The 57,671-nt window shown below is 63.9% G+C and carries 49 protein-coding genes (2 of these 49 cut by a window edge); 26 read left to right on the top strand and 23 right to left on the bottom strand.

Going from position 1 to position 57,671, the window contains the following annotated elements; all coding sequences use genetic code 11:
• The 7 genes from EUU22_RS02740 to bglB (EUU22_RS02710) all read right to left on the bottom strand — a co-directional run.
• Nucleotides 1–577, bottom strand: partial view of an ABC transporter ATP-binding protein gene (locus tag EUU22_RS02740; protein WP_129330569.1) — the 5' portion only. It extends 509 nt beyond the left edge of the window; only the first 577 of its 1,086 coding nucleotides appear in the window; its start codon is at nt 575–577; the stop codon falls past the left edge of the window.
• A gap of 10 nt (nt 578–587) precedes the next feature.
• Nucleotides 588–1,640 carry a carbohydrate ABC transporter permease gene (locus tag EUU22_RS02735; RefSeq protein ID WP_129330568.1) on the bottom strand — a complete coding sequence of 351 codons (1,053 nt, stop codon included), beginning with the start codon at nt 1,638–1,640 and terminating at the stop codon, nt 588–590.
• Complete coding sequence (locus EUU22_RS02730; protein WP_439329112.1) at nt 1,637–2,593, bottom strand: carbohydrate ABC transporter permease; 957 nt, start codon at nt 2,591–2,593, stop codon at nt 1,637–1,639. The genes EUU22_RS02735 and EUU22_RS02730 overlap by 4 nt, the downstream gene beginning before the upstream one ends.
• A 197-nt stretch (nt 2,594–2,790) precedes the next feature.
• Nucleotides 2,791–4,059: an ABC transporter substrate-binding protein gene (locus EUU22_RS02725; protein WP_129330566.1), complete on the bottom strand. Its 1,269-nt coding sequence runs from the start codon at nt 4,057–4,059 to the stop codon at nt 2,791–2,793.
• A gap of 82 nt (nt 4,060–4,141) precedes the next feature.
• Nucleotides 4,142–6,625 carry a hypothetical protein gene (locus EUU22_RS02720; protein WP_129330565.1) on the bottom strand — a complete coding sequence of 828 codons (2,484 nt, stop codon included), beginning with the start codon at nt 6,623–6,625 and terminating at the stop codon, nt 4,142–4,144.
• Nucleotides 6,622–7,458, bottom strand: coding sequence for a 5-dehydro-4-deoxy-D-glucuronate isomerase (gene kduI, locus EUU22_RS02715; RefSeq protein ID WP_129330564.1), 837 nt, complete (start codon nt 7,456–7,458; stop codon nt 6,622–6,624). The genes EUU22_RS02720 and kduI overlap by 4 nt, the downstream gene beginning before the upstream one ends.
• Nucleotides 7,455–8,555 carry a beta-galactosidase BglB gene (bglB, locus tag EUU22_RS02710; RefSeq protein WP_129330563.1) on the bottom strand — a complete coding sequence of 367 codons (1,101 nt, stop codon included), beginning with the start codon at nt 8,553–8,555 and terminating at the stop codon, nt 7,455–7,457. Before bglB (EUU22_RS02710) ends, kduI begins: the two co-directional genes overlap by 4 nt.
• A gap of 110 nt (nt 8,556–8,665) precedes the next feature.
• Between bglB (EUU22_RS02710) and EUU22_RS02705 the strand changes: the two genes are divergently transcribed.
• Nucleotides 8,666–9,727 carry a LacI family DNA-binding transcriptional regulator gene (locus EUU22_RS02705; protein WP_129330562.1) on the top strand — a complete coding sequence of 354 codons (1,062 nt, stop codon included), beginning with the start codon at nt 8,666–8,668 and terminating at the stop codon, nt 9,725–9,727.
• 66 nt (nt 9,728–9,793) lie between these two features.
• Here the strand turns inward: EUU22_RS02705 and EUU22_RS02700 are convergent, their stop codons facing one another.
• The 3 genes from EUU22_RS02700 to EUU22_RS02690 all read right to left on the bottom strand — a co-directional run bounded on the left by EUU22_RS02700 (nt 9,794) and on the right by EUU22_RS02690 (nt 12,327).
• On the bottom strand, nt 9,794–10,072 hold the full coding sequence (locus tag EUU22_RS02700) for a helix-turn-helix transcriptional regulator (protein WP_129330561.1): 279 nt from the start codon (nt 10,070–10,072) through the stop codon (nt 9,794–9,796).
• A gap of 17 nt (nt 10,073–10,089) precedes the next feature.
• Nucleotides 10,090–11,412, bottom strand: coding sequence for a type II toxin-antitoxin system HipA family toxin (locus tag EUU22_RS02695; RefSeq protein WP_129330560.1), 1,323 nt, complete (start codon nt 11,410–11,412; stop codon nt 10,090–10,092).
• Between the two features lie 159 nt (nt 11,413–11,571).
• Nucleotides 11,572–12,327: a DeoR/GlpR family DNA-binding transcription regulator gene (locus tag EUU22_RS02690; RefSeq protein ID WP_129330559.1), complete on the bottom strand. Its 756-nt coding sequence runs from the start codon at nt 12,325–12,327 to the stop codon at nt 11,572–11,574.
• A 349-nt stretch (nt 12,328–12,676) separates the two neighbouring features.
• Here EUU22_RS02690 and EUU22_RS02685 point away from each other — a divergent pair, with 349 nt between their 5' ends.
• The 4 genes from EUU22_RS02685 (at nt 12,677) to EUU22_RS02670 (ending at nt 17,340) form a co-directional block, all read left to right on the top strand.
• Nucleotides 12,677–13,573: a phosphotransferase gene (locus EUU22_RS02685; protein WP_129330558.1), complete on the top strand. Its 897-nt coding sequence runs from the start codon at nt 12,677–12,679 to the stop codon at nt 13,571–13,573.
• Nucleotides 13,570–16,011 carry a GcvT family protein gene (locus tag EUU22_RS02680; protein WP_129330557.1) on the top strand — a complete coding sequence of 814 codons (2,442 nt, stop codon included), beginning with the start codon at nt 13,570–13,572 and terminating at the stop codon, nt 16,009–16,011. Before EUU22_RS02685 ends, EUU22_RS02680 begins: the two co-directional genes overlap by 4 nt.
• A gap of 9 nt (nt 16,012–16,020) precedes the next feature.
• Nucleotides 16,021–16,164 carry an FAD-dependent oxidoreductase gene (locus EUU22_RS02675; RefSeq protein WP_245484889.1) on the top strand — a complete coding sequence of 48 codons (144 nt, stop codon included), beginning with the start codon at nt 16,021–16,023 and terminating at the stop codon, nt 16,162–16,164.
• Between the two features lie 111 nt (nt 16,165–16,275).
• A complete protein-coding gene (locus EUU22_RS02670) occupies nt 16,276–17,340 on the top strand; it encodes a YeeE/YedE family protein (protein WP_129330556.1) in 1,065 nt (354 codons plus the stop codon).
• Nucleotides 17,341–17,351: 11 nt separating this feature from the next.
• Here EUU22_RS02670 and EUU22_RS02665 read toward each other — a convergent pair whose 3' ends face one another.
• The 11 genes from EUU22_RS02665 to EUU22_RS02615 all read right to left on the bottom strand — a co-directional run bounded on the left by EUU22_RS02665 (nt 17,352) and on the right by EUU22_RS02615 (nt 27,487).
• Entirely contained in the window at nt 17,352–18,266 is a 915-nt protein-coding gene (locus EUU22_RS02665; RefSeq protein WP_129330555.1) for an MBL fold metallo-hydrolase, read from the bottom strand.
• A 29-nt stretch (nt 18,267–18,295) separates the two neighbouring features.
• Nucleotides 18,296–19,558, bottom strand: coding sequence for an NAD(P)/FAD-dependent oxidoreductase (locus EUU22_RS02660; protein WP_129330554.1), 1,263 nt, complete (start codon nt 19,556–19,558; stop codon nt 18,296–18,298).
• A 96-nt stretch (nt 19,559–19,654) separates the two neighbouring features.
• Nucleotides 19,655–20,785: a c-type cytochrome gene (locus tag EUU22_RS02655; protein WP_129330553.1), complete on the bottom strand. Its 1,131-nt coding sequence runs from the start codon at nt 20,783–20,785 to the stop codon at nt 19,655–19,657.
• A complete protein-coding gene (gene soxC, locus EUU22_RS02650; protein WP_129330552.1) occupies nt 20,769–22,040 on the bottom strand; it encodes a sulfite dehydrogenase in 1,272 nt (423 codons plus the stop codon). Before soxC ends, EUU22_RS02655 begins: the two co-directional genes overlap by 17 nt.
• 20 nt (nt 22,041–22,060) lie before the next feature.
• Nucleotides 22,061–23,752 (bottom strand): thiosulfohydrolase SoxB, encoded by a 1,692-nt coding sequence (gene soxB, locus EUU22_RS02645; RefSeq protein ID WP_129330551.1) that lies wholly within the window; start codon nt 23,750–23,752, stop codon nt 22,061–22,063.
• A 120-nt stretch (nt 23,753–23,872) separates the two neighbouring features.
• A complete protein-coding gene (gene soxA / locus EUU22_RS02640; RefSeq protein WP_129330550.1) occupies nt 23,873–24,736 on the bottom strand; it encodes a sulfur oxidation c-type cytochrome SoxA in 864 nt (287 codons plus the stop codon).
• Between the two features lie 30 nt (nt 24,737–24,766).
• Entirely contained in the window at nt 24,767–25,096 is a 330-nt protein-coding gene (gene soxZ, locus EUU22_RS02635) for a thiosulfate oxidation carrier complex protein SoxZ (protein WP_129330549.1), read from the bottom strand.
• A gap of 22 nt (nt 25,097–25,118) precedes the next feature.
• On the bottom strand, nt 25,119–25,538 hold the full coding sequence (gene soxY / locus EUU22_RS02630; RefSeq protein ID WP_129330548.1) for a thiosulfate oxidation carrier protein SoxY: 420 nt from the start codon (nt 25,536–25,538) through the stop codon (nt 25,119–25,121).
• A gap of 29 nt (nt 25,539–25,567) precedes the next feature.
• Entirely contained in the window at nt 25,568–26,041 is a 474-nt protein-coding gene (gene soxX, locus EUU22_RS02625; protein ID WP_129330547.1) for a sulfur oxidation c-type cytochrome SoxX, read from the bottom strand.
• A 120-nt stretch (nt 26,042–26,161) separates the two neighbouring features.
• Nucleotides 26,162–26,731 (bottom strand): SoxW family protein, encoded by a 570-nt coding sequence (locus EUU22_RS02620; RefSeq protein ID WP_129330546.1) that lies wholly within the window; start codon nt 26,729–26,731, stop codon nt 26,162–26,164.
• Nucleotides 26,732–26,749: 18 nt separating this feature from the next.
• A complete protein-coding gene (locus EUU22_RS02615; protein ID WP_129330545.1) occupies nt 26,750–27,487 on the bottom strand; it encodes a cytochrome c biogenesis CcdA family protein in 738 nt (245 codons plus the stop codon).
• Between the two features lie 110 nt (nt 27,488–27,597).
• On the opposite strand from EUU22_RS02615, the gene EUU22_RS02610 reads away from it, so the two are divergent.
• The 3 genes from EUU22_RS02610 to EUU22_RS02600 all read left to right on the top strand — a co-directional run bounded on the left by EUU22_RS02610 (nt 27,598) and on the right by EUU22_RS02600 (nt 29,558).
• Nucleotides 27,598–27,966 (top strand): thioredoxin domain-containing protein, encoded by a 369-nt coding sequence (locus EUU22_RS02610; RefSeq protein WP_129330544.1) that lies wholly within the window; start codon nt 27,598–27,600, stop codon nt 27,964–27,966.
• 224 nt (nt 27,967–28,190) lie between these two features.
• Complete coding sequence (locus EUU22_RS02605) at nt 28,191–28,490, top strand: ArsR/SmtB family transcription factor (RefSeq protein ID WP_342635400.1); 300 nt, start codon at nt 28,191–28,193, stop codon at nt 28,488–28,490.
• 21 nt (nt 28,491–28,511) lie between these two features.
• Nucleotides 28,512–29,558, top strand: coding sequence for a YeeE/YedE family protein (locus tag EUU22_RS02600; RefSeq protein WP_129330543.1), 1,047 nt, complete (start codon nt 28,512–28,514; stop codon nt 29,556–29,558).
• Between the two features lie 35 nt (nt 29,559–29,593).
• On the opposite strand, the gene EUU22_RS02595 is transcribed toward EUU22_RS02600, so the two are convergent.
• Nucleotides 29,594–30,574, bottom strand: coding sequence for an ROK family protein (locus EUU22_RS02595; protein WP_129330542.1), 981 nt, complete (start codon nt 30,572–30,574; stop codon nt 29,594–29,596).
• A 196-nt stretch (nt 30,575–30,770) separates the two neighbouring features.
• Between EUU22_RS02595 and pglB the strand changes: the two genes are divergently transcribed.
• The 17 genes from pglB (at nt 30,771) to EUU22_RS02510 (ending at nt 55,191) form a co-directional block, all read left to right on the top strand.
• Complete coding sequence (gene pglB / locus EUU22_RS02590) at nt 30,771–32,117, top strand: polygalacturonase PglB (RefSeq protein WP_439329109.1); 1,347 nt, start codon at nt 30,771–30,773, stop codon at nt 32,115–32,117.
• Between the two features lie 39 nt (nt 32,118–32,156).
• A complete protein-coding gene (locus EUU22_RS02585; RefSeq protein ID WP_129330540.1) occupies nt 32,157–35,222 on the top strand; it encodes an alpha-mannosidase in 3,066 nt (1,021 codons plus the stop codon).
• A 3-nt stretch (nt 35,223–35,225) separates the two neighbouring features.
• A complete protein-coding gene (locus EUU22_RS02580) occupies nt 35,226–36,464 on the top strand; it encodes a CehA/McbA family metallohydrolase (protein WP_129330539.1) in 1,239 nt (412 codons plus the stop codon).
• Nucleotides 36,465–36,467: 3 nt separating this feature from the next.
• Entirely contained in the window at nt 36,468–37,526 is a 1,059-nt protein-coding gene (locus EUU22_RS02575) for a LacI family DNA-binding transcriptional regulator (protein WP_129330538.1), read from the top strand.
• A gap of 208 nt (nt 37,527–37,734) precedes the next feature.
• On the top strand, nt 37,735–39,546 hold the full coding sequence (locus EUU22_RS02570; protein ID WP_245484888.1) for an ABC transporter substrate-binding protein: 1,812 nt from the start codon (nt 37,735–37,737) through the stop codon (nt 39,544–39,546).
• Nucleotides 39,547–39,694: 148 nt separating this feature from the next.
• Nucleotides 39,695–40,681 (top strand): ABC transporter permease, encoded by a 987-nt coding sequence (locus EUU22_RS02565; protein WP_129330536.1) that lies wholly within the window; start codon nt 39,695–39,697, stop codon nt 40,679–40,681.
• 7 nt (nt 40,682–40,688) lie between these two features.
• Nucleotides 40,689–41,849, top strand: a complete 1,161-nt coding sequence (locus tag EUU22_RS02560) for an ABC transporter permease (protein ID WP_129330535.1) — start codon at nt 40,689–40,691, stop codon at nt 41,847–41,849.
• Between the two features lie 12 nt (nt 41,850–41,861).
• Entirely contained in the window at nt 41,862–42,914 is a 1,053-nt protein-coding gene (locus EUU22_RS02555) for an ABC transporter ATP-binding protein (RefSeq protein WP_205687832.1), read from the top strand.
• Nucleotides 42,911–43,963: an ABC transporter ATP-binding protein gene (locus EUU22_RS02550; RefSeq protein WP_245484887.1), complete on the top strand. Its 1,053-nt coding sequence runs from the start codon at nt 42,911–42,913 to the stop codon at nt 43,961–43,963. Before EUU22_RS02555 ends, EUU22_RS02550 begins: the two co-directional genes overlap by 4 nt.
• Nucleotides 43,960–45,234 (top strand): HAD family hydrolase, encoded by a 1,275-nt coding sequence (locus tag EUU22_RS02545; protein WP_129330534.1) that lies wholly within the window; start codon nt 43,960–43,962, stop codon nt 45,232–45,234. Before EUU22_RS02550 ends, EUU22_RS02545 begins: the two co-directional genes overlap by 4 nt.
• The gene (locus tag EUU22_RS02540; protein ID WP_205687831.1) at nt 45,231–47,732 is read left to right on the top strand and encodes a hypothetical protein; all 2,502 of its coding nucleotides are present in this window, start codon (nt 45,231–45,233) and stop codon (nt 47,730–47,732) included. The genes EUU22_RS02545 and EUU22_RS02540 overlap by 4 nt, the downstream gene beginning before the upstream one ends.
• Before the next feature lie 27 nt (nt 47,733–47,759).
• Nucleotides 47,760–48,848 (top strand): beta-galactosidase BglB, encoded by a 1,089-nt coding sequence (gene bglB / locus EUU22_RS02535; RefSeq protein WP_129330533.1) that lies wholly within the window; start codon nt 47,760–47,762, stop codon nt 48,846–48,848.
• 265 nt (nt 48,849–49,113) lie between these two features.
• Nucleotides 49,114–50,229, top strand: a complete 1,116-nt coding sequence (locus EUU22_RS02530) for a Fic family protein (protein WP_129330532.1) — start codon at nt 49,114–49,116, stop codon at nt 50,227–50,229.
• 102 nt (nt 50,230–50,331) lie between these two features.
• Nucleotides 50,332–51,333 carry a Gfo/Idh/MocA family protein gene (locus EUU22_RS02525; protein ID WP_129330601.1) on the top strand — a complete coding sequence of 334 codons (1,002 nt, stop codon included), beginning with the start codon at nt 50,332–50,334 and terminating at the stop codon, nt 51,331–51,333.
• Nucleotides 51,330–52,901, top strand: coding sequence for an acyl CoA:acetate/3-ketoacid CoA transferase (locus tag EUU22_RS02520; protein WP_129330531.1), 1,572 nt, complete (start codon nt 51,330–51,332; stop codon nt 52,899–52,901). The genes EUU22_RS02525 and EUU22_RS02520 overlap by 4 nt, the downstream gene beginning before the upstream one ends.
• Nucleotides 52,898–53,665, top strand: coding sequence for an enoyl-CoA hydratase/isomerase family protein (locus tag EUU22_RS02515; RefSeq protein ID WP_129330530.1), 768 nt, complete (start codon nt 52,898–52,900; stop codon nt 53,663–53,665). The genes EUU22_RS02520 and EUU22_RS02515 overlap by 4 nt, the downstream gene beginning before the upstream one ends.
• A gap of 11 nt (nt 53,666–53,676) precedes the next feature.
• Nucleotides 53,677–55,191 carry an aldehyde dehydrogenase family protein gene (locus EUU22_RS02510; protein ID WP_245484890.1) on the top strand — a complete coding sequence of 505 codons (1,515 nt, stop codon included), beginning with the start codon at nt 53,677–53,679 and terminating at the stop codon, nt 55,189–55,191.
• Between the two features lie 61 nt (nt 55,192–55,252).
• On the opposite strand, the gene EUU22_RS02505 is transcribed toward EUU22_RS02510, so the two are convergent.
• Nucleotides 55,253–56,278: a LacI family transcriptional regulator gene (locus EUU22_RS02505; protein ID WP_129330528.1), complete on the bottom strand. Its 1,026-nt coding sequence runs from the start codon at nt 56,276–56,278 to the stop codon at nt 55,253–55,255.
• A 324-nt stretch (nt 56,279–56,602) separates the two neighbouring features.
• Between EUU22_RS02505 and EUU22_RS02500 the strand changes: the two genes are divergently transcribed.
• Nucleotides 56,603–57,671: the 5' portion of an ABC transporter substrate-binding protein gene (locus EUU22_RS02500; RefSeq protein ID WP_129330527.1), read on the top strand. 176 nt of this gene lie beyond the right edge of the window; the window shows 1,069 of its 1,245 coding nt (coding positions 1–1,069); its start codon is at nt 56,603–56,605; its stop codon lies off the right edge, out of view.

The following is a 57,671-nucleotide window of genomic DNA, read 5'->3' as shown; positions in this document are numbered from 1 at the left end:
CGTGCGTCACGTAGATCATCGTCGCCGAAAGACGGGCGTGGAGCGCGGCAAGCTCGGCGCGAGTGGAACCGCGCAGCTCGGCATCGAGGTTCGATAGCGGCTCGTCGAGCAGGAAAGCGACGGGGCGGCGCACAATGGCGCGGCCGATGGCGACACGCTGGCGCTGGCCGCCTGAAAGCTGACCCGGGCGGCGATCGAGGTAGGCCTCGATTTCCAGCATGCGCGCGGCTTCGGTGATGCGCTCGGCGATCTCGGCTTTCGGCATGCGGGTGTTTTCAAGGCCGAAGGCGAGGTTCTGCCGCACGCTCATGTGCGGATAGAGCGCATAGGACTGGAAGACCATGGCGAGGCCGCGGTCGGCGGCGGGCACGGTGTTGACGACCTTGCCGTCGATTGCGAGTTCCCCGCTCGACGGTCGATCGAGGCCGGCGATCATGCGCAGGAGCGTGGACTTGCCGCAGCCAGACGGGCCGACGAAGACGACGAACTCGCCGTCCTCGATCTCCAGGTTGATGTCGCGAATGACGTCGACGGCGCCGAATGACTTCTTCACGTTGGTGAGCTTGATCTGGCCCATGATGCTCCCCCTATTTCAGTCCGGTGCCGGCAATGCCGGTGGTGATGAAGCGCTGCAGGAAGATGAAGACCAGCACGACCGGGATCATGGTCACGACGGTCATGGCGAGGATGAAGTGCCACTGCACGTTCAGTTCGCCCGAATAGATGCTCAAGCCGACCTGCAGCGTGTAGAGCTCCTTGCGCGAGAGCACGATCAGCGGCCACAGGAAATCGTTCCAGCGCCAGACGACGGAGAAGATCGCAAGCACCGCGAGTGCCGGCGCCGTCAGCGGCAGGATGATGCGCCAGTAGATTTGCCATTCCGACGCCTTGTCCATCCGCGCCGCGTCGACCAGTTCGTCGGGAATGGTCAGCATGTACTGGCGCAGGATGAAGACGCCTGTCGGCGTCGCGACGGTCGGCAGGATCACGCCCCAGAGGCTGTTGAAGAGGCCGAGCGCCGAGACGATCGAGTAGAGCGGCACCATGATGACGGAGAGCGGCACCATCAGCGTCGCCAGGATCAGCAACATGGCGAGCGCCCGACCACGGAATTCGTATTTGCTGAGGGCAAAGGCGGCCATCGAGTTGACCACGAGCGTGATCAACGTCGCCGTCACCGTCACGAAGACGGAGTTCCAGAGATAGCGGACGAAATCGAAATGGGTGAAGGGCTCGGTGTAGTTCGTCGTGGCGAACGACATCTCGCGCACCGGCCGTCGCTTGGCGATGTTGACCTTGATGATCTCGCCGGGTTTTGCCGGGTCGACCATCTGGCTGACGACGCCGATGCGGCGCACTTCGGCGAGCACCGCAGTACTGCCGTCTTCAAGTGTCGCCTCGTAAAGGTCGAGCGGCTTGTCGTAGCCCTCGACCGTCACCTTCTGGGTGACGTAGGGCAGGATGGTCGGCGGGAATTCGGCGAGTGCCGCCGGTGACTTGAAGGACGAGCCGACCAACCAGACGGCCGGGCCGAACATGATGAAGAGCCCCCCGACAAGCCAGACCCACGTGACCACGTCGGTCCAGTGCCAGCCCTTGCCGCCTTTCCGGCGGGTGAGGAAACGGACGATCCCGCTCATTTGCGGTCTCCCTTCTTCTCGCCGGAACGGCCGAGGCCGAGCTGGACGAGTGTGAGCACGACGAGCACGGCGCCCATCAGGATCGAGGCGGCGGCGGCAAGGCCGGGATTGCGCAGCTGCGCGGCAAAACCCGTCTCGTAGATATACTGCGTCAGGTAGAGCGTGCTCGTCCCCGGCCCACCGCCGGTCAGCACATAGATCTCGTCGAAGATCTGTACCGCGCGGATGAGCACGAGCACCACGACGACGAGGAGGTTCGGCATGAGGAGCGGCAGTGTGATGCGCCAGAAGGCGCGCGCCGGTCTCGTTCCGTCCATTTCCGCGGCTTCGTAGAGGTCTTTCGGGATCGCCTGCAGGCCTGCGAGCAGGATCAGGGTGTAGAAACCCATATGCGCCCAGATCGAGACGCCGATGGTGGCGGCAAAGGCCCAGTTGCGGTCGTTGAGCCAGACATAGGGATCGAAACCGAGGCCGTAGAGACCGAAATTGAGAAGGCCCTGGCGCTGGAGGATCCATTTCCAGATAAGCCCGACGACGACCGGCGACAGCAGGACGGGGAAGAAGAAGACGGCCCGCCAGAAGCTGCGCGCGGCAAGGTCGCGATTGAGGATCAGCGCGGTGACGAGCGAAACCAGGATCATCAGCGAGACCTGGAGGACGACGAACGATGCCGTGTTCCAGACCGCCGTCCAGAACGTGTCCTCGACGCAACTGCCAGGCTCGACGTAGCTCCTGCAGTCGAAGAGACGCACATACTGGTCCGCGCCGACGAAGGAGCGGTCGGGCAGGAAGAGGGCCGTGCCGCCGGTCATGGAATAGGCGAAGTTGATGAAGAACGGCAGCAGCACGAAGATGCCGAAGATCAGCATGTTCGGCATCAGGAAGAAGGCCGCCATGCCACCGGTCCCGCCCACCCGCTGCAGTCTGCGCAGCGGCGCGTCGAGAATGCCCATGACAAAATGTATCGGCGCGGTGACGATCGCGCCCAGGCCGGCTCCGCCGGTAGTGTGCGTTCTCATGCCTCTCCTCCCAGGCCGGTCACAGACAGTCGTCCGGCGCGGACGACTGTCCCCTGCGGTGCGCAGCGGGGCAAGTCCCCGCCGCGACCGACATCGTCTGGCCGCGGCGATTTGCCGACGGCGCCATGACGTTACAGGCCGGAATCCTTCACCTTGGCCGCGATATCCGCATCGATGCGGGTGAAGGCCTCGTCGACGGACATCTCGCCGGCGGCTGCCTGGCTGACGCGCGTGACGAGCGCACCGTAGAAGGTGTCGGACCAGAACCAGCCCGGCAGCTTCTGGGCAAGCTCGGAGAGCGAACCCGTTGCAGCGACGAAGGTATTGAGGGCTTCCTTCGCCTGCGCGTCGTCGGTCTTGAAGTCCAGGCCCTTGGCGAGCAGTCCCTTGTGGGCCGGCAGGAACAGGGTGCGCTCGGAGAACTCCTTCACGATGTCCTCGCGGGCGAGGTAGTCCATGACCTGCGCCACTTCCTTCGGGTTCTTGGTGTACTTGATCGCCACCAGACCGGCGCCGCCCGGCATGCCGGTGCAACTGGCCGAACCGCAGGGGCTTCCGGTCGCGACCCAGTCGAAGTTCGAGCCGATCTTGGTGGAGAAATTCGGCACCTGCCAGGAGCCGGAATAGTAATAGACGAGCTGGCCGTTGATGAAGTCGTCGGCAGCCGCGCGGTAGGTGGAGCCGGCCGCCGAGACCCAGACGTCCTTGCCCATCGTGCCGTCCGCGATCCAGCCGACGAACTTCGTCAAGAAGTCCTTGGCGCCCTGGTCTAGCGGAGCCGGCTTGCCGTCGGCGCCGACATAGTTGCCACCGTAGGAGAGGATCGGGCCGGTCAGGCGATGGCCGGAACGATCGAGCGCCATGGCGAAAGGTACCTGCTGGCTTTCGGCCACCTGCTTGGCGGCCTTCGCCCAGTCGTCCCAGGTGGCGTCCTTGCCGGGGATGGCGACGCCCGCCTGATCGAACAGCGTCTTGTTGGCAAAGCCGCCGGTGAGCGTGATCTGGGTCATGAAGCCGGAGATCTGCTTCGATCCGTCCGGCCGCATCCAGTCGGCCTGCGCGCCGAAATTCTCGTCCCAGTAGGCCGGATCGGCGACGAGCGGGCGGAGATCGAGCCAGTGCTGGCTCTGCGCCTTCAGGTTCGTTACGCGCGCGATGTCCGGACCGGAGCCCGCCTCGAGCTGCACGGGAAGCTGTTCGCGCACGACGCTGTACGCGACGTTGTCGAGGATGACGTTGATCCCCGGGTTCTCCTTCATGAAGCGGTCGAGCAGGTCCTTCAGGACCTCGCCTTCGACGCCGTCCGAGTACCACATGATGCGCACGTCGCCGGCAAGCGCCGACGTGGATGTCAGAAGCCCGACGGCGAGTGCCGCCAGTACGGTTCTTGTCTTCTTCATGGTCGTTCCTCCTCCTCATTCAGCGGGTCTCCCGCCCGCCATGTTCGAAACCCGCCGGCCTCACGCAGGCGGGGCATGCCGGCTAGCGAGCCGGGAGCATCGTCGCCGCGCCGGCGACGGTGAATGCCTCGGGCACGATCGTGCGGCCTTCTGCCTCGGCCGAGCCGTCGGCCCGGAAGCGTACGACACCATATTCCGGGTCGTCGATGACGAGCGTGCCGTCAGGCTCGTCCCTCACGGAAAGCCCGGCGTAGCGGGCTTCGACGCTCGCAAGATCTGAGGTTTCGCAGACGCGGACGATCCATCGGGTGTTGCGGCCGCGCTGACGCAGTTCCGCATCGGCCGACGGTCCTTCGACGACGCGCTCGAACGGCACGCTACCGCGCAGGAGCACGGCGCCCTTGCCACTGCGGGCGACGGCGAGATTTCCCTCGACGCGGCTCTCGTCGAACTCCGCGACCGGGAACCAGGCATGGGTGAAATCCACCTGCTCGTCGACCGTTTGGAAATCGAGGACGGCGAGCCCGCGGTACTGGTGGGTGCGCGGGACGGCGCCGCAGCCGCCCCAGTAGGATGGACGGCCGTAGCCGAACTGGATCGTTTCCCCGGGATGGTTGATCCAGATCGCTGCCTCCGGCCGCTCGCCGAGCCTCAGATGCAGCACGGTTTCCTGGTAGCCCCAGTCGTGCCAGCGATAATGGGCGACCGAGCCCATGGCGAAGGCGCGGCTCTTGTAGTGATAGAGCGCAGCGAAACGGTTCTCGCCCTGGGCAAAAGTCCATTCCTGGTGCTGCTCAGAGCGATAGTTCGCGATGTCGGCGAGAGCCTCCGGCACGACGAGGCCGTGGTCGCGCAGGCAGACGGCGAGCTGCGGCAGGGCATGGACGCGCCGGCCGTACCAGCCACGACCCCAGAGAAGACGGGCGACGCCGGAGAGCTCGAGCGACCGGCCGGCGCAAAGCGTGTGCTCATAGGAGCGGCCCTGCGCGGCAGTCAGCATACCGTGATGGGCCGAGCGCGCGACGATCTCGCAGAGCCGGACGATGCCGTGACGGGCGCGTGTCGCGATGTCCGCGTCGGGCGCGAGCGCGGCGAGCGCCGTCAGCCCCTTGAGGTCGATCGGGAAATAGGGGGCGGAGTTGAATTCCGCCATCTCCCAGGCTTCGAAATGGTCGAGCCATGCGCGCACCCGGGCAGCACCCACGGCGCGCTGGTCCACCCCCTTGCGTCCGGACCGGACGAAGGTCTCTTCAGGAAAGAGAGCGCCGGCGAGGTAGGCCGAGGTATGGAAGAGAAGCGCGTGGTTCTCGGAAAAATACCACTGCACGTCGTTGCCGGGTTCGTCCATCCAATAGCGGAAGCCGAGGATGGCGCGGTCGATGCGCGCGCGGGTCGTGGCCCCGATATCGGCCCCCCAGGTGGTGCGCGACCAGATGAGTGGCACGAGCGAGAAATCGGCGCAATCGTGGCAGTCCTCGATCGAGGGCAGGATCTCGTCGATCATCGCGTCGGTGTCGGCACCGCCGCGACCGCTGGCGAGGCGCGCGAAGGCGCGCACGGTGTCGCGCTCGGAGAATTCGGAGATCTCCTCGAATGTTTCGTCAATGCGAGCGGAGAGCGACGTCGGCGCTTCGCCCTGCCGGTCGGCGTGGCAGATCTCGACGCCGATCGACCGGGCTGCCACGAAACCGTTTGCGTCCAGCGTCACGCGGAAATGGCGGAAGTCGGCGGGCATGGCGCTCGACGGGCCGACGACGAGGCGGGTCTCGCCGGCCTTGAGCCGGAAATCATAGTCGAAACGTTCGGTCGACATGAAGTCGCCTTCGACCGCGACTGCGACCTCGACGTCCAGCGGCAAGGGTGAGCCGAAGATCAGCGTCATGTCGCCTTCGAAATAGGCAGGGCGATCGAAGTGCATTCCGTCGAGGGCGGTTTCCACTGCATCGGCCGCGGACGGCGCGCAGGGGACGGGCAGCGTGACCGCGGCCTTCGGACCCGACAAATAGTCGAGCTGAATGAAATAGCGGGCATCGCGTTCGGCAAGGTCGTCGAAGAACAGGATGATCTCGTTGAGGCCTTCCTGAAGCGGAAGATCGAATTCCGCCTTGGCTTCGAGATTGCGGCTATAGGGCGCCATCCAGCCCGCTTCATCGCCGTTCAGCCAGAGCACGGCGCCGCCGCACGTGCCGAGACGAACCCTTGCCGTTCCCGCCGTTTCTGCTTCGATAAAGGTGCGTGCCCAGGTGGCAAGGCGCGTCGGACGGAACCAGAAGCCGGAGAGATCGAGCCGCGGCGAACCGAAGGGCAGCCACCAGCGGGCGGCCTCGAAGGAGCCGCGAACGTCGGGACGGTTGCCGCGATATCGCTCGGCGAAGAGAGTGCGGCAGGGATACTCGTGCGGAATGAAGTTCTTGTGCTTGGTCAGGAAGAAGAAGGGGTCCATCTCGCCCTTCATCGGCTGGTCCGGCACGTCGAAACGCTCTTCGGCGATGGCACCGAGCTGCCAGTAGCGAATGGCCTCTCCGGCCGGCAGGTCTTTCTTCATATGGAAGGTCGTTTTCGTCATTTGAGATCAGCCACGGCTACGGGAGCGACGTCGTTGTATTCCTGGTTTTCGCCGGTCATGCCCCAGACGAAGGCGTAAGGTCCCGTACCTGCGCCCATGTGGATCGACCAGGCGGGGGAGAGGACCGCCTCACCGTCCGCGACGATCAGGTGGCGGGTCTCCTCCGGCCGTCCCATCACGTGGATGACCCGGTCCTCCGGCGAGAGGTCGAAGTAGCAGTAGGCCTCCATCCGCCTTTCGTGCAGATGCGGCGGCATGGTGTTCCAGGCGCTGCCTTCGGCAAGGTCGGTGATACCCATGAGCAGCAGGCAGGACGGGGCGACCTCCGGATGGATGTACATCGCGAGCCGGCGCCTGTTCGAGCGGCGCGCATCGCCGAGATCGAGGGGCTTCGCTTCTCTGCGGGTGATCAGACGGTGCGGGAAGTCGGCGCCGGCCGGCACCGAATTCATGTAGAAGCGGGCGGGCCTCTCCGCCGAGAGGCTGGAGGCGTTGATCTGCCGGGCGCCGCGGCCGACATAGAGCACGTCGCGGTTCTCGAGCGTGAAGCGCTGGCCATCCACCTCGATCGAGCCGGTACCGCCGAGATTGGCGATTCCCATCTCGCGGGCGGAAAGCAGGTAGGGCGTGCCGATCTCCGCGCCGGAGCCGAAGCCAAGGCTCGTCGTCACCGGCACGGCACCACCGAGGATGAGGCGATCGACATGGGTATATGTGAAATTGACCTGGTCGTCCGCGAAAAGGTCGCTCAGCAGGAAGGCGTCGCGCAGGCGTTGCGTGTCATACCCTTTCACGTCCTGGGGCCCGGCGCCGTAGAGTAGCTTCATCGTCATGCGGCCTGTCCCTCCGCTCCGACATGGTTGAGCGCCTCCGAAAGGCACAGGATCGCCAGCGCCTGGCCGTAGCCGGTCGGCTGGATCGGGATGTCCTTGTAGAACTGCAGGTCGTGGCCCATGCGGGTACCGTAGGAGACGTTGAGGACGGTGCCGCTTTCGTCGATGTTGCGCATCACCGCCTCGAGCGCCCGAAGCCCGGCGCTTCGCCAGGCCGGCGTGCCGAGGCCGAGCCGATAGCCCTTCAAGAGTCCGTAGCCGATGCCGGCGGTCGCGGAAATCTCCTCGTAGGAGGTCGGGTCGTCGAGCAGTGTGCGCCAGGCGCCGGACGGCGCCTGAAGTCTGAGCAAGGTGTCGACCTGTGCCACGAGTACGCCTTCGAGGAAGCGCCGGACCGGCCGGCCGAGTTCGGCGAGATCGAAAAGGTCGAGAATGCCGGCGGTGATCCAGGCATTGCCACGCGCCCAGCGGGCACGGGCGAAGTTGTGCCGCCCCTCGAAGGTCCAGCCGTGGAACCAGAGGCCGGTCTCGGGGTCGGCGAGGTAGCGTGCATGGACGAGAAACTGGAGCGAAGCCTCGTCGACGAGTTCGCGCCGACCGCTTGCCTCACCGTAGGAGGCGAGAAAGAGCGCCACCATGTAGAGCGTGTCGTCCCAGAGTTCGTTGTCGTTGATCCTGTCGGAGACGTGGTGCTCGAAGCCGCCTTCCGGCGTGCGGCCCATTTCGGAGAGCACGCGGTTCGCCCAGGTGTCGAGCACGGGCTGCCATCGCGGGTCGCGGGTTTTCGCCCAGAGAACCGAAAGGCCGAGCATCGGCGCGCTGGTGTTGACGTTGAGGCCCGGCAGGCCGCTGGCAATCTGTGAGGCGTACCAGTCCTCGACGAGCCTGCGCAGATCCTCGCGACCGGTCAGCAGCCACAGGCGGACGAGGCCATAGAGGCCGACACCTTGGGGCCATTCCCAGCTGTCGAAGCTGATGTAGTCGCCGGCGGTACCGTCGAGGTTCGGCTCGTGAAAACGACCGCTGTGCTTGAGGCCGGTCATGCCGGCGACAAGGCGATCGAGTCCAGTGCGAATTTCATGGCCGGTCAGGCCCATGGTGCTCCTCCCTGCGGTCACCGATGGACGGATTTGACTCGATAATGCATGGTGATTTTTCTTGCGCAATCTGAAAATTTTTCTCATGTTGGCGCGGAGAGAGGTGAACCGTGACCGTAAAACCACTCCCCGGCAAGCGGGGGAAGAAGAGCAGGAAGGTGCGCCTGGAGGACATCGCCGAACGATGCGGCGTCTCCCTCAGCACGGTCTCGCGTGCGCTCGCAGGCGAGAAAGGCGTGCGGCCGGAGATCCGCCAGCAGGTGCTGGAGGCGGCGAGAACGGCGAACTACGTCGTTCCCGCGGCGGTCGCAGGTCGGAAGGTCATCCTCGCGGCATCCAGTGCGGCGATGATCGACTATGTGCGCAACCAGTTCACGCTCTATGTATTGGACGGGCTGAAGGAACGCGCCCAGGCGCTCGGCCTCGAGATCATTACGCGACCGATCGCCGACAAGGCGGAAGAGTTGACGCTCCTCGAAGAGGCGAAGGACGACCCGGAAATCCTCGGCCTCCTGTTCCTGACCGTTGACGACGAGGCGCTGCTTGCCGCGACCCGCGGCTTCGCAAAGCCGGTGATACTCTTGAACGGCGACGATCCCTTCATGCGGCTTTCGAGCGTCACGCCCTGCAACCGGTCGAGCGCGCGGCTTGCTGCCGATCATCTGATCGGGCTTGGCCACCGCCGCATCCTCTTTCTCATGCGGCCGGGGCGCCGAACCATCGAGCGGCGTTACGAAGGCTGGCGCGACGCGCTGCTCCACCACGGCCTTGCCGCCGATCCGGACCTCGTCGTGCCGGTCGACGACTGGCTGCCGGAACTGGCGACACAGGCGATCGTCTCACGCATCCGGGAGCGCGGGCTCGACTTCACCGCCGTCCTGGCGGCCGGCGACAGCCTCGCCGTCGGCGCAATGCTGGGTGTGCAGCAGATAGGCCATGTGGTGCCGCGGGATGTGTCGGTGATGGGGATGGACGACCTGCCGCAGGCAGCCTTCCTCAATCCGCCGCTGACGACCATGCACATCCCGATGCGGGAGATTGGCTCGGCCGCGCTCGACCTCTTGCGGGACAGCCTGTCCGGCATGCCCTTCCCGCCGCGCCGTCTGGAACTCGCCTGCCATCTGGTAGAACGGGCGTCGACGGCCAGGAGGGTGGCCGAGGCGGACGGTTGATTGGAATCGGGGAGTAGAGCCAAAGAGAAGAAGACTGGCGTCAATGCGCCCAAGGCTCCGCTCCCGTCAGTTCCCCTTGGGGACGAACCCTATGGAAAACCCGAACAGGCGGCCAATCTTGACCAGTGTCTCAAGCGTCGGATTGGCAGCGCCCGTCTCTATTTCGGCTATCTGACGTCTGGTAAGACCAAGCATCCTGGCGAATTCTTCTTGCGTCATGCCGAAGCCTCTGCGGATTTCCGCGACCGCTTCAGGCAAGCGCAGGTTCCCGGTTCGAGCACGCTCCGCCAGTGTTTGCCGGTTTTCGAGAATCTCTTCTTTCGTGGGTTTCTTCCAGCGAGCCATTTAGCTGTCCTCCGGCATCACTGGCACGCCGCCAGAACACTATCCGTGATTTCCATGCAGCGTCCCATTGCACGTTCCAGAATGTCCGGAGACGCACCCATATCTTTCGCCATGTCCGGTGCAAGCCGAAGGTGTCCGGCGAATGCGTGAAGCGCAGACGCTAAAGCTTTCTGCTCAGCAGGATCAGGCATCAGTTCACCACAAATGCGCTTCCAATCAGGAAGATGATCGCGACCACCGTCATGCATTATGGCCCAGCGAGTGGAGCGAACGATCCCTTCTTTTGCGAGGCGCATGGGCGCAAAATCAAAGAGTGGAGACAGTCGGATCGTGCCGTCCGGGTGCTTGCTCAGTGCCGAGTTACGGCCGTGATTGTCCGGATTGCCGAGTGCCAGGTTGGCGACGTCCCGTTTCAGGTATTCGACTATGTCCGAGAAGGGGTCGACCGAATGTTGACGCAGAACGTCGATATAGGCCTCATGCGTGCCGATATGGCCGAAATCGGCAACGCCAATTGCGGACACAAGGCTTTCTTGGCCTAGCCGAATGGTTCCGCCGCCTTCCTTCTTCTTCCGGTCGAAACGGGGAATGATCAGGACGCCTTCGGCAAAGGTCGACGGTTCGCTGACATTCAGTCCGATCTCTTGAGCGATTCGCGAATAGAGAGCTTCGCCTTCGAGGATCAGGCGGTCCACAGGCTCGTTGCTGCGTACCAGCTTGACAATGACGTGGCGCACGGCCTCATCATCAGTCACGAAGCTGTCGGGATAATAGAGCCCGTCATTCGCCTGGGTCATCGAGACCTTCGGCCATTCGCCTTGCAGGCCGCTTGAGCCGGAGGCGAGCATTCCAAAGCGATCAGCCACTTCCATAAAGCGATCAGACCGCTCAAGGATTTCCGCCTCTGTAACCCCTTGTCGCTCAACACCGCGCAGCCGTTCCGTTTCGGCCTCGGCCGCTTCTTTGATCCGGACATTGCCTATGCCGCCCGTCGCCGATCGGAGAAGCAGCGGGAAATCGGAAGCGCGCGAGCCTTCAGCAAGGCCGAGGTGCTCGGCAAGCTTTCGCCTTGCATGCCCCTGGGGCATAAGATCCAAGAGGAAGGGCGGCCAGCTGCGGCTATATCGATTTTCGAGATCAACGGGATAACGGATTGACAAGGCGCGATGGTCACGGACGGTCTTTCCGGCCGCAAACTCCGCCGATGCCACAGTGACGAAATAGTCGAGATCGTAATCGACGATCGACGCGCCCTGGAAGCCGACCGCGTCGTCCTTGAGTTCCAGCGTGGAGGCGTGATGCCACTCACCATTAAAATGGGTTTGGAGCGTTAGGTGCATTAATTGACCCTTTCAATGGATCAATTAATATACTTCCCCCCTATATTCAACCCATTACTATGGGCGAATAATCGCGGGTGCCAGAACTTTCAGATGCCCTTGATCAAGGATCTCTCTGAATCGGTCGCATGTTTCTCGCTTGTCTCGGTCGCCCGCCGCTCATGCCAGCAGCAGGTCGGCACCTGCCGCGGAAAGCGCTTCGGCGATGTCCGGCGGCGGCGCCTTGTCGGTCGCAAGCTCCGTGATCGCGTCGAAGCCGCCCACCCTGACGAGTCCCTCCCGTCCGAACTTGCTGTGGTCGGTCACCACCAATGCGCGCCTGCCGCGCGTCAGAACCATGCGGGCGAACTCGGCTTCCTCCAGGTCGAAATCCATCATGCCCCCGGCATTGACCGCCCCGGTCGAGATCACCGCGTGGGTGACGGTGAAGCGGCTGACGAATTCGATTGCGGTCGTGCCGAACGCGGCTCCGTTGTCGCTGCGAAGTTCGCCGCCTGCCATGTAGACCTTGTTGTCGTTGACGGTCGCGAGCGTGCGGGCGATGTCGGAGGAGTTCGTGACGACCGTCAGGCGGCGATGCCCGAGCAGTTCGCGTGCGAGAAAGCTCGTCGTCGTGCCGGTATCCATCATGATGGAGTCGCCGTCGCGAATGGTCGCGGCGACGGCCGCGGCGATCGCGCGTTTCGCGCCGCTGTTTTCGCGCATGCGCCTCTCGAACGGGGCCTCGCCGACGACGGAGGGAAGGCTGACGGCGCCGTGCAGCTTGATCACACTCCCGTTGCCGGCGAGCGGCTTGATGTCGCGGCGGATCGTCTCCAGCGACACGTTGAGCTTCCGCGCAAGCTCTGCGACGGCGACGGTACCATCGCGTTCGAGCAGCCGAAGAATGTCCCTGTGCCTTTTCGAAGGAGCCATGATCCCAACCCGTCTTTTGGTATCGTCGTCATAGCGCAGTCGCGCCGCGGCGACAATCGCTAGCCACAAAAACGGTCATAAAAGCACAAAAAGCCACAAGTCGGCGTTGACACGCGATCTTGTCTGACATCAGATTGCTGCCAGGCACTCCCGTCTCGAGATACGAAAAGTACGGGGAACGACGGTCGGGTGCCTTGCCAGTTCATCACACTTTCAACGGGCTCTACCGGGAGAACTCGAATGCATAATCTTGCGCGCCTGAACGGCTGGTGCTCTCGAACGACGGCTTCTGGAACGATGTCGTGAAGTGGATCGATCTCCGCTTCTTCGACGCTCTGGAGGCTGCCCGATGACGCAAAGCAGGACTGAAGACCGTATTGCCGGTCTGCCGTGCTGGAACGGCGCAATCGAGATCGAGCCGCTGAAGGGAGGCCTGAGCAATGAGAGTTTCCTCGTCAGGGACGCAAGCGGCCGCCACGTCGTCCGCTTCGGCACCGACTATCCCTTTCATCACGTCTATCGCGAGCGCGAGGTCATGACCGCCCGGGCCGCCTATGAGGCGGGCTTTGCGCCCAAGGTTGAATATGCCCAACCCGGCGTTATGGTGTCGGCCTTCCTCGGTGCGAAGACCTTTTCTGCTGCTGATGTCACAGCCGAACGGCAATGCGTCGCCCGGCTTTTGCGCCGGTTCCACGAGGAAATGCCGCGGCACGTCTCGGGCGCCGGCTTCATGTTCTGGCCCTTTCACGTCATCCGCGACTATGCCCGCACGCTCCGGGCCGGCGGCAGCCGGATGATCCCGGAACTGGCACGCTATCTCGTGCTCGCCGATGACCTGGAAACCGTGCAGGCGCCGCTGCCGATCGTCTTTGGCCACAACGACCTCCTGCCGTCGAACATCCTCGACGATGGCGAGCGTCTCTGGCTGATCGACTACGAATATGCCGGCTTCTCCACCGCCATGTTCGATCTCGCCGGCGCGACCTCGAATGCGGGGATGACGCCGGGACAATCGGACGAATTTCTCCAGGCCTATTTCGGCGGCGAGCCGTCGGCGGAAATCCGCCGTTCGCTCGCGGCCATGCAATGCGCCTCGCTGCTGCGCGAAGCGATGTGGAGCATGGTTTCCGAACTCTACCTCGATGCGCCGGGCGCCGACTATGTCGGCTACACGGCCGACAACCTCATGCGCCTTCGAGAGGCGCTCGATCACTATCACTCAGTCTACGGGAAACACGCGTCATGACCCTGCCATCGCATGCACAGATCGTCGTCATCGGCGGCGGCATCATCGGCTGCTCGACCGCCTACCATCTGGCGAGGGACCACAAGGCCGACGTGCTGTTGCTGGAGCAGGGGACGCTCACCTCCGGCTCCACCTGGCATGCCGCCGGGCTCGTCGGGCAGCTTCGATCCTCGGCCTCGATCACGCGGGTGCTGAAATATTCCGTCGACCTCTACAAGGGGCTGGAAGCGGAGACCGGCCTTGCCACCGGCTGGAAGATGACGGGCTGCCTGCGCCTCGCCACCAACCAGGATCGCTGGACGGAGTTCAAGCGTCTGGCCACCACCGCCGGCAGTTTCGGCATGGACATGCACCTCGTCTCGCCGGAAGAGGTGAAGAACATGTGGCCGCTGATGAAGGTCGACGATCTTGTCGGCGCAAGCTGGTTGCCGACGGACGGGCAAGCGAGCCCTTCCGACATCACCCAGTCGCTTGCGAAGGGCGCGCGCATGCACGGGGCGAAGATCGTCGAGAACGTGCGCGTCACCGGCTTCGAGATGAAGGATGGCCGCATCGTCGCGGTGAAGACGACCGAGGGAGACGTCGCCTGCGAGAAGGTCGTCAACTGCGCCGGCCAGTGGGCACGGCAGGTGGGCGACATGGCGGGCATCAACGTGCCGCTGCAGGCCGTCAAGCATCAGTACATCATCACCGAGAAGATTGCGGGCCTCGCGACGGACGCGCCGACGATCCGCGATCCCGACCGCCGCACCTATTTCAAGGAGGAGGTCGGCGGCCTCGTCATGGGCGGCTACGAACCCAACCCGCAGCCCTGGCTCACCGGCGACCTGCCGAACGACTGGGCCTTCCGTCTGTTCGACGACGACTTCGACCATTTCGAGCAGCACATGATGCAGGCGATGGAACGCGTTCCGGCGCTGGAGAATGTAGGCGTCAAGCAGATGATCAACGGTCCGGAGAGCTTCACGCCCGACGGCAATTTCGTCCTCGGGGTCGCGCCGGAGTGCAAGAACATGTTCGTCGGCGCCGGCTTCAATGCCTTCGGGATAGCCTCCGGCGGCGGCGCCGGCTGGGTGCTCGCCCAATGGGTGATCGACGGCGAGGCGCCACTCGATCTCTGGGTCGTCGATATCCGTCGCTTCGCCGGCATGCATCGCGACCGGCAATGGGTCTGCGATCGGACGCTGGAGGCCTATGGCAAGCACTACACCATCGCCTTCCCGCATGAGGAGTATGAAAGCGGTCGCCCGCTTCTCGTCTCGCCGCTCTACGAACGCCTGAAGACGCACGGTGCCGTGTTCGGCTCCAAGCTCGGCTGGGAGCGTCCCAACTGGTTCGCACCGGCCGGCATGGAGCCGAAGGATGTCTACTCGATGGGTCGCCAGAACTGGTTCGAGCCGGTCGGCGACGAGCACCGGCATGTGCGCGAGGCGGTCGGTGTGTTCGACCAGTCTTCCTTCTCGAAATACGAGCTTTCCGGTCCGGACGCGCTCAAGGCTCTCGACTGGATCTGCGCCAACGATGTCGCAAAGCCGGTCGGCCGGCTCACCTATACCCAGCTTCTCAATACCCGCGGCGGCATCGAGGCGGATCTGACCGTTGCCCGCATTGCCGACGAGAAATTCTACATCGTCACCGGCACCGGCTTCCGCACCCATGACTTCGGCTGGATTGCGGACCATATCCCCGATGGCCTCGACTGCACGCTCGCCGATATCACCGAGGAATGGGGCACGCTCTCGCTGATGGGGCCGAAGGCGCGCGACGTGCTCGCCGCCGTGACGTCTGCCGATGTGTCGAACGAAGCCTTCCCCTTCGGCCATGTCCGGGAAATCGCAATCGCCGGCGCAACCGTCAGGGCGCTTCGCGTCACCTATGTCGGCGAACTCGGTTGGGAGTTGCATATTCCGATCGCGGCACTCGGCGCCGTTTTCGACGTACTCATGGACGCCGGCAGGCCGCACGACATTCGCCCGATCGGCTACCGGGCGCTGGAATCGCTGCGGCTGGAAAAGGGGTACCGCGCATGGAGCTCCGACATCACGCCGAACGACACGCCCTTCGAGGCCGGTCTCGGCTGGGCGGTGAAGCTGCGCAAGAACACCGATTTCCTCGGCCGACGCGCGCTCGAAGGTTTCGCCGGCAAACCGCTGAAGAAGCGGCTGATGGGCTTTACCGTCGATGATCCGAGCGTCGTTCTGGCCGGTCGCGAGACGATCTTGAGAAACGGCGAACCGGTCGGTTACCTCACCAGCGGCGGCTACGGCTACACGATCGGAAAGAACATCGGCTACGGCTATGTCCGCAACGCCGACGGCGTCAGCGACGACTATCTGAAGAACGGCGCTTACGAGCTCGTCGTCGCGGCGGAAAAGACTCCGGCGACCCTTCACTTCGGGCCGCTTTACGACCCGTCCATGGACAAAATCAAAGCTTGAAGTGCCGCCATGCCGTTCCACGCGGACCGTTACGTCCACATTCTCATCATCGGCGGGGGTGCGATCGGCACTTCGGTCGCCTACCATCTCACCCGCGACGGAGCCCAGGACGTGCTGCTGGTCGAGGGGGCTATGCTCACCCACGGCTGCTAGTAGCATGCTGCGGCTCACCGCCGCAGATCAATAGGAGAGATGTGCCGGGATGCAATAGAAGGTATGATCACGCAATTCGCAGGCAGCGGCAGGGATATCGAGGGGCGCTGAATGGATTTGACATCGCTGCTCGACCAATTCGACGAGTCGCAACTGGCTGCCCTTTTCGGGCTCGTGACAGGCGGCGTTTTCGGCTTTTCGGCACAGAAGTCCGCCTTCTGTCTCAGGGCCGCGACGGTGGAGTTTTCGCGCGGTCGCCTCGGCCGCAGACTTGCCGTCTGGCTGCTCACCTTCTCCACTGCATTGATCTGGGTCTGGCTGGCCGAGCAATCCGGCCTGTTTCGCCCGGCCGATGCACGGGTGATGGCGATTACCGGCTCCTGGTCGGGAGCGGTGATCGGTGGTCTGATGTTCGGGGCAGGCATGGTGATGGCGCGGGGCTGTTCGGGGCGCCTCCTGGTGCTCGCGGCCACCGGGAACCTGCGCTCGGTCGTCGCCGGGCTTGTCTTTGCCGTCACTGCGCAGATGTCACTTCGCGGGTGGCTGGCCCCGCTCCGCCAATGGCTGGCGGCGCTCTGGACGACACCGGCAGGTCAGAATGTCAACCTGCTTGCGCTTCTTCATCTGCCGGCCTGGGTCGGCCCATTGCTGGGCTTCGCGACCGCGGCGCTGGCGCTCTATCTTTCCCTTAGGGAAAGGATCGGCTGGAAGATCCTCTTCTTCGCATCCGGAGTAGGATTTTCAGTCGCGGTCGGCTGGGTACTGACCTGGTCGCTTTCGACGGCGGCGTTCGATCCTGTCAACGTGACTTCCATCACGTTCTCCGGCCCGTCTGCTTCAACCCTGATGTTCTTCCTGACGAGCGATCCGGTACTCGATTTCGACATCGGGCTGGTGCCGGGTGCCTTCGGCGGCGCCTTCCTCGCGGCGGCGATCTCGCGCGAGTTGAAGTTCCAGGGTTTCGACGGGGAAAGCCAGATGCGCCGTTCGCTGAGCGGCGGCGTGCTGATGGGCTTCGGGGCGATGCTCGCCGGTGGTTGCGCGATCGGCGCCGGCGTCACCGGTACGTCGATCTTTGCCGCGACCGCGTGGCTCGCCCTGTTTTCCATGTGGGTCGGTGCCGTCGCGACCGACTGGCTGGTCGACCGGCCGCGTCCGGCGGTCTCGCCGACCTGAGATCGCGTGCCTTACATCGACACGAAGCGGTAGGCGTTGCCTTTCCGCTCGACATGACCGATCCCGCTGCCGGGCAGATGGTAGCCGATCAGGGGAATGGCGGAAGAGGCAATCTCGTCCATCAGTTTGGTGCGGGTACGCGCGGCGAGTTCCGGATCCTGATCGGAACCCGTGGCCCAATCCGGCTTCTCGAACGCCACATGATGGTTGCCGATCGCGTCGCCGACCACCAGGACGCTTGTCGAGCCGGAGCGGATTTCGAAGGAAAGGTGTCCCGGTGTATGGCCGGGAGTGAGCCGTGCGGCAACGCCTGGAAGAACCTCTTCGCCGTCGTTTACGCGCCGCACCGTCTCGGCGATGACGCCGAGCCGACGGGCGGCGCCGGCCGCGAAGGTCTTGCGTGCATCGCCGATCGTGTCGACGGTGCCCGGATCCATCCAGTAGTCGAACTCGGCCGCACCGATCATGTGCTCGGCGTTGGCGAAGACCGGCTCGTCGAATTCGTCGAGCAGCCCCCAGAGATGGTCGGGATGACCATGGGTGAAGACCACATGTGTCACGTCGTCGGGACTCACGCCGAGCGCTTCCATGGCCGCGGACAGCTTGCCTGCCGTCGGCTGGAAGTCGGGACCGGCGCCGAGATCGAAAAGGACGGTGTTGGTGCCGTCGCGCAGAAGCGTGACGTTGCAGGGCGGCGTCATCTGATTGCCCGTGACGCCGTAGGAGGCGAGGATCGTGCTCGTCTCCGGCTGCGGCATGCCGGCCGTGATGAAGTCGGCGGGCAGTACGAGGTTGCCATCGGACAGCGTGTCGATCTGGAGGTCGCCGAGCGTCAACGTCGTGGCGGCGAAGAGCGGTCGCGGAAAGAACATGGTGCTCGCGGCCAGAGCGGCGGTCGAGGCAATGAAACGGCGGCGGGTTTGCATGTTGAAGGTCCTTCCCCGATTGGCTCGGATCAGCCGAAGATCTGAGCCGTGATGGTGTGATACCAGTCCAGGCTTTCCTGGTAGGTTGCCGCGCGCGTGGCCGCATCTTCGTCGGCCTGCGAGACGTATTTCTCGATGCTGGCGATCTTTCCGTCGGCAGGCTTGTAGGTGCCGCCGTCCTTCACCGAATCGCCCGGTGCAAGCGCTGACCAGCAGGCATTGGAATAGACCGGGGCCGGCACGTCCCGGCCAGTCAGGTCGCCGATAACGGCAGCTGCGGCGACCTGCGCCTGCGAGCGGGCAGAAGTCGCCGATTTCGGCATGTCGCCCTGCTGCGCGCTATCGCCGAGGACGAAGATGCGACCGTCGAGATGCGATCGCATCGAGGACGGCTCGACGGGAGCCCAGCCGGTCTCGTCCGTCAACTGCGCGAACTCGGCGATCTTGCCGGCCTTCTGCGCCGGGATGACATTGCAGCAATCGACCTTCGTCACCTCTCCATCGATGGAAATCTCCATCGCGTCGGGCGAAACCGATAGGTTACGACTGCCGAAATCGGGACCGATCCATTCGATCATGCCGTCGTAGTACTTGAGCCACGCGTCTTCGAAGAGCTTCTGAAGGGTGAACTCTTCCTTCGGATCGATGATGATGATCTTGGCGGCGGGGTTCTTCCCCTTCAGGTAGTGGGCGATCATGCTGACCCGCTCATAAGGACCCGGCGGACAGCGGTAGGGTTCGGGCGGCGCGATCATGGCGAATACGCCTCCCTGCGGCAAAGACTCGATCATCTTTGCGAGAAGAAGCGTCTGCGGTCCGGCCTTGTAGGCGTGCGGCATCACCTCGGCCTCATCCAGACTCCAGCCCGGTACGGAGCCGTCGACGAAATCGATGCCCGGCGCCAGTACCAGGCGGTCATAGGGAAGGTGTCCGCCCCCGCCCAGCACGACGCGGCGCCTCTCCCGATCGATGGCCGCAGCGAAATCCGCAACCACTTGAACGCCGGCACGCGTCAGCCCTTCATAGCCATGCTGGAGGCTCTCGAAACTACGCAAGCCACCGAGATAAAGGTTCGAGAAATAGCAGGTCGTGTGACGTGCGCTGGGTTCGACGAGGGTGACGTCTATCTGACCGGCCGCGTCGAGCGCGATCTGGCGAGCGACGCTGGCACCGCCGGCGCCGCCACCGACGACGACCACCTTCGCCCGCGCGCCGCCGTGGACAGCCGGCGCCGCCAAGGCGGCGCCTGCGCAGGCAACAGAGATCATGAAGCGACGGCGGGCAAGTCCCATGGTTGTTCCGGGTTCAGGTGGTCAGCGGTCTTCGCCGCCGCGTTGCCACGCGGCGGCGACGCGAAGCACCGGGAGGGACGGGGCTTCGCGGGCCGGTCATTTGCCGGCGCTCTTCAGATAGGCGATCAATGCGGACCGTTCGTCTTCCTTCTTGAGCCCGGCAAAGGTCATCTTGGTCCCGGCGGCGAAGGTCTTCGGATTTTCCAGGAAAGCAGCGAGGCGGGCATCGTCCCAGACTTCACCCTTGGCCTGCATTTCGGTAAATGCCTTGGAATACTTGTACCCGTCGACCGTCCCCGGTACGCGGCCGATGACCCCGTTGAGATGCGGCCCGGTGGCATTCTTGGCGCCGTCGCCGATCTTGTGGCAGGCCTGACATTTCTTGAAGACGGTCTTCCCCTCCTCGATGAGTTCGTGATCCATGCCCTCGGCGGATGCGGTCTCGACCGGTGCCGTAGCCTCGGACGGTGCCGCGGCGGGCGTTTGCGCGGAGGCCGTGTCGGTCGAAGGCGCTGGCTCGGTGGCTTCGGACTTTTGCTGCACCGGCGCCTGACCCGTGATGTCGGGCAAGGTTCCGGCGGGCTTGCCGTCCGGGTCGGTCGGCGTCACCTTCAGCTCCACGGCCCGCTTGGTAACCTTGACCGGTCCCCGGCAGTCCTTCATGCAAGGTTCCTTGCTGAACAGCGGGTATTCCGCTTCCGAGCGATCGTCTGCGTAGAAACCCTGGTTGTTCGGCAGCTGGACCTCGTTGAAATTGTCCTTCGACAGCACGAAGTCATCTTCCACCAGCCCGTTCGAATAGAGCAGGAAGGCGACGATCGCGTAGGTCTCGTCGACCGAGACCGTCTGTGCACTTCCGAAGGGCATCGAGCGGTGCACGTAGTCCCAGACGGTCGAAAGATGCGGCCAGTAGCTGCCGATCGTCTTGACCGGACGTCGATCCTTCAGCGAGCCCTGTCCTCCAGCCAGAACTGGCCATGCGTCCAGTCCCTCGGCGAACTCGCCGTGGCAGGCTGCGCATTTCTCGCCGAAGACCGCTTCACCGGTGGTGACATCGCCGGAACCGGGACGAAGCCCTTTGCCGTCCGGGAGAACCGTGACGTCCCAGGCATCGATCTCTTCCGGCAGCGCAGGGCGGCCGAGGCCGAGTTTTTCCGCGAGAACCGGAGTTGCGCTGACGGAGAGCAGGAGCAGCGCGGACAGCAGATACTTACGCGATTTCAACATTCTCGACCTCTCCGTTTGCTCTCAGCCACCAGGTCTGGATGGAATTGTTGTGATAGACGTTGTTCAGCCCGCGGATCGCGCGCAGCTCGTCCTTCGTCGGCTGGACATAGCCGGTGTCATCGGTTGCGCGGGACTGCAGGAACATCTCCGAGCCGTCCCAGTCGATGTCCAGGTGGAAGCGGGTGAGCGCCTTCGACCTGACATCGCCGGTGAGGCGCGCCTCCTGCCAGTTGCGGCCACCGTCGAGCGAGACGTCGACGCGTGTCACCTTGCCGTTGCCGGACCAGGCGAGCCCGGTGACAACGAGCGGTCCCTTTCCATGGCGCACCGGCGCCTGGGGCGAAGGCGAGGTGATGACCGATTTCGCGTCCATGACCCAAGTCCATTTGCGGGCGCGCCCATCGGGCATCAGGTCGGTGTATTTCGAGGTTTCCTCGCGGCTCTCGACGGCCTGATCGTAGACGCCGATGCGCCGGAGCCACTTGATCCACATATTGCCTTCCCAGCCGGGAACGACGAGACGGACCGGATAGCCGTGCTCCTTGCGCAGCGCTTCGCCATTGGCAAAGAAGGCGACCAGCACGTCGTCCATGGCCTTGTCGAGCGGCATCGAACGCCCGTTCGACGAGGCGTCGTGACCTTCGGCGTAGATCCACTTGCCTTCGGGTTTTACACCCGCCTCTTCGAGAAGGAGTCGCAGCGGCACACCGACATATTCCATGTTGTGGATCATGCCCTGGGTGAACTGGCAGCCCTCGAGCTGGGCCCCGCCCCATTCCATCCCGCCGTTGGCGGCGCATTCCAGGAAGGCCGTCGCCGTTGCGCGTGGAAAACGCGTCAGGTCTTCGAAGGTGAAGACGAGCGGCGTGTCGACGAGGCCGTCGATCATCAAACGGTAATCGGTCTTCGACATTTCGATCGCCCCGGAATGGTGACGTTCGAACGCGCAGCCCTGCGGCGTGATCGTGCCCTCGAGGGCGTGGATCGGCGTGAAGTTGATCGAGGAGACGGGGCTTTCCGTCAGCCATGAGACGTTGCGGCGTACCACATGACTCTCGAACTGGATCGGCATGCCGTACGGCGTCGCATCCACCGGGTCGCCGAAGGCGGAAGCCCAAGGCTGGACTTCGGTGATCAACGGATCCGGTTCGGCTGCACGGGCGGTTCCTGCCCCTGCAACGAGCCCGGCGGCAGTCAGGGCCGTGTTACGCAGAAAGCCGCGTCGTGATGTGCCGTTTGCGGGTTCGTCGGACATGGCAAACGCTCCTTATTCTCTTAGATTCCAGCAATTTTGACGGATGACTCGGGCGTGACTTTCACAGTGCCGAGCTTTCGGACGTGGCTTTCGATCACGTCCCAGATCTGCGGACCTTCGGTGCCCTGGTTGACGGAGGCCCAGCCGGCAACGGTATAGCTCTTGCCGGCCTCGACGGCCTTTCCGCTGTCGGAGAGCACCATGTCGGAAATCCGGCTGCCGATCGGTTGGGCGATATCGATGGTGAAGCCGATGCCGCCGACGCGGACCATGTCGCCGCCCTGCTGGTAGTAGGGGTCGGTATTGAACAGGTTGTCGGCGACGTCTTCGAGGATGGTCTTCAGCGTTTCGCCCGTCATTTCGGTCCGGTAGCAGGCGCCGTAGGTCATCGAGGTGACGTTGTGGATGTCCTCGCGGGTGATCGCGTCGCCCGGCATCAGGGTCGTGCCCCAGCGAACGCCCGGCGACATCGCGATCTCCGCGTCCCGCTCGGACCGGATCGCATCGCAGATCAGGTTGTCCCAGGTCCCGTTGAAATTGCCGCGACGATAGAGCAGGCTCTCGGTGGTCCCGATCTTCTCCTCGAGCTTTTCCTTGTGCGGCGCGCGCTCATTGTCGACCAGTGCCGCCATCTCCGGATCGGGCGCAATCACATCGGAGAAGATCGGAATGAGCTTGTGGCGATAACCCATCATCCGGCCGTCGCGCACGTCGAGGTCGACGCGGCTGACGAATTTGCCGTTCGAGCCGGAGGCGATCAGGATCGTTTCGCCGATGACCACCGGCTCGGGAACCGCATCATGCGTGTGGCCGGTCAGGATCACGTCGATGCCCTTGACGCGGCTCACCATCTTGCGGTCGACGTCGAAGCCGTTGTGCGAGAGGCAGACAACCAGATCGGCGCCCTTGGATTTGACCTCGTCCACCATTTCCTGCATCCGCTCTTCGCGGATGCCGAAGGAGTATTCCGGGAACATCCAGCCCGGATTTGCAATCGGCATATAGGGAAATGCCTGGCCGATCACCGCGATCTTGGCGCCGCCGCGCTCGAAGAAGGTATAGGGTTCGAAGGCCGGCTCGTTCCACTCGGAATCATAGATGTTGGCGCCGAGGAAGGGGAAGGGCAGGGCGTCGACGATCTCCTTCACCCGTTCGGTGCCGTAGGTCCATTCCCAATGGCTGGTCATGGCGTCGACCTTGAGCGCGTTCATGATGTTCACCATGTCCTGGCCCTTGGTCAGCAGAGAGGTCATCGAGCCGTGCCAGGTGTCGCCGCCGTCGAGCAGGATGGCTTCCGGACGGGCGGCGCGAATGGCCTTGACGACGGTCGCCACGCGGTCCATGCCGCCCATCTTGCCGTAGGTTTTGCCGAGCGCCTCGAAATCTTCATAGGTCAGTGCGTAGGCCTCGGCTGATGCCGGCTTGATCTTGAAGGCTTCCAGGAAATCCCTGCCGGTCAGGTGCGGCGGGCGGCCTTTCGCCTCGCCGACCCCGAGATTGATTTCGGGTTCGCGGAACCAGACCGGCTTCGTCTGCGCGTGAATGTCGGTGATGTGGATCAGCGTGACGTTGCCGTAATCCTCGAAGGCGAGCAGGTCGTTCTGGGTCATGGCCTGCTGCGCGGCGAGCTTCGACCAGTTTCCGAAGCCTGAGAGACCGTAGATGGCAGAGACCGCGACCGATGCCTGCAGAAATTCGCGCCGGTTGATCATGTCCGTTCCTCGAAAAATGCGCAGCAAAACCCGTCCGGAAACCAACGCGCCGGAGCTTTGCCGTGTTGAATACGAATGTTTGTGCGGGACCGCCGCCGTCAGGCGCGGCGGTCCACGCCGTCAGGGTCTGACGCCGACGCCCTCGATGGAGAGCCCGTTGCCACGCGAGGCGACATAGAGTTCGAGCGCCTTGAACTCTTCGGAGCCCGCCTTGAAGGTTTCAGCTCGCGTATCCCTGACGCAACCGACAAAGCGCTGCTGCGAGGAAACGATATCCGCATCCTTCAGGCGATAGACGGGAAAGCCGGACGTCTGTCCCTGGCTCAGGTGGTCGGCCCGGATGAACTTCCCGTAGTTGTTCTCGTGACAGCTTGCGCAGGACATCTCGAGCTGACCGTAGCGAGTGTAGTAGATGTCCTTGCCCTTCTGCCAATAGGAGGCAGCCGGACCGTCGATCGCCACGTTCTGGATGATGCCACGGGACTGCAACGAGATGAGCGCCAGCATGTCCTTCATCTTGCCGGAGGTGACGCCCCATTTTTCGAGGCCCATGCGCTCGGTCACACACTGGTTGATGTAGTCTTCCATGATCATCAACTTGCCGGATTTCTCATCGACGCGCGGAAGAACGGCGCGCAGGCCCTTCATGCTTTCCGGGCCATTGTGGCAACTGGCGCAGGACTCGCCTTTCGTCCCCATCGACTGGTTCCACAAGTCCCGTCCGCGGTCGGCGAAGACCATGCCGGGATTGTCGAAATCGTCCTTCTCCATTGCCCGGGTATCGTCTTCGCGGAAGTGCCATCCTGACCAGATCGTATCGAAGGCGCCTTCGAGATGGGCGGGCGCCGGCGCGCTGGTCACCAGGGTGACCGGCCCGTCGTCCGTCTGAATCTCGAGCGTGTCTTCGACCGGGTCCGCACTGGCCGGGCCGGCAAGGCAAAGGCCGAGAACGGCGGCGAGTATCGCTTTGCTGAAACTTGGCATGTCTGTCTCCTCCCTAGATCAACATGCGGCTCAGGCAACCCCGATCGGCTTCTTGTCTTCGTAAACGGAACCGTCGTCGTCGTACCAGGTGAACTTGAATTCGCCTGCGGCATCGACCTTGGCGGCGAACTCGAAGTACGGATTGGTCGAAACGGCCGGATCGATGGCGACATCGATGACATTGTTGCCGTTGAAGTCACAGGTGAAGCGATTGATGATGGAGCGCGGAATGATCTTGCCGTCGGCGTCCTTGCGCTGCCCGGATTCCATCTTGTGGCTGATCAGCGCCTTGATGGTCACGATCTCGCCAGCCTTGGCCGACTTCGGCACTTTCACACGCGGTTTTGCATCCGATGCCATGTTGTCTCTCCTCCTAAATCGATCAGCCGCCGCAGCCGCCGATGGTGACCTTCACGGTCGATTGCGCCTTCTTGATCGAGCCGTCCGCCATTTTGGCGTAGGCAATGACGTTCTGCGTCTTGGCGAGGCGGATGCGGGTTGCGACCGACTGGTTGCCGGCCGCCGGGCCGAACTTGAACGTCGCGACAGCCGGTTCCGGATTGCCTTCGGCAAGCAGCAGGATCGCCACAGCGCCGGGTGCGTCGACCGATACGGGAACGGTATTGCCGTTCTCGGCGATTTCGGGAGCCGTCAGGGTGATCCCGTCGCTCCCGGCTTCAGCGCCACCGGTGAACTCGTTCGTCAGCGCCTCGATGGCAGCCGCCGCAACCGGCAGCGGCAGGGCCAGTACAGCGATCCCGCCGACGCCTGCCAAAAGAACGTTTCGTCTGGTAAAGTTCATGTCTCACTCCTCTTGAACGTATCTCTGCATCACTCTTTGAGGGTGAGCAGGTACGCCACCACGTCTTCGATCTGTTGTGCATTCAGGATTGGCGGCAGGGGGCCTTCGGGCGCCTTGCCGGTATAGCCGTTGCCGGGCCGGACGTAGCCGTCGGTCTTGTAGAACGCCGGCATGAAACTGCCCTGGAAGGTCATCTTCGCGTTGGCCACGATCCCTCGCAGCTGCGCCTCCGAGTAACGATCGGCGACGCCGTCGAGCGGTGGCGCGATGTTGCCCTGGAAAGACACTTCCGGAAGCTTGCTGATCTGGTGGCAGGCCACGCAATTGCCGAGGGCATTGGTGGTCATCACCTTCACGCCGGCGACCGGATCTCCCGGTTTTCCGGACAGCGACGTCTCGATGGCGCCTTCGTGAAACACGGTCGCGGATGGCGCGGTTTCACTAAAGGCCGGCGTGGCAGCGGATACCAGGACCGCTGATGCCAGACAGAACTGCCATTTCATCCTCTCCTCCCTCTTCTCTCCTCGCGCAGGTTAGCTCGACCGGCAATCCATAACAATAGCCCTATATATATATTTTTGAATAACCTTATATCGCTTTGATATTTATCAGGTTTTTTGACGTTACGGGTTCACTTGCCGGGCGAGAAATTTCTGAAAGTGCTCTCCGGAAGCGTAGCCATGATCCCGAACCCAGGTGAGCAGGGCGCTTGTGGTCCCTTTTCCGAAGGCGCCCGGCATCATGGCGACCGAGGCTTCCGCCGCGGTCTGATTCGGCTTCACGTCTTCAGGCAGGAAGATGAGCGTAGGGGTGAACATGACACCCCATCGCACCGCCATCTCCTTTTCCGTCAAGGCAGTTCCATCGAAGTCCGTGACCTCGACATCGCCGAAGAGGTTGAGCTGCACGACGAAGTAGCTGTCGCGGATGAGCTGATCGATCTTCGGGTCGGGGAACATCTCCTCATGCATTCGGGTGCAGTAGATGCATCCACGCTGTTCGACGATGACGAGGAGCCGCTTGCCTTCGCGGTTGGCCTCGGCGAGGTCCTCGCGCATGTCCTTGAACGTCTCACGCAGCCAGGTCGGCTTGTGCAGTCCGTCGTCCCCCAACTCCACGGCCGCGGCCGATGTGGAGAGCAGTCCGCCGATGGCCAGCAATGCGCAAGCCAGAAGCAGTCGTACCGGGTGCATGTGTCATTCTCCTCTCGATTACTTCAGCGTCGCCGACCAGTCGAAGTTCCGGATCAGGGCGTCGGCGATCAGGTTGACGGAATTGGTCGCGATCAGAATGCCGAAGATGATCAGCATCAGGCCCATGAGCTTCTCGACATGCCCCATGAGCGCGCGATGACGGCTCACGAATGCCAGAAAAGGTCGCGCGAACAGGGCAGCCACGACGAAGGGCAACGTCATCCCTATTCCGTAGGCGAGGAGCAGCAGGCCGCCGCGCCAGAGCTCCCCCATGCCGCTGGCGACCATCAGGATTGCCGCCAGTGCGGGCCCGACACAGGGTGTCCAGCCGAAGCCGAAGGCAAGTCCCATGAGATAGGCGCCGGCGAGCGTGGTCGGACTGGCCGTCGATTGCACCCGCGCTTCGCGGTAGAGAAAACCGATGCGGAAGACGCCGAGGAAGTGCAGCCCGAAAACGATCAATACCGCCGCTGCGACCCACGAAAGTGTCTCCTTCCATTGCAGGAAGAGATGTCCGAGGGCCGTGGCGCCCAGCCCGAGTAGGACGAAGATCGTGGTGACTCCGAGCGCGAATGCGATGGCCTGAACGAAGAGCCGACGCTGGGCGCCGGCTGCAATTCGCTCCCCCTCCCGCAGTTCCTGCATCGAGAGCCCCGCCATGTAGGACAGATAGAACGGCACCATCGGCAGGATACACGGCGACAGAAAGGACAGGAGGCCGGCCGCAACGGCTCCGCCGTAACTGATCTCCAGCATGGCTTCCTCCCAAGCTCCGCTCAGACCTATCGAGACTCCGCGATCGGTATGGTTGCTTTCGCGTGAGTTTGAAATTAGAATATCTCTATATTTATATGTGGTCTGTCAACATGTTCCAGCGACGCATCGCCTTCGTGACTGCTCTTTTCGTTCTGCCGGCTCTGCCGGCAGGCGCCGCCATGGAATTGTTAATGTTCGAGCAGCCCGGCTGCGTCTACTGCGCGCGCTGGAACGAAGAGGTGTCGCCGGAGTATCCCAAGACTCCCGAGGGTCGCCTTGCGCCGGTTCGCCGCCTCGATCTCCACGGCAAACTGCCGGCGGATCTGACGATCGCCAGGGCTCCAGCCTTTACACCGACCTTCGTTCTCGTCGTCGACGGCGTGGAGAAGGGACGAATCGAGGGCTATCCTGGTGAGGACTTCTTCTGGGTCTTGTTGGACGACCTGATCGGCAAGGCCGGTGGAACGGTGACAAAGTGAAAAATGCCCTGTCCGGATTTCCTGCGAGGCAGTATACGAGGCTGAGGCACAGTATCCACGTGCCGAAAGGCAGTCCGTCGCCGCAACCTGTTGCGTCTGTCCGGGCGTCGCGCGTGGGAACGGCGTTCGCGACCCTGAGAACCGCATCGGTTCCAAGCGCGTTCGCCCGAAGGGATGTGAAGGACGTGAGCAAGGTGGCCATGCCAGCGCCAGAGGAGGGCGCGTTGGAGACGCTGATCGATCGCGCCGAGAGGGTGTCGAAGTTCCTGAAGGCGTTGGGCCACGATGGTCGCCTCACCATCTTGTGTCACCTGGTCGACGGTCCGAAAAGCGTGACGGAACTCGAAAACCTGCTTTCCGCCCGTCAGGCGGTCGTCAGCCAGCAGCTTGCGCGCCTCAGGCTGGAAGGGCTCGTCGCGGCCCGCCGCGACGGCAATGCGATCTTCTATTCGATCCGCGATGCCAAGGTCCGTGAGGCCATCATCTTTCTGGCAGATCTTTTCAGGGAAGCGGCAGACATCTGATCTCTTCGGGGAGGAAGAGCAATGGAGACACTACCGGTCGGATTTCTGGCGGCACTCGTAGGCCTCGGTGGAGGTCTTGTCCTGGGGCTGGGCTGGCGCCTCGGAGGCCTGTGCACGCTCGCCGCGCTGGAAACTGCCGCTTATGGCGGCGACCAGAAGCGCCTGCGATTGTGGGGGATCGTCATCGGCGTCGCAATCCTCGGAACACAGTTCGGCGCATGGGCAGGCCTGATAAACCTCGAAGGAACGCTCTACCACGCCCTCGTGTGGAATCCTTTCGCCTCCATCATCGGGGGGCTGCTCTTCGGCTACGGCATGGCGCTTGCGGGCAATTGCGGTTTCGGCGCGCTGGCACGCTTCGGAGGGGGTGATGTGCGCTCCCTTGTCCTTGTCGTGGTGATGGGGATCGTCGGCTTCGTCGCCTTGTCTGGCCCGCTCGCGCCATTGCGGACGCTGCTGTTTCCGCAGCCGGAGGCCACGGGCGCGCAGGGCATCGTGCATGATCTGCAGGCATTTCTCGGAATACCGGCGGTGGTGACAATCGTGGCAGCTGCGCTGGCGTGTCTGGTCTGGGCGCTTTCCTACGATCGCCTCCGGAAGGACTGGCGCATGCTCGCCTGGGGCGTTGCGGCCGGGATCGCCGTAACCTGGTGCTTTGTGGGCACCTCCTATCTCGAAGACATCAGCCTCGGGGCGATTGCGCCGGAAGGGCCGTCCTTCACGGCGCCGATCGGCCGAACGCTGATCTATCTGATGACCTCCACCGCCGGCGGGATCACCTTCTCCGTCGGTTCCGTGGCCGGCGTCGTTCTCGGCGCATTCATCGGATCCAGTATCAAGGGCACCTTCGTCTGGGAAGCCTGCGAGGACCCGCGGGAATTGGGACGGCAGGTCGGGGGAGCCGCGCTCATGGGCGTCGGCGGCGTCGTTGCCATGGGGTGCTCGATCGGTCAGGGCGTCTCGGGCGTCGCAGCCCTCGCATGGTCCGGGCCTGTCACGCTGGCCTGCATCGTCCTCGGAGCCCTGTTCGGATTGCGCCAGTTGATCGGTGGATTCCAGAGGATTTGACGCCGGGGGAGGCGAGGTTTCGCGCTCTTTCGAGCTCAGGACGTAGCGGCCCTGGCGTGACGCAGAGCCAGCATGACGGCGCCGATCATCCCTGCGCGCGGCCCGAAGCGGCTGGGCTCGATGGGGCAGGGGAAGGGCAGAAGCGGCGTGAGATGCCGCTTCAGGCTCTCGAAGAACAGCGGATGACTGCCGATGCCGCCGCCGATCACGGCGACGGCCGGGTCGAGGAGGCTGAAGACTGACGCGACGCCGACCGAAGCATCACGTGCGATGGCTTCGATGGCGGCGATGGCTTCCTGCCCGCCCGACATCGCTTTCTCGAACAGTTCGGCGACGGTCGTCTCCCCGAGCTGGAAGCGCTTGCGGATGCCCGGTGTTCCCACCTCGTCCTCGAACAGCCCGTTCTCCGTCGATGGGGCGCGTGTATGCACATCCGGGCCGAAGGGCAGCAGGGCGATCTCGCCGGCGCGTCCGTGTTCGCCGCGAACGATTTCGCCGCCGATGACCAGCCCCATGCCGACGCCGGTTCCGAAGGAAACGAAGGCGAGCGATCCTTTTCCTTCGCCTGCACCCCGGCTCGCCTCGGCGAAGGCGGCGAGGTTGACGTCGTTGTCGACCGACACCGGCAAGCGAAGGCGGGCGGCGATCAACGCGGCCAGCGGCTGGTCTTCCGGAAGTGCCAGATTCGGAGAAAGCGAGGCGAGGCCGGTCGTCGGAGAAACGGCACTGGGCACGCCGACCTGGACGTGGGTGATGCGGTCGAGCGGAATGCCGCCCTCTGCGGCGAGGCGATGAACGATGTCGGCCAGTTGCGGCAGCACCGGTGCTCCCGGGCCGTGACGGGTCGGCTCGTTGATCGTGGCGAGTATCGTTCCCTGATGATCGGCGATGCCGGCGAGGATTTTTGTCCCGCCGAGGTCAATGCCGACGACGTGGCCCGGACGTCCGTCGCCTGCCGACGATCCTCCGTCGACCTCCCCGTCCTTCTGTCCGGCGACCCTCTGTTCTCCCGTCATGCTCGGCACCTCAAGCCGTCGATCTGCAAACCATTCCTCCATCGCAGGCGGATAAAAATATTTCAACAATAATTTGGCGATTGCGCTGCTACGGAAGTGGCGTTTTATTTCCATCCTCTCTTGATGAACAACCGACAAGCGCTATAAGTTCAGAGCAACCGGCAGCGGGGTGCGAGACGGCGAGGAGGCCTTGGCCGTGACATGTAATAAAAAAATATTCATGGCGGTGGCGGGCGATCGCACGGTTGCCCTGCAGCAGGCGATCGATGTTGCGGCGGTCACGGGCGTGCCGCTGGAACTCGGGCCCGGCGAACATCTCTCCGGTGCCTTGCGTCTGCCCTCGGGACTTGACCTGCGCCTCGGCGAGGGCGCGGTCTTGCGCTTCGTTTCGGGCTACGAATCCTATCTTGCCAATCATGTCGAGGTGACGGCGGAGGACTCGAACGCCGCCATGATCCTCGCGACAGGCGCGAGCGGTATCCGCATCGGCGGTCCGGGGCGCATCGAGGCGCCTGGCCCGGACTTCATCACCGGCCGTCTCGACGACATGGGGACGCATGTGCCGGCGAAGCTGAGGCCGCGCGTCCTGGTGATGCAGGCCTGCACGGATGTCGTTCTGGAAGGTTTTTCCATTCATACCTCGCCGATGTGGACCATCCATCTCGTTGACTGCCGGCGAGTGCGTGTCGAGGGCGTGTCGGTCGACAATGATCGCGAGATGCCGAACACCGACGGTATCGTCATCGATTCCTGCGAGGACGTGCTGGTGCGCGGCTGCACGATCGCCACCGCCGACGATGGAGTCGTGCTCAAGACCAGCCAGCGGCCAGACGGCGGTGCGCTCGGGCGCTGCCGCAACATCGCCGTGGAGAACTCCAGCATCGAAAGCCGCAGTTGCGCCCTGAAGATCGGAACGGAAACCCATGGTGATATCGAAAATGTCCGCTTCGTCGATTGCGAGGTGAAGCGATCCAACCGCGCGATCGGCATCTTCTCGCGCGACGGCGGGCACGTCCGCAACGTGGTTTTCAGGCGAATGCGCGTGGAGGCTCGCGAAACCCCTGACGGCTTTTGGGGTTCGGGTGAGGCAATCACGGTCAACATCGTCGACCGCCGGCGCGCCAGCCGACCGGCCGGGCGCGTCGAGGCGATCGTGTTCGAGGATATAGAAGGCTCCATGGAAGGTGCCGTCAATCTGGTCGCGGACGGGAGGGCCGGCATCGGAAACGTGCGCCTGACACGTGTCTCGATCCATCAGGTCGACGGACCGTTGCGCGGCCACCGCTACGACATGCGCCCGACCCATTTCGATCTCGCCCCTTCTCCGGATGCGGCCGGGCGCGCAAATGCCTGGGTGAAGGACGCGGACGGGAAGGTGATCGGCCTGGTGCCTTACCCGGGCGGAATGCCGGCACTCTTTTCCTCCAACGTCGAAGGCATCGTGTTGGAAGAGGTGTCTTTCGACCGGCCCTCGCCGCTTCCCGCCGGATGGAATGCTGACGCCATCATCATTCGCAAGAACGAGCCGAGTGTCTGGTCATGATCCGATGCTCGTGATGGTCCGGGAGGAGGGACCGCGTTCATGAAGGCAATCCGAAAGCTCGACAACCTGCTCGCCCGGCTCGCGGAGCATATCTTCCTGCCGCTCGGCGTCGAAGTGCCGCTCGCCTTTGCCCCTGCGAGTGCGGCGGACCGCGCGGCGATGATTGCCTCCGATAGAAAGGGCTGGGTGGCGGTCGACCGCAATCTCGTCTGGGGCGAGCCGGACGGCTACTACTGGTTCGGAGGAACGGCCGTGCTGCCGGCCGCTGCCGAGGGCAGGCGCGTGGTTTGCCGGGTGGAGGCAGCGTTCGGCAATGTCATGGGGCGCAGCGACCCGCAATGCCTGGTGCGCGTCGACGGCCGTATCCGGCAGGGCGTCGACGGTAACCACCGCGAGTTCCTTCTGACGGAGAACGGCCATGCCGGAGAACAGTTCGAAATTCTGATCGAAGCGGGCACGATCGAGGACCGTCGCCAGCTCGGCTTCGCCTGTGTCTTGTTCGCGCACGACCTCGTCGTTGAGGATCTCTATTACGACCTCAGGGTGCCTCTCGACGTGGCACGCCTGCTCGCCGAGGACGACCCGCGGCGGCATTTCATCCTCAACGCCATCGATGCGGCCATCGACATGGTCGACCTCAGGCCGGGGAGCCCCGGTCGCTTCGCCGCCTCGCTCGCTGCTGCCAAGGCGGCTGCGGCGCAGATCTACGCGGCCGGCGACTTCGAAGTGAAACCGACGGTCGTCGCGACCGGGCACACCCATATCGACGTCGCCTGGCTCTGGCGCGTGCGCGAGACGCGCCAGAAGATGGCCCGGTCCATGGCCACGGCGCTGGCGCTCATGGAAGAGTTTGACGACTACCGCTTCATGTACAACCAGTGCGTCCTGCTCGACTATCTCCATCAGGACTATCCGGAACTCTTCGATCGCATCGACGGCGAGGTCCGCTCCGGCCGCTTCGAAATCGAGGGGGCGCTGTGGCTCGAACCCGACGTCAACATCGCCGGAGGAGAGGCGCTGGTCCGGCAGATCCTTCACGGCATCCGCTATCATGAGCAGACGTTCGGCGTGCGTCCGCGCATAATCTGGCTGCCGGACACGTTCGGCTACTCCGCGTCGTTACCGCAACTCATGGCGAAGTCGGGTCTCGACACCTTCGTCACCCACAAGCTCTCCTGGAACGACACCAACCGCATGCCGGATGAAACGCTGTTCTGGCAGGGCATCGATGGCTCAACGGTCACGGCCTACTTTCTGACGACACAGCCGTACGATTCGAAGAGTATCGGCACGACCTACTGCCCGAATCTGAAGCCGACGCACGTGATGGGCACATGGCGCCGGCACGGGCAACAGGACCTCAGCAAGGAACTCTTCCTGGTCTACGGCCATGGGGACGGCGGCGGCGGTCCGACCCGCGAGATGTTGCACAACATCCGCCGCATGGAGCGCGGCATTCCCGGCTGCCCGAAGGTCGTCCACGCGCCGATGCGGCCTTTCTTCGAACGTCTGCTCGCGCGGATGAAGGCCGAGCCGGAGCGATACCCGATTTGGGTGGGCGAACTCTATGCCGAGTTCCACCGCGGCACGTTGACCTCCGTCGCAAAGAACAAGCGCAACAACCGGCTCGCTGAAACGGCGCTCCGTGAGATCGAGACCCTTGCCGTAATTGCCGCGCATAACCGCGGAGAAGCCTATCCTGCCGAGGAACTTCGGGCGCTCTGGGATATCGTGCTGCTCAACCAGTTCCACGACATCCTGCCGGGGTCCTCGATCGGCGCCGTCTATGACGACAGCGACGCCGGTTACGCCGAGTTTTTCGCCCGTGCGAATGCGCTGTCGGCGCGGATTGCGGCGAGGCTCGCACCCGCGGGCAGCAAGGCACTTTTCAACGTGGCGGGACGTCCCCGCGGCGGTCTGGTCGTCTCTCGGGAGCCATTTGGTCGTCCGCAAGAGCAGAAGCTTGTTCTCGCCGATGGTGGAGAGGTCTACGGCCTGTTGGTGCCGGCCGTTCCGGCACTTGCCGTGGTCGATCTGGCCGGACACGGCGTGCATGTGCCGGCCGGCGTGCTCTCTGTCTCGAAGCAGCATATCGAGAACGATTTGCTCTCGATACGCTTCGACGAGGCAGGGCGGATTGCATCGATCCGCGACCGGAAGACCGGACGTGAGGTGCTGAAGCCCGGTCGCGTCGGCAACCGGCTGCAGGCTTTCCGCGACATGCCCGCCCAGTTCGACGCCTGGGACATAGATTCCGACTTCGAGGACCAGGTCTTCGAGATCGATGGGCTCGTCGGTGCCGAGGTGGTGGAGCACGGGCCGTTGCGGGCGGCCGTCCGCTTCGAATGGCGCTACGAATCCTCGCGGATCGTGCAGGTCGTCTCGCTTCCGGCCGGAGCGCGGCAGGTGGAGATTGATTGCTTCATCGACTGGCACGAGCACAACACGCTGGTGAAGGCCGCCTTCCCGCTCGATCTCAACACGGCCGCGGTGGATGCGGAAATCCAGTTCGGCCATGTCCGCCGCGCGAGCCACCGGAATACCTCCTGGGATCGCGCGCGGTTCGAATGCTCGATGCAGCGCTGGATCGATATCGGCGAACCGGACTTCGGCGTCGCTTTGCTCAACGACTGCAAATACGGCTACGACGCCAAGGGCACCGACATTCGCCTGACGCTGTTGCGCTCGCCGACCTATCCCTGGCCCGAGGCGGACCAGGGCGAACACCGGTTCCGTTACGCCGTCATGGTCCATGATGGTGACAAGCTGGCGGTGCACGAGGCGGCGGAAGACTTCAATCTGCCGCTGCGCCTGGTCGAAGGGGGAGAGGGCGGCGAGCCGCCGCCGCCGCTTCTCTCGGTCGAGACGCCCGGCATCGTGGTCGAGGCCGTGAAGCAGGCAGAGGAGGGCGGCGCCGTCATTGTTCGTCTGTGGGAGGTGACAGGTGCGCGCCGTACCGCGCGGATCGCGGTCGATGCTGCAATCAGGGCTGCGGAACTGGTCGACCTTCTCGAACAGAACGGACGTCCTCTCCCTCTCGAAGGCGGTGCGCTGACGCTTGCCTTCGCCCCCTTTGAAATCGTCACACTGATCTTGAGAGGCTGATCGATGTCCGCACAGAACCGAGTGATAACCGCGACCATCGACCACTTCCCGGATGGTGAGAAATCCTTCGTCGAAATTCCGTTCGAGGTCGGGCCGGACATCGAACGGATCGAGGTGAGCTACCACTTCCCCTTCGGCGGCGGTGGCAGTGTCATCGACCTCGGTGTTGCCCGCAACGGCCTCATGCGCGGCTGGACGGGCTCCGAACGCGGTCACGTCACGCTGGAGGAGGACCGGGCGACGCCGGGATACGAGCCGGGCCCGCTCGTCGGTGCGTGGCACGTCGTGCTCGGCATCGTGAAGATCGGGCCGAACTGCAAGGTCGACGTCGAAATCCGCCTGATCGGTCGGCGGCAGCGCTGGCTCGCCGGCGAGTTGCACAGCCATTCGGAGCATTCCGACGGCGGCGTCACCGTGCTCGACGCAATCCACCGGGCGCGCACTTCGGCCCTCGATTTCCTGGCGATCACCGACCACAACACCGTCACGCAGAACGATGTCCAGCCGGACGATCCCGGCATTCTCGTCATCCCGGCGATGGAACTCACCTCCTACTGGGGCCACACGAACTTTCTCGGCCTGCCGCGTCCGGTCGCGGACTGGCGCTGCCGTTCGCCCCGTGACGTCGCCGAGAAGATGGCCGAGGCGCGCGCCAACGGCGCGACCGTCGTCATCAACCACCCCTTCCAGAATTCGGCCGGCGGTCGGTGGCAATCCGGCTTCGACGTCGACTTCGACGCGCTCGAGATCTGGAACGGCAACTGGTCGGCGATGAACGAGCAGGGCCTTGCCTTCTGGCAGGAGCTGCTGAGCTCCGGCCGGCGCGTTCCGGCAACCGGCGGCAGCGATTTCCACCTGAAGAACCGGAGGCGGCACGGGCGACCGGCCAACAGGCTCTGCGTGGAGGGATCGTCCGTCGCGGATATCCTTGCCGCGGTGCGGGCGGGTCGAAACGTGGTCGCCTTTGCCCCCGACGAGGCCATGGCGAAACCTTCCACGGGCGAAATGCCGGACTTCGGTTCGCAGGTTTCCGCCGGGCGGGAGATTTCCGTGACCTTCACCGGCCTTTCCGACGGCGACGAAATCCGCCGTGTCACCGAGACCGGCGTGGTGGAGGTCTTGCCGGCCGGCACCGCTGCGACGGTCTGCCTCGACCAGCGGTTTTCCGGGCGCTTCGTGCGCTACGAGGTCTGGCATGGTAAGGAACCGAGACTCTTCACCAATCCCTTCTATGGAGAATGACGCTTGCCCCTCGAAAGACGACCGGACCGCAAGATCGGTATCAAGGATGTGTCGCGGGAAGCCGGCGTCGCACTCAGCACGGTCTCCCATGTCCTGAACGGCACGGCGCCGATTTCGCAGGAGGTGCGCGTACGTGTCCTGGAGGCTGCGCGCAAGCTCGGCTACCTCGCAAAGCGCCAGCGCAAGGGTGCCATCGCCTCGCTCAGCACCCTCTATCTCGCGGTGCCGCCCGGTAATCTGCCGCACAACGACATCAATCTCGTGTCATGGACGCTGCTGACCGCGCTTTCACGGGAATGCGAGCGGCGAGGTATCCGTATCGTCGCGCATAGCGGTGCGCCACAGCTCAACGCCACCGAGATCCTTGCGGGCGCGCGCGCCGCGGAAGCGGAAGCGATCGCCGTCGTCTTCGACGACAATCCGAAACTTCTGAAAGGTCTTGCCGGCAGCGACATTGCCGTTGTCCTGCTGAACGGTGAGGACCCGACGATGAGCATCGACACGGTCGCTCCGGCCAATCGCTATGGCGCCCGGCTCGCGACGGAATGGCTGCTTGCAAACGGTCATCGGCGGATACTGCACCTCACCTGGCGCGGCCGCAGCACGATCATGCGCCGCCTCGACGGCTTTCACGACGCCTATTTGCAGCGGGACTTGTCGACCGATCTCGGGGAGGTGCTCTGCGCCAAAGGCTACGAGCCGGAGCATGCCCGAGAGGCTTTGCGAGCCTTTGTGGCCGAGCGGGGTGGCCTCGACGGCTTTACCGCCGTCTTCTGCGCCGCCGACAATCTTGCGATCGGGGCGCTCACTGAGCTTCAGGCGCTCGGCTTCCGCATTCCGGCCGATATCGCCGTCGTCGGTTTCGACGGCGTCGCTCCCGGTGACCTCACACAGCCGTCGCTGACGACGGTCAGGGTGCCACTCGACGCCTTGGCGGCGGCGACGATCCAGGCGCTGGAGCAAAGGCTGTCGGGCGCCGGCCGCGATCAGCCGGCAGCGAGGATCGAGCTCGGATGTCGTCTGATCGAGCGTGAGAGCGGTGGCTCTTCCATCGTCGGATAGTGAAAAAATTTTTTCACCTTGATTTTTCCTCATTCATGACGGATCGTCGTCCTCACGGCGATATCGCGAGAAAACATGGGGATCGCGGATCCGTTTGCTGAACTGGGAGGTTGGCATGTTTTTTAATGCAAATATTTTCGCATCTTCTCTTGCTGTACTGATGGCGACGTGCCTCGCGGGATCGGCTCTGGCGTTTCAGGAGTCGCCGATGCTGACCGAGCAGGTAAAGGCCGGCAAGCTGCCCCCGGTCGAGCAACGTCTTCCGGAGAAGCCGACCGTTCTGAAAGCTGCAGAGGTCGGCAAATATGGCGGCAACTGGCAGCGCGCCTACAAGGGCCCGGGCGATCGCTGGGGGCCGACGAAGTTGATGGAGGAGCGCGTCGTCAAGTGGTCGCAGAAGCCGGGCGGGCCGCTTGGGCTGGTGCCGGGCTACATCTCGTCCTATTCGGTCAGCGAGGATTCCCGCGAATTCACCTTCACGCTGCTGAAGGGTCTCAAGTGGTCCGACGGTGAGCCCGTCACAACCGAGGACGTCCGCTTCTGGTATGACGACGTCTTCATGAACAAGGACCTTCTGGCTTCGATCGACCAGACCCTGGCGCCGGGCGGAAAGCCGATGAAACTGGAAGTCGTCGACGAGCAGACCTTCAAGGTGAAGTTCGACGAACCATATGTCTATTTCCTCGAGATCCTGGCGAAGGACTCCACGGGCGACCCGAGCCTCGATCGTCCGAGCTTCCTCTTCCCCAAGCACTACCTCAAGCAGTTCAACAACAAGTATGCCTCTGAGGATGAGCTGAAGGCCGCTGCCGCGAAGTTCGGCGTCGAGAAGTGGACCGATCTCTGGGGTTCGAAGGGGGCCGCGACCGCCTGGTGGCAGAACCCGGACCTGCCGGTGATCACGGCGTGGAAGATCGAAAAGCCGGCCCCGGGCGACGTCGTCACGATGGTGCGCAATCCCTACTATTACGCCGTCGACCAGGCCGGCAACCAGCTGCCTTACATCGACCGCATCTCGCACAAGCTGTTCAGCGATCAGGAGGCATTCAACCTGATGATCGTCCAGGGGCAGATCGACATGCAGATGCGCTATGTCGAGCCGCAGGACTTCACCTTCTACAAGGAGAACGAGGAGAAGGGCGGCTACAAGGTCCATCGTTGGACGCAGGCGCAGACCTGGTCACTCGTGCCGAACCTCAATGTCAAGGACGAGGTGTTGCGCGGCCTCTTCGAAACCTCCGATTTCCGCGAGGCGCTCAGCGTCGCGATCGACCGCGAGACGGTGAACGAGCTGATCTTCTCGGGCCTCGCCGAAGCGCGCCAGGCCTCCCCCGTGTCCGGGTCGCCGAACTTCGATCCAGATCTGGAAAAGCACTGGGCCGAGTACGATCCCGACAAGGCGAACGCACTTCTGGACGGCATCGGTCTCGACAAGCGTGACGGTGAGGGTTTCCGCCTGCGTCCCGACGGCAAGCGCCTGTCAATCGTGGTGGAGATGGAGCATTCGAACGGCCCGAAGACTATGGAAATCGTCGCCGCCAACTACAAGGACATCGGCGTCGAGCTGCTGCCGCGGATCATCGACCGCACCCAGTGGGACGCCAACCGCGACAACAATGAATTCCAGATGCAGTGGTATCCGTTCGACCGCCTGTCGGTCGTTGCGGCCGACCCGCGCATCATGATGGGCAACGATTCCTACGCCCATCAGTATTATATCTGGTACACGACGAAAGGGGCCGATGGCATCGAGCCGCCGGCCGATCATCCGATCCGCACGCTCTTTGCCGACTGGGACAAGGCCGCCAAGGCCGCCGACCGCAAGGAGGCGGATGCGGCCCTCAACGACCTGATCAAGACCTTCGTCACGCAGGGCTGGGTCATCGGCGTCGTGGGAGAGCTGCCGGCCATTTCGGTGGTGAAGAACAACTTCATGAACTTCCCCGACGACCTGATCGAGGACGACATCACGCGCGGCATCGGTCTCGGCGCCACGCAGCAGATGTGGATGGCGCAGTAGCCGGCAGGATCGCGGGAGATCACGGCGGACCGCCGGCACGGAGCCGCCGGCGGTCCCCGTCTCGGACCCGCTTGTGGAGGATCCCGGTTCCTGCTCGGCAATGGGTGCCGGCAACCGGGGCGACGTATAGGGAACAGGAGGTGGCGTCGTGCTGAAGTATGTTGTCACGCGCTCCATGTGGGCCATTCCCACATTGATCTTCGTCTCGTTCATCTCGTTCGTCATCATCCAGTTGCCGCCGGGCGACTTTGTGACCGCCTATGCGGCCCAGCTTCGAAACAGCGGCGACTTCATCAGCGAGACGGAGGAAGCGATGATGCGGGCCCGCTACGGGCTCAACGATCCCCTTCTGGTGCAATACTGGCGATGGATTTCCAACATCGTTCTCCATGGCGACTTCGGGCGGTCGCTCGAATGGAACGCTGCCGTCGGCGATCTCATCTGGGAACGTCTCGGCCTCACGCTGCTCATCTCGACGCTCAGCATGGTGTTTACGTGGCTGATCGCCATTCCTGTCGGTGTCTATTCGGCAACGCGGCAATACTCGGTGTTCGATTACGTGTTCACCGTCTTCGGTTTCCTCGGCAAGGGTGTGCCCGACTTCCTGCTGGCTCTCGTTCTGATGTGGATGACGTATATGTGGCTGCACCTCGACGTCGGCGGGCTCGTATCCCCGCAGTTCGAGGGGCAACCGTGGGACCTTGCGAAGGTCGTCAATATGCTCTCGCACATCTGGATCCCGCTGCTGGTGCTGGCAACCGGCGGGGCGGCGGGGCTGATCCGCGTCATGCGGGCGAACATGCTGGACGAACTGCGCAAGCCCTATGTGGAAACTGCTTATGCGCAGGGTTTCGGCGAACGCACCGTCGTATGGCGCTACCCGGTTCGCATCGCCCTCAATCCGTTCATCTCCACCGTCGGTTGGGCACTGCCGGCCCTCTTTTCCGGCGACGTGATCACGGCCGTGGTGCTCAACCTGCCGACGACCGGTCCGCTTCTCCTGCAGGCGCTCAAGATGCAGGACATGTATCTCGCCGGCAGCTTCATCCTGATCCTGAGCGTCTTCACCGTCATCGGCACCCTGCTCTCCGACATTCTTCTTGCGCTGTCCGACCCGCGCATCCGGTTCTCATGAGGCGCATATGACCGATACCGGCACCTTTCCCGCGACCGACGCAATCCTCGAGGCTCCGCCGCTCGTAAAGGACGAGCTGAAGGCTGACGCCAGCTACACCGCCAAGCCCTGGACGCTCGTCTGGTGGCGTTTCCGCCAGCACCGGCTGGCGGTGGCTTCGCTCGTTTTCATGGTCTGTGTCGGCTTCCTGGCGCTCTTTGCGGATTTCATGTCGCCGTACACGCCGAACACGATCAACCGCATCAATACCTTCACTCCGCCGAGCGTGGTTCGCGTCCTGCACGAGGGGCAGTTGCAGCGCCCCTTCGTCTATGCGGTGAAGCGCTCCCGTGACCCGGAGACGGCCCGGGTGATCTACGCGGAGGATCGAAGCAAGGTGCTGCCGATCCGCTTCTTCGTCGAAGGGGAGACCTACAGGTTTCTCGGTCTCGTCGAAACGAAGCTGCATTTTTTCGGGATCGACGACCGCCGCCAGAAGATCAACCTCATGGGAACGGATTCCCTCGGGCGCGATCTCTTCAGCCGCCTCCTCTATGGCGCGCGCGTGACGCTCTCCGCCGGTCTGATCGGGGTTGCCTTCTCCTTTGTCCTCGGCCTCGCACTCGGGGCCGTCTCCGGCTACTACGGCGGCTGGATCGATGCAGCGATCCAGCGGCTCATGGAATTCATCCGGTCGATCCCGACCATTCCGCTGTGGATGGGGCTCGCCGCAGCGCTGCCGATCAACTGGGATCCGCTGTTCGTCTACGTGCTGATCACCATCATCCTGTCGCTGATCGGCTGGACCCATCTCGCGCGGGTCGTCCGCGGCCGTTTTCTGTCGCTGAAATCGGAAGACTACGTCATGGCGGCCCGGCTCGTGGGCGCCTCGGAGTATCGCATCGTCACACGGCACATGCTCCCGGCCATGACCAGCTACATCATCGCGGCCGTCACGCTCGCGATCCCGGAAATGATCCTCGGCGAGACGGCGCTCAGCTTTCTCGGCCTCGGACTTCGCCCGCCGGTCGTGAGCTGGGGTGTGCTGCTGCAGGACGCCCAGAACTTGCGCACCATTTCGCTCGCGCCGTGGCTTCTCGCGCCGGGTGCGGCCGTCGTTCTCGTGGTGCTCGCCTTCAACTTCATCGGTGATGGCCTTCGCGACGCGGCCGACCCCTACGGCCATTGACGGAACAGCACCATGTCACAGCCTTCGAATACTTCTCAGAACGCCATGCCCCCGGGCCGTCTCCTCGAGCTCCATGAAGTGGCGGTGCATTTCCCGACCCGGGACGGCGTCGTCAGGGCGGTCAACGGCGTTTCCTACCACGTCGACAAGGGCGAGGTGCTCGGCATCGTCGGGGAAAGCGGCTCGGGCAAGTCCGTCACCGCGCGTTCGATCATGCGGCTGACGGCCGCCAATGCGGTCGACGCCGGCGGCAGTGTCCGGTTTCGCCGCAAGGATGGCAGCGAGGTGCTGATTTCCGCCGAGCATCGCCAGAGCCGGACCATGAGGAGCCTGCGCGGCGGCGAGATCGGCATGGTTTTCCAGGAGCCGATGACGGCGCTGTCGCCGGTGCACACGATCGGGACGCAGATCATGCGTACGGTCATGCTGCATCGCAAGGTGTCGAAAGCCGAAGCGCGGGCGCGGGCGATCGAGTTGCTCGCGAAGGTGCAGATGCCGCGTCCGCACGACATCGTCGACCGCTATCCGCATCACCTGTCGGGCGGCATGCGTCAGCGGGCGATGATTGCGCTGGCGCTCGCTTGCGATCCGACACTGCTGATCGCCGACGAGCCCACCACGGCGCTCGACGTCACTACGGAAGCCCAGATCCTGCACCTCCTCAAATCCCTGCAGCAGGAACTCGGCATGGCGATCGTCTTCATCACCCACAACTTCGGCGTGGTGGCGGATATCGCCGACCGTGTCGCAGTGATGTATCTCGGCCGGGTGATCGAGACGGGCACCGTCGACGAGATCTTCTACGAGCCGAAGCATCCCTATACCCAGGCTCTGCTGCGTTCGATTCCGCGGCTCGGCGGGGAGAAGACGCGGCGCCTGCGCACGATCCGGGGTTCGGTTCCCGATCCCTACAGCGTGCCGCAGGGTTGCTCCTTCCATCCGCGTTGCGACCATGCGGTCGCGGGCCGCTGCGATGTCGTCGTGCCCGCTGAGGCAAGGTTTCCGAGCGGGCAGGTGGCGCGTTGCCATCTTGCCGGCGAAGTTCTTCCGGAGGCGGCCGAATGACGTTCCAACCCACCAAGGCACTCTCGATGGATGACGAGGTTCTGATCTCCGTCCGCGGTGCGAAGAAGCACTTCCCGGTCTTCGGCGGCTGGCGTCATCGCGAGATTGCGACCGTCAAGGCGGTCGACGACATCTCCTTCGACATCCGCAAGGGCGAGACCTTCGGTCTGGTCGGCGAGAGCGGCTCCGGCAAGTCGTCGATCGCCCGGCTGATCCTCAGGGCCTATGATCTCACCGGCGGTGAAATCCTGTTCAGGCGCGAGAGCGGAGAGGTGGTCGACATCACCGGCCTCTCCGACCGCGACCTGAGGCAGATACGGCGCGAGATGCAGATGATCTTCCAGGATCCCTATTCCTCGCTCGATCCGCGGATGACGCTGCTCGATCTCGTCGGCGAGCCCCTCGTGATCCATGGCGTCGGTACGCGGGCGGAAATCGCCGACCGGGTTGCGGAACTGCTTCAGCTCGTCGGTCTTCGCCCCGAATACGCCTCACGCTACCCACATGCGTTCTCCGGTGGCCAGCGCCAGAGGATCGGGATTGCCCGCGCGCTCGCGCTCCAGCCGCGTTTCATCGCCGCGGACGAGGCCGTCTCGGCGCTCGACGTGTCGGTCGCGGCGCAGAACATCAACCTGATGCAGGACCTGCAGGAGCAGTTCGGTCTCACCTACCTCTTCATTACCCACGATCTGGGCATGGTCGAGCACATCTCGGACCGGGTCGGGGTGATGTATCTCGGCCGCCTGATGGAAGTCGGCGAGACCGATGCCCTGTTCGCGCGACCGCTGCATCCCTATACCGAAGCGCTGCTTGCGGCCGTTCCGCAACCCGATCCGCGCGGCAACCGTGCGCGCAAGCGCGTGCCCCTCAAGGGCGAGATCGCCGATGCGATGAACGTCCCCTCCGGTTGTCCGTTCCATCCGCGCTGTGCCTACGCCGATGAGCGTTGCCGCATGGAGATCCCCGAGCTCCGGACCGTGCTGCCGGGTCGGCAGGCGCGCTGCCACCACGCCGAAAGCCTCGAACTCACCGGGGTGCCCGCGGCATGAACGTTCTCTCCGCCATGCCTGGCGTGCTCACGGGATCGACTGAAGACCCCGACCTCGCACTCGCCGGGCGACATTGCCCGCTCTTGAGGTTCGACGACCGAGAACCGTTCCGCCCGCTCGCGGCCGGCTACGCCGTCTATCGGGGCGAGATGCAGTCCGTCTCCTCGAAATTCACGATCCGGCCGGTTGCGGATCACGTGATCGAATATGCGATCTGGTACGACTGGTACATCCAGCACCTTTACGATCTGGAGCATGTCTGGGTGCATGTCGATGCGGCCGGGCGGGTGGTGAAGGTGGAGGCTTCGCGCCACGGCGCACGGCGCATAATGACGCGGCCGGACGGTTCATCGCCCGTCGAGGGGCCGCGGCCGGTCCTCTATCTCGAACCGGGAAAGCATGCACATTGGGCGGATCCCGGCGAGATGCGGGCGAAAGCCGGTCTGCTGATCGAGGGCATGTGCGGCGCCTTTGCCGGCGCACAGGGCGTCCATCTGTCGAACCGGTTTTCCGACCGCGGGCTGATCGGCGCGAGCGCGCTCGAGAACCGGCTTGCCGCGCTGAAACTGAAGCGGATGCGGTTCACGCCCGCCTGGCGTTTCGGCAGGGACAGCGACGCCGGGGAGGGGCTGGCACTGGTGCCTTGGCCGCAGCTTGAAGCGTGGATTCCCCAGAGGGTATCGTCCCTCGTCGCCTCGCTGCCCGCGACTGTCCCCCATCTTGCCGCCGTCTTCCTCGATTGCGGCGACACGCTGGTCGACGAGTCGACCGAGGAGAAGATATCGGGGACGGAAGTCGTGCTGAAGGCTGCGCTCATTCCGGGAGCGGGTGAGGTGGTGGAGCAGCTTTCGCGCAGCGGTTACCGGCTTGCTCTGGTCGCCGACGGGCCGCGCGCGACCTTCGAGAACGTGCTCGGTGCCCGCGGCTTGTGGGAGCGCTTCGAAGCCCACGTCATTTCCGGCGACGTCGGCGAGCTGAAGCCCTCGCAGAAGATGTTCTCCGCCGCCATGGAGGCACTCGGCCTCACCGAGGCGGAACGGGTTCGCAGCGTCATGGTCGGCAACAATCTGGAGCGCGACATCCTCGGCGCCAACCGTTTCGGCATGATGAGCGTGTTTCTCTCCTGGTCGACACGGCGCAGCCACGCGCCGCGTCTGCGCCGGGAACGTCCGCTCTTCACCATCTCGCATATCTGGAAGCTGCCGGAGCTCCTCGAACGGATCGAGCTCAGCCTGCCGGCCGTGCAGACGCGCCCGGAGGTGTCGCCATGACCGCGCCGCGATTTGCCGAAACCGCATCGGCCGGTTTTGCCGTTGCTCCGGGGGAGACGGTCACCGCCTGGGCCATGTCGGCGGTCGAGGCCCGGCTCTATCCGGGCGAGCCGGCGCTCGCGGAGGATCGGGTCAACTATCGCTTCATCAACGGCTTCGTCGATGTGGGCGACCTGCCGTGCCGGGTGGCGCTGTGGCGGGAGATCGAAACCCGCCGAGTAGCCTTCCGCGACGATTTTGCGATCGACGGCCTCTATCTTCCCGGCTTCAACCGGCGGGTGGAATTCTCCGGGTTCTGGCATCGCCCGACGCGTCTCGCACGCTGGCTGAAGACGAAACTCGTCCCGGCGCGTGCCGGCGGCCATGCGTTCCGGCTTACCACTTGCGGCGGGGTGCGGATCTGGGTGGACGGCGTCGAGTGTGCGGTGTTCGAACCTTTCCGCCGCAATCGCGAATCCGAGACCGAAATCCGGTTGCCGTTGAAGGCCGGCGGCTCGGAAGTGGTCGTGCTTACCGAGGAACTCGCCGAGCGCGACGCGCTCTGGTATTTCGAACTGACGTCGCTTGGCCTCGACACGCTTACGGCACACCTTCCCGTCGCGATCTCCGGCGCGACGGTCGGGCTGTTGAAGGACCTCGCGGCGGAGGTGCGGCCGGATCCCTTGCATGTACGCGACGGACGGCTGCGGCTCAGGGTGGAACGGCCGGCAAGCGTTGACGTCACTGTGCGCGGCCGCATCCTCCCGAGCGTGCACATGAGCGACAAGCCCCCGCTTCTCGATGCTGTGGGAATTCTCGAATCTGGCGAGACCCTGGTCGAGTTGCCCGGTGCGGATGCGCTTGCCGATGGCCATCACCCGCTGGAACTCACGTTCGCCGTCGGAGACAACCGGGTCACCCGACACATCGCCTTTGCCACGTTCGCCGCCCCTTTCCGCGATCTTTCGGATCGGCCGCTGGCAGAGCGCAAGGCACTGGCGCTCGACTACGCCGCCGCCAACGGCGAGGCGCGGATAGGCCGTGCGATTGCCATGATGGCAAGCGGCCGGCCGGCGGATGCCACGGTTCACGCGATCATCGCCGACACGCTGGCAGCCGTTGACGAGCGCCGGGACTGCTCCGACTTCGTGATGGTGCCGCTGCTCTGGCTCTACTCGGATTATCGTGACGGTCTGCCCGAGGCGACCCGTCGCGAGATCCGGCGGGCGGCTCTCGACTACCGCTACTGGGTCGACGAGCCGGGCAACGACGTCATGTGGTTCTGGAGCGAGAACCATGTGCTGTGCTTCCATGTCTCCCAATATCTGGCCGGGCGCCTGCTGCCGGAGGAAACCTTCAGCTGCTCCGGGCGCAGCGGCAGCGAACAGGCCCGTCTCGGCGAGGAGCGGCTTTCGAAATGGTTCGATTCCGTCGAACACCACGGGCTCGCGGAGTGGAATTCGGCCGCCTATTACCCCATCGATTTCATCGGCCTGCTGGCGCTGGAACATCTGGGTGACGGTGCCATCAGGGCGCGCGCGCGGGCGTTGCTCGACCGGTTGATGGTGATGATCGGGCTGCATACCCTGGCTGGTGTCCCCGCCGGCACCATGGGGCGTGCCTACGACAAGGAACTGCGCGCCGGGCCGCTGACGGAACTTGCGCCTTTTGCCACCGTCGCCTTCGGCAAGGGCTGGCTGAACGACGGCGTGGCTGCCTTGCCGATGTTCTGCGCCGGCGGCTACGAGCCGCCCGAAGCGGCGTGCGCCGTGGTCGAGCCGGAGCCCGGCAAGGCGCTGACGGCGCATTACGTGCAGGGACACGACGAGGCGGCACGGCTGGCGCTTTACAAGACGGCGGCGGTGCAGTTGTCGTCGATGGTCGACGGCAAGCCCGGCGGCCGCGGACATCAGCAGCATGTCGTCGACCTGCGCTTCGCCTCTGACCCCTTCGCCCGCGCCTGGATCAACCATCCCGGCGAGGACGATCCCTGGGGCAACCAGCGACCGTCCTACTGGGCCGGCAACGGTTCGCTGCCGCGCGTGGCACAGTACGAAAACGTCGCGATGCTGCTCTTCGACCTCGGCGAGAATGCCCGCCAGTCCTTCACCCATGCCTATGTCCAGTCCGATGCCTTCGATGCGGTCGAGCGCCTTGGTAACTGGATCGTTCTCAGGGCAGGGCGGGGCTTCGCCGCACTTTTGGCGACGAGCCCGATCGAAGCGGTCGCCGCAGGCCCGGGCGCCGGCATCGAATTCCGCGCCGAAGGCCGCCATTGCGGCTGGGTGGCGCTGGCCGGGGAAGGCGCTGACTCGGCGGACTTCGCGACCTTCCGGGATCACCTCGCCGGCGTCACCGTATCGTTCGATGCGGCCGGACGGCTTGTTCTTGATCGGCCGGGCCGGACTGCGCTCGCCCTGGATTGGGATGAAGGACTGACGGACGACGGCAAGCCTTATGTCTTCCCCAACCGAAGCATCGACCCCGCCGTCCGGCATTTCGACGCCTATTCCTTCTGACCGTCTTCTCTTGTGACAGGATCGCCGATGTTGATCGAGCCCGAGCTACTTTCCGAGACCCTCTCCCGCGTTGCGCTGGGCCTTGCCCGCCTCAAGGGCATCAACGAAACCGTTGCCGCGCCCGATGGCGCTTACCAGTTGCAGTTCGATGAATGGGACTGGGAGGTCGGCGTCGGCATCTACGGGCTGATCCGCCATGCCGAGGCGGTGGGCGACCGCTCGCTGATCGAGGCGATCGCACGCTGGTACGACTGGCAGATCGGCCGCGGCCTGCCACCGCGCCAGGTCAATTCGTCCTCTCCGATGCTGCCGCTTTCCGTGCTGATCGATCATGTCGACCGTCCGGACTGGGAGGCGCTGGTCCGGGACTGGGCCGACTGGCTTATGACGAAACTCGCTCGCACCGAGGATGGCGGCTTCCAGCACGTCGTGAAGGAGCGCATGAACGACGGCGAACTCTGGGACGACACGCTGTTCATGACGTGCCTCTTTCTCGCCCGCGCCGGTGAGCGGTTCGGCCGGCAGGACTGGATCGAGGAGGCCTTCTACCAGTTTCTCGTTCACGAGCGCTATCTCGCCGATCCGGTGACGGGCCTCTGGTATCACGGCTGGACGTTCAACGGCCGGCACAATTTCGCCAAGGCCTTCTGGGCGCGGGGCAATTCCTGGATCACCGTTGCGATCCCGGAACTCTTCAGTCTCGTTTCTCACGTGCCGGACCATCTGCAGCGGCACCTGACTTTCGTGCTGCGCTCGCAGGTGAAGACGCTTGCCGCCCACCAGCGGGACAACGGCATGTTCTGCACGCTGGTCTGCGATCCCGGTTCGCCGGAGGAGACGTCTGCCACGGCGGCGATCGCCTACGGTATCCTGCGCGGCATCGATCTCGGCCTGCTGGATGCAGGATTGAAGCCGATCGCCGACAAGGCGCTGGAGGCGGTGCTGGCGCGGATCGACGAAAGCGGGATCGTGCTCGAAGTCTCCGACGGCACCCCGATGGGGCATACGCTCGACTTCTACCGTCAGATCCCCAACGTCCCGGCGCCCTACGGTCAGGCCCTCGTCATGCTGCTTCTTGTCCGGGCGATGGCGGAGAGGAACGAGCCGGACGCCTGACCGGCGGGATGTGCGGCGGGAAGTTATACAGATAGCCCAAACCGACGATCACCACTGGCCTTGACCTTGACCAGCCGGGGCATGCGATTGTGGGCTGATCGCCGCCCGTATTCTCGGCAGGGTCTGGGACAGGCCGGAGATCTCCTGGGCAGGACGTCTGAAGCGAGCGTGCGGCGATAATCGTTCTATGCGCCGCAAATCGTGCGGTGATTATACTTGCCGATGCGGGGAAAGAGGACCATATTCGCTGCGAAAGGTGCGGTGAATGGTCTATATTCATGAGCAGGATGATTGGCCACGGTTCAGGTGGTCCGAGAGCGCGATAAGCGGACGCTTGGCTGCCGTTCGTCATCGCCAAGGCCGGCTGATCGGTCACATGGAGGCGCTCGGCTTCGATCTCAGGGCCGAAGCCGTCCTTGCCACCCTGACCGAAGACGTGGTCAAATCAAGCGAAATCGAAGGGGAAAGGCTCGATAAGGAACTGGTGCGCTCGTCGATTGCCCGTCGTCTCGGCTTGGATGTCGGCGCGCTTGCTCCTGTTGACCGGGATATCGAAGGTGTCGTCGAGATGATGCTCGATGCCACGCAAAACTATGACAAGGCTCTGACTGAGGAGCGGCTGTTCGGCTGGCATGCCGCACTCTTCCCGACCGGGCGAAGCGGCATGACCAGGATCGCCGTCGGCGCCTGGCGCGGTGAGAATGCCGGCCCGATGCAGGTGGTCTCAGGCCCTTATGGCCGCGAGCGGGTGCATTTCGAGGCTCCCGGTGCTGTTCGACTGCCCGAGGAGATGGCAGCTTTGCTCTCCTGGTTTGAGAGTGAAAGGAACATCGATCCCGTGCTTAAGGCCGCCATCGCCCATCTCTGGTTCGTGACCATTCATCCCTTTGAGGACGGCAATGGGCGGATTGCGCGTGCCATCGCCGATATGGCCTTGGCCCGTTCCGAAGCCAGTCCGCAGCGCTTCTATAGCATGTCCGCCGAGATCCGCTTGGAGCGCAGGGACTACTACGCCACGCTCGAACGCACGCAGAAGGGAGATCTCGACATCACAGACTGGATCACTTGGTTTCTCGCTTGCCTTGACCGAGCCATAGACGGTGCCGAGCGGATTCTTGGCAATGTCTTGCACAAGGCGGCATTCTGGCGGGCTATTGAGGTGGAACCGCTGAACGCACGGCAACGGGCGGTAATCAACCGCCTTCTCGACGGCTTCGAGGGTAAGCTAACGTCATCGAAGTGGGCCACGCTCACGAAAGTTTCACCCGACACCGCCCTGCGAGACATCAACGATCTCGTCGCGCGAGGAATCCTGCGGCGGGACGAAGGCGGGGGACGGAGCACGAGCTATTCACTCAAGTCCGTAGCTCCGGGCTCCTGATCGCCTGCCGTTAGATGGTTCCCGGTCGGAAATCTTGCTTGACTCAATTTGGAACGTTCCATATAAAAATTGGAACGATCTAAATTGACCGGGAGGACGGCGATGCGCTGGGCGCTGATCGGGGCGAGCACTATCGCCGCGCAGTATATGATCCGGGCTTTGAGGGCCGAGGGCGGCGAGATCATCCGGGTGGTGAGTTCGTCGTCCGAGCGCGGCGCCGCCTTTGCCGTGACCCATGCCATTCCTCTCTCTGGTGTCAGCGTCGAGGAGGCGGTCGCCGATCCCCGTGTCGATGCGGTTTACATCTCCACCACCAACGAGAAGCATCGGCCCCAGGCCCTGGCTGCCATTGCTGCAGGCAAACACGTGCTCTGTGAAAAGCCGCTGGCGATGTCGCTAGCCGACGCCGTCTCGATGGTCCGTGCGGCGGAAGAGAAGGATGTTGTCTTCGCGACCAACCATCACCTCCGCTGCTCGGGCAGTCATCGCGCCGTGCGGGCTCTGATTCGCGACGGGCGGATCGGCCGGGTGCTGTCGCTGCGGCTCCATCACGCTGTCCACCTGCCGGAGAACCTGCAGGGATGGCGCATCAATTCAGCCGTGGCCGGCGGCGGGGTCATCCCGGATATCACCGTGCATGATGCGGATGTCGTCCGCTTCCTCACGGGCGAGGATCCGAAGACTGTGGTCGCCCAGATGGCCGCGTCGGGACTCGGAAAGGGTGTCGAGGATTCGGTGATGTCCGTGTGGTCGATGCCGTCTGGCGTGATGGTGATGAGCCATGAGAGCTTCACCCATCCCTTCGCCGGGACCGGCCTGGAGGTGCATGGCACCGAAGGCTCCATCTTCGCCAAGGGCGTGATGACGCAGAATCCGGTCGGTGCGATCGAACTCGTCACCGCGGCCGGCCGTGAGCCGGTCGCTTACGATCCCCACGATCTTTACGGCGAGGCGGTGCGGCGCTTCCACGCGGCTGCCGCCGGCCATGGCGAGCCGGCCGCAACCGGCTGGGACGGCGTCAAATCGCTTGCGGTCGCGCTTGCCGTTCGCGAGGCCGCGCTGACGGGTGCCGCGGTCGACGTCGACTATGGGGGTGCCAAATGAGCAAGCTCGTTTCGGCGGCAGAAGCCGTTGCGCGCATTCCCGACGGGGCGGTGGTCACCGTCTCGTCCTCCTCCGCCCTCGGCTGCCCCGATCTCGTCCTGGAGGCGCTCGGCAGACGTTTCGACGACGAAGGCCATCCGCGCGGCCTGACCATGCTGCACCCGATCGCCGCCGGCGACATGTACGGAGTCAAGGGCATCGACCACATCGCCAAGGACGGCCTCATCTGCCGTGTTCTCGCCGGCTCCTATCCGTCCGGCCCTTCGAGCCTGCCGATGCCCGAGATCTGGAAGATGATCGTCGAGGATCGCATCGAGGCCTACAACGTGCCCTCCGGCATCATGTTCGACATGCACCGCGAGGTAGCCGCCCGCAGACCGGGTGTCCTCACGCGTATCGGTCTCGACACCTTCGTCGATCCGCGGCGCGAAGGTTGCGCCATGAACGGGAAGGCCGCCGCCCGGCCGATCGTCACGCAGGTGGAGTTCGCCGGCGAGACCTGGCTGCATTTTCCGAATATCGTGCCGGACGTCTGTATCCTGCGGGCGACGACGGCCGACGAGCGCGGCAACCTCACCTACGAGCACGAGGGCGCCTATCTCGGCGGCCTGGAACAGGCGATAGCCGTGCGCAATCACGGCGGCCTGGTGATCGCTCAGGTGCAGCGCATGACGGCTGCCGGCAGTCTCCGGCCGCACGACGTGCGGGTGCCGGGTCACCTCGTCGACCTCGTGGTTATCGATCCAGACCAGAAGCAGACCTGCGAGACGCCTTACGATCCGGCGATCTCCGGCCAGATCATGCGGCCGTGGTCGAGCTTCAAGCTCGCCGAGCACGGTGTCGAGAAAGTGATTGCGCGCCGGGCCGCATTCGAGCTGAAGCGTGGCATGACCGCCAATCTCGGTTTCGGCATCAGCGCACAGGTGCCGCGTATCCTGCTCGAGGAAGGCCATCCCGACGCGGTGACCTGGGCGATCGAGCAGGGCGCGGTCGGCGGCATGCCGCTCACCGACTTCGCCTTCGGCTGTGCCTCCAACGCCGACGGTTTCGTGCCCTCGCCGCAGCAGTTCATCTACTTCCAGGGCGGCGGCTTCGACGTGTCCTTCCTCTCCTTCCTCGAAGTCGATGTCGAGGGCAACGTCAACGTCTCGAAGCTCGGCAAGAAGCCCTTTCTCACGGCCGGCTGCGGCGGCTTCGTCGATATCACCGCGCAGGCGCGCAAGATCGTCTTCTCCGGCTGGTTCGAGGCGGGCGCGGAGGTGCAGCTGACAGGCGAGGGTATTCGCGTCGCCAAGCCGGGCAAGTTCACCAAGATGGTGGAGAAAGTCGAGCATGTGACCTTTTCCGGCCGGCGGGCGCGCGCCGAGGGCCAGGACGTTCTCTATGTCACCGAGCGCTGCGTCATGCGGTTGACCGCAGAAGGCCTCGTCGCCACCGAGATCATGCCCGGCATCGAGCCGGAGCGGGATATCGTGATAGCCTCTCAAGGGAGGGTCAAGGTCGCGCCGGATGCGGTGACGATCGACCGCAGGCTGCTGTCCGAAACGCCGATGGGGTGGACGCCATGAGCACGGTTCATCTCGAGATCCACGGCCAGCTCGCGGAGATCCGGCTCGACAATCCCGCCAAGCTCAATGCCTTCACCGTCGCGATGTTGCAGGAATTCGCCGGGCATCTCGACGCAGTCGAACGCCGGGCGGATATCACCTGCCTGATGGTGACGGCGGAAGGGGAGCGGGCCTTCTGCGCCGGCGCCGATATCAATGCCTGGGGAGACCTTTCGCCGGCGGAGTTCGCCCGCCACTGGGTTCGCGAAGGACACCGGATTTTCGACCGTCTTGCCCGGCTGGCAAAGCCCGTGATCGGTGTGATCTCGGGGCACGCCTTCGGCGGCGGGCTGGAGCTTGCCGCGGCCTGCGACATCCGGGTCATGGCGCCGAAGGCGACGCTTGCCCTTCCCGAGGCCCATGTCGGCATCGTGCCGGGCTGGTCGGGCACGCAGCGGCTCGCCCGCCTGCTGCCGGAACCGGTCATCAAGGAGATGGCGCTGTTCGGACGGCGCATCAGTGCCGAACGTGCCCTGCAGTTCGGTTTCGTCGCAGAGATCGCCGATGATCCTCGCCAGGCGGCCATCGAGATTGCTGCAAAGGTCACTGACCTGTCGCCACGGGCCGTCGAGGTCGCCAAATTCATGATCCATGCCGGCTGCGGCGAGGATCAGGGGGCAATGATCGAGGCGCTCGGAAGCGCTGCGATCGCCGCCAGCGCCGACCGTAATGAAGGTGTCACGGCCTTCCGTGACAAACGCAAACCGGTTTTTTCGGGACAGTGACCATGAGCGACATGACCATGACCGCCGCCGTCGAGGCAGCCCTACCGAAAGCCCCGTTCGAGGGTCGGCACCTGATCGACGGCATCTGGAGAGGGAGCGACAACGGCGAGAGCTTTGACCGGACCTCGCCCTCGCACGGTATTCTCGTCAGCCGCTCCGCCCGCGCCGGTCGGGCGGAGACGGAAGCCGCGATCGGTGCAGCGCGCAAGGCCTTCGACGACGGGCGCTGGAGCCGCATCTCCGGTAAGGAGCGCGCGACGCTCCTCCTGAAAGTCGCCGACCTGATCGAAGCCAATGTCGAGCGGATGGCGCTTCTCGAGACGCTCGAAAGCGGCAAGCCGATCAGCCAGGCGCGCGGCGAGATTTCCGGCGCGGCCGATCTCTGGCGCTACGCGGCGTCCCTTGCCCGCACGATGCACGGCGATAGTCACAATTCGCTCGGCGAAGACATGCTTGCCATGGTGCTCAAGGAGCCGATCGGCGTCGTTTCGATCATCACGCCGTGGAATTTTCCTTTCTGGATCCTGAGCCAGAAGCTGCCCTTCGCGCTTGCCGCCGGCTGCACCTGCGTCATCAAGCCGTCGGAGATGACGCCGTCGACGACGGTCATCCTCGGCGAACTCCTGCTTCAAGCCGGGCTGCCGGTGGGTGTCGTCAACATCGTGCTCGGCTTCGGCCAGCCGGTTGGCGCGCTGATGGCCGAGCATCCGGATGTCGATATGGTGAGCTTCACCGGCTCGACCGCCGTCGGCAAGGCAATCGCGGCGGCCGCCTCTGTGACACTGAAGAAGGTGGCGCTGGAACTCGGCGGCAAGAACCCGCAGGTCGTGTTTCCAGATGCGGATCTCGAGAGTGCCGCCGATGCGATCACCTTTGGCGTCTATTTCAACGCCGGCGAATGCTGCAATTCCGGCAGCCGTATCATCGTCCACGAGGACATCGCCGATACGCTCGTTGAGAAGGTTGTGGCGCTTTCGAAGAAGGTCGCCTTCGGCGATCCGCTCAACCCCGAAACGCAGGTAGGCGCCATTATCTCGCAGGCGCATCAGGAGAAGATTGCCGGCTATGTGAAGGATGCCCTGGCGGCGGGAGCAAGGGTCAAGCTCGGAGGCGCGCCGGTTTCCCATCCCGGCCTGCCGGGCCGGTTCTTCGCCCCGACGGTGGTCACAGGCGTGACCGCGGATATGGCGATTGCGCGCGAGGAGGTCTTCGGGCCGGTGCTCTCCGTGCTCACCTTTCGTACGCTGGAGGAGGCGATCGCGCTCACCAACGATGCTGCCTACGGTCTTTCGGCCGGGGTGTGGAGCGAGAACGTCCACACCTGCCTTGCCTTTGCACGCCGCGCCGAGGCCGGCACGGTCTGGACCAACACCTGGATGGATGGTTTCCCCGAAGTCGCCTTCGGCGGCTACAAACAGAGCGGCCAGGGTCGCGAAAACGGCCACTACGGGCTTGAAGAATTCCTCGAAATCAAGTCGGTCGTCATGCGGGTTGGCCGCACCCGATCGAACTGGGTCAGGGCGTGAGGACACTCCGATGACCGTCGAACGCAGCGCCCGCAAAGGCTTTCGAACCGGAGCCCCGCCGTCAGCTGAGGATCACCTGCAGCTTTTCGACATCCGTGCCGCCGATCCGCTTCAGCAGCAGGCGCCCGAGATGTTCGCCCGCGGCGGTGAGGTCCTCGTAGATCGCATCGACGCCCGGCTGGATGTCGGAGAGGAGCCGCGAGGTCTGCTTGGCGACGATGTCGTATTCACGTCCGAGCGTCCAGCCGCCGTCGGAAAGCCCGGTGATCGCCGCCATGGCGGAGACTTCGCCGGGACAGATCAGGGCGTCGGGGGGATCGGGCCGCTGCAGCCGCGTCCGGAAATAGTCGCGGACCATGCCGGCGGTGGAATCGAGCGTGATACCCTCGGCGAGCTCGTAGGCGATACCCGCCTCGCGCACCGCGGTCATGAAGCCGTGCAACATGTGCTGGCTGAAGGTGAGATTCTTCGGCGGAAGGATGATCGTCAGTTTGTGGCGGCCCTTGGCGATCAGGCGGCGGGCGGCCTCGTAGGCGAAGGCGTAGTTGTCGTAATCGACGAACGGATGCGCGGTGGTGAATTCCGTCCTGCCGTGGCTGACGAAGGGAAAGTCCTTCTCGATCAGGAACCTGACACGCGGATCGAGAACCTCGGTCCGGGTGAAGATGATGCCGTCGGCGAGATTGTTGCGCACGATATGCTCGACGGCTTCGACATTCGAGGTGTCGAGAAAGTTGGGCATCACGATCAGGTGGTAGGGCGTGCCCTTCAGCGCCTTGGTAACGCCGTAAAGCAAGGAAGTTCCGAAACCGAGGATTTCCTCATGCTGGTCGAGGAGGACGCCTATGACGTTCGTCTTGCCGGTCTTCAGGCGCTGCGCGGCACGGTCCGGCATGTAGCCCAGGCGGTCGGCGATCTCGCGCACCCGTTCTCGCGTCGTGCCGCTGATCAGCGGATCGTCGGCGAGCGCCCTCGACACGGTGGTGACGGCAAGGTTTGCCTCTTCGGCGATCGTCTTCAGCGTGGCTTTGCCGGCCGCAGCCCTGCGGGTCTGGCTTTTGGCGCTCTCAGTCTTGATCTTGGGCACTCTGACAATTCTTCGCACGATGAAAGACGAGGGAGCGTAACCTCCGGAAGCCTCGTCGGCAAGAATTGGCGAGCGAAATTTAAAACGATTTCATTTTCGGTTGTGGACGACGGCGCCGTAGAGGGTGTTACTGCTTCGGGAGTAGACGAAGCCTCGGGGAGCGGACATGAAGACGTGAAAGGGTTCTTGACTCTATCGAATTTGTAACGTTTCAAATTGTTGCGCACCGACCGGTGCCGGAATATTCCCGGTGTCACGAGCAGGGCTCGACGGCGCCGGGACCGCGGGAGGGAGACCCGCCAACTTGCCAAAGAGGAGGATCGAATGAGCAAGTTTCTGACGACGACCGCAATTGCACTGACGATGATGGCCGGTGTCGCCCGCGCCACCGATGTGGAGGTGTTGCACTGGTGGACTTCGGGTGGCGAAGCGGCCGCCCTCAACGTCCTGAAGGAAGATCTGAACTCCAAGGGCATCGGCTGGGTCGACATGCCGGTGGCCGGCGGCGGCGGTGAGGCGGCGATGACCGCCCTTCGTGCCCGCGTCACGGCCGGCGATCCGCCGACGGCCGTGCAGATGCTCGGCTTCGACATTCTCGACTGGGCCGAACAGGGTGCGCTCGGCAATCTCGACGAGGTAGCGAGCGCCGAAGGCTGGGACAAGGTCGTCCCGGAAGCCCTGCAGAAATTCTCGAAGTATGACGGGCACTGGATCGCGGCCCCGGTCAACGTCCATTCGACCAACTGGGTCTGGATCAACAAGGCAGCACTCGACGCTGCCGGCGGCAAGGCTCCGGAAAGCTGGGACGAACTGGTCGCCGTGCTCGACAAGATGAAGGCAAATGGCATCACCCCGCTCGCCCATGGCGGACAGCCCTGGCAGGATGCGACGATCTTCGACGGTGTCGTGCTCTCGAAGGGTACCGACTTCTACAAGAAGGCCTTCGTCGATCTCGATGAGGGAACTCTCGGCGGCGCGGACATGGCGGATGCCTTCGACCGGCTGATGAAGCTCAGGACCTATGTGGACGACAACTTCTCGGGCCGCGACTGGAACCTCGCCTCCGCCATGGTGATCGACGGCAAGGCCGGCATGCAGATGATGGGCGACTGGGCCAAGGGCGAATTCCTGAAGGCCGGCAAGAAGCCGGGTGCGGATTTTGTCTGCATTCGTTTCCCCGGGACGCAGGGGTCGGTCACCTTCAACTCCGACCAGTTCGCCATGTTCAACGTCTCGGGTGACGACAAGGTCAAGGCCCAGATGGCGATGGCTTCCTCGATCGAGAGCCCGAAATTCCAGTCGGCCTTCAACGTCGTCAAGGGTTCGGTGCCGGCCCGCACCGACGTACCGGATGCTGATTTCGACGATTGCGGCAAGAAGGGCATGAAGGATC

Source organism: Ciceribacter ferrooxidans, from assembly GCF_004137355.1.
Lineage (GTDB): Bacteria > Pseudomonadota > Alphaproteobacteria > Rhizobiales > Rhizobiaceae > Allorhizobium > Allorhizobium ferrooxidans.
This window is presented reverse-complemented; position numbering and strand designations above follow the sequence as displayed.

Bases quoted from the DNA above. Each gene is read 5' to 3' on its own strand.
- EUU22_RS02620 (WP_129330546.1), bottom strand. From the start codon at position 26,731: ATGCACCCGGTACGACTGCTTCTGGCTTGCGCATTGCTGGCCATCGGC.
- EUU22_RS02735 (WP_129330568.1), bottom strand. From the start codon at position 1,640: ATGAGCGGGATCGTCCGTTTCCTCACCCGCCGGAAAGGCGGCAAGGGC.
- EUU22_RS02595 (WP_129330542.1), bottom strand. From the start codon at position 30,574: ATGACGGGAGAACAGAGGGTCGCCGGACAGAAGGACGGGGAGGTCGAC.
- soxY (WP_129330548.1), bottom strand. From the start codon at position 25,538: ATGAACTTTACCAGACGAAACGTTCTTTTGGCAGGCGTCGGCGGGATC.
- EUU22_RS02665 (WP_129330555.1), bottom strand. From the start codon at position 18,266: ATGCAAACCCGCCGCCGTTTCATTGCCTCGACCGCCGCTCTGGCCGCG.
- EUU22_RS02675 (WP_245484889.1), top strand. From the start codon at position 16,021: ATGCCGTTCCACGCGGACCGTTACGTCCACATTCTCATCATCGGCGGG.
- EUU22_RS02600 (WP_129330543.1), top strand. From the start codon at position 28,512: ATGGAGACACTACCGGTCGGATTTCTGGCGGCACTCGTAGGCCTCGGT.
- EUU22_RS02510 (WP_245484890.1), top strand. From the start codon at position 53,677: ATGACCATGACCGCCGCCGTCGAGGCAGCCCTACCGAAAGCCCCGTTC.
- EUU22_RS02530 (WP_129330532.1), top strand. From the start codon at position 49,114: ATGGTCTATATTCATGAGCAGGATGATTGGCCACGGTTCAGGTGGTCC.
- EUU22_RS02660 (WP_129330554.1), bottom strand. From the start codon at position 19,558: ATGGGACTTGCCCGCCGTCGCTTCATGATCTCTGTTGCCTGCGCAGGC.
- EUU22_RS02720 (WP_129330565.1), bottom strand. From the start codon at position 6,625: ATGACGAAAACGACCTTCCATATGAAGAAAGACCTGCCGGCCGGAGAG.
- soxA (WP_129330550.1), bottom strand. From the start codon at position 24,736: ATGCCAAGTTTCAGCAAAGCGATACTCGCCGCCGTTCTCGGCCTTTGC.
- EUU22_RS02690 (WP_129330559.1), bottom strand. From the start codon at position 12,327: ATGGCTCCTTCGAAAAGGCACAGGGACATTCTTCGGCTGCTCGAACGC.
- soxB (WP_129330551.1), bottom strand. From the start codon at position 23,752: ATGATCAACCGGCGCGAATTTCTGCAGGCATCGGTCGCGGTCTCTGCC.
- EUU22_RS02560 (WP_129330535.1), top strand. From the start codon at position 40,689: ATGACCGATACCGGCACCTTTCCCGCGACCGACGCAATCCTCGAGGCT.
- EUU22_RS02695 (WP_129330560.1), bottom strand. From the start codon at position 11,412: ATGCACCTAACGCTCCAAACCCATTTTAATGGTGAGTGGCATCACGCC.
- bglB (WP_129330563.1), bottom strand. From the start codon at position 8,555: ATGGGCCTGACCGGCCATGAAATTCGCACTGGACTCGATCGCCTTGTC.
- EUU22_RS02730 (WP_439329112.1), bottom strand. From the start codon at position 2,593: ATGGGCATTCTCGACGCGCCGCTGCGCAGACTGCAGCGGGTGGGCGGG.
- EUU22_RS02670 (WP_129330556.1), top strand. From the start codon at position 16,276: ATGGATTTGACATCGCTGCTCGACCAATTCGACGAGTCGCAACTGGCT.
- EUU22_RS02615 (WP_129330545.1), bottom strand. From the start codon at position 27,487: ATGCTGGAGATCAGTTACGGCGGAGCCGTTGCGGCCGGCCTCCTGTCC.
- EUU22_RS02580 (WP_129330539.1), top strand. From the start codon at position 35,226: ATGTCCGCACAGAACCGAGTGATAACCGCGACCATCGACCACTTCCCG.
- EUU22_RS02585 (WP_129330540.1), top strand. From the start codon at position 32,157: ATGAAGGCAATCCGAAAGCTCGACAACCTGCTCGCCCGGCTCGCGGAG.
- EUU22_RS02520 (WP_129330531.1), top strand. From the start codon at position 51,330: ATGAGCAAGCTCGTTTCGGCGGCAGAAGCCGTTGCGCGCATTCCCGAC.
- soxZ (WP_129330549.1), bottom strand. From the start codon at position 25,096: ATGGCATCGGATGCAAAACCGCGTGTGAAAGTGCCGAAGTCGGCCAAG.
- EUU22_RS02610 (WP_129330544.1), top strand. From the start codon at position 27,598: ATGTTCCAGCGACGCATCGCCTTCGTGACTGCTCTTTTCGTTCTGCCG.
- EUU22_RS02570 (WP_245484888.1), top strand. From the start codon at position 37,735: ATGCTGACCGAGCAGGTAAAGGCCGGCAAGCTGCCCCCGGTCGAGCAA.
- kduI (WP_129330564.1), bottom strand. From the start codon at position 7,458: ATGACGATGAAGCTACTCTACGGCGCCGGGCCCCAGGACGTGAAAGGG.
- EUU22_RS02685 (WP_129330558.1), top strand. From the start codon at position 12,677: ATGACGCAAAGCAGGACTGAAGACCGTATTGCCGGTCTGCCGTGCTGG.
- bglB (WP_129330533.1), top strand. From the start codon at position 47,760: ATGTTGATCGAGCCCGAGCTACTTTCCGAGACCCTCTCCCGCGTTGCG.
- soxC (WP_129330552.1), bottom strand. From the start codon at position 22,040: ATGTCCGACGAACCCGCAAACGGCACATCACGACGCGGCTTTCTGCGT.
- EUU22_RS02540 (WP_205687831.1), top strand. From the start codon at position 45,231: ATGACCGCGCCGCGATTTGCCGAAACCGCATCGGCCGGTTTTGCCGTT.
- EUU22_RS02725 (WP_129330566.1), bottom strand. From the start codon at position 4,059: ATGAAGAAGACAAGAACCGTACTGGCGGCACTCGCCGTCGGGCTTCTG.
- EUU22_RS02550 (WP_245484887.1), top strand. From the start codon at position 42,911: ATGACGTTCCAACCCACCAAGGCACTCTCGATGGATGACGAGGTTCTG.
- EUU22_RS02700 (WP_129330561.1), bottom strand. From the start codon at position 10,072: ATGGCTCGCTGGAAGAAACCCACGAAAGAAGAGATTCTCGAAAACCGG.
- soxX (WP_129330547.1), bottom strand. From the start codon at position 26,041: ATGAAATGGCAGTTCTGTCTGGCATCAGCGGTCCTGGTATCCGCTGCC.
- EUU22_RS02545 (WP_129330534.1), top strand. From the start codon at position 43,960: ATGAACGTTCTCTCCGCCATGCCTGGCGTGCTCACGGGATCGACTGAA.
- EUU22_RS02555 (WP_205687832.1), top strand. From the start codon at position 41,862: ATGTCACAGCCTTCGAATACTTCTCAGAACGCCATGCCCCCGGGCCGT.
- EUU22_RS02515 (WP_129330530.1), top strand. From the start codon at position 52,898: ATGAGCACGGTTCATCTCGAGATCCACGGCCAGCTCGCGGAGATCCGG.
- EUU22_RS02525 (WP_129330601.1), top strand. From the start codon at position 50,332: ATGCGCTGGGCGCTGATCGGGGCGAGCACTATCGCCGCGCAGTATATG.
- EUU22_RS02655 (WP_129330553.1), bottom strand. From the start codon at position 20,785: ATGTTGAAATCGCGTAAGTATCTGCTGTCCGCGCTGCTCCTGCTCTCC.
- EUU22_RS02680 (WP_129330557.1), top strand. From the start codon at position 13,570: ATGACCCTGCCATCGCATGCACAGATCGTCGTCATCGGCGGCGGCATC.